General features: G+C 38.9%; 50 protein-coding genes and 2 pseudogenes (1 of these 52 cut by a window edge). 30 read left to right on the top strand and 22 right to left on the bottom strand.

Annotated elements, in window-relative coordinates; translation table 11 throughout:
• Positions 1 to 162 precede the first annotated feature (162 nt).
• The 6 genes from rsxD to A6E04_RS07875 all read left to right on the top strand — a co-directional run bounded on the left by rsxD (position 163) and on the right by A6E04_RS07875 (position 4,200).
• On the top strand, positions 163 to 1,218 hold the full coding sequence (gene rsxD / locus A6E04_RS07850) for an electron transport complex subunit RsxD (protein ID WP_023603781.1): 1,056 nt from the start codon (positions 163 to 165) through the stop codon (positions 1,216 to 1,218).
• A gap of 3 nt (positions 1,219 to 1,221) precedes the next feature.
• A complete protein-coding gene (rsxG, locus tag A6E04_RS07855) occupies positions 1,222 to 1,854 on the top strand; it encodes an electron transport complex subunit RsxG (protein ID WP_017022005.1) in 633 nt (210 codons plus the stop codon).
• Positions 1,854 to 2,540 (top strand): electron transport complex subunit E, encoded by a 687-nt coding sequence (locus A6E04_RS07860; RefSeq protein WP_017022006.1) that lies wholly within the window; start codon positions 1,854 to 1,856, stop codon positions 2,538 to 2,540. Before rsxG ends, A6E04_RS07860 begins: the two co-directional genes overlap by 1 nt.
• Positions 2,541 to 2,557: 17 nt before the next feature.
• Entirely contained in the window at positions 2,558 to 3,193 is a 636-nt protein-coding gene (nth, locus tag A6E04_RS07865; RefSeq protein ID WP_012550441.1) for an endonuclease III, read from the top strand.
• 36 nt (positions 3,194 to 3,229) lie between these two features.
• Positions 3,230 to 3,646 (top strand): lactoylglutathione lyase, encoded by a 417-nt coding sequence (gene gloA, locus A6E04_RS07870; protein WP_017022007.1) that lies wholly within the window; start codon positions 3,230 to 3,232, stop codon positions 3,644 to 3,646.
• A 119-nt stretch (positions 3,647 to 3,765) separates the two neighbouring features.
• A complete protein-coding gene (locus tag A6E04_RS07875; protein WP_017022008.1) occupies positions 3,766 to 4,200 on the top strand; it encodes a DUF2753 domain-containing protein in 435 nt (144 codons plus the stop codon).
• 38 nt (positions 4,201 to 4,238) lie between these two features.
• Here A6E04_RS07875 and motY read toward each other — a convergent pair whose 3' ends face one another.
• A complete protein-coding gene (motY, locus tag A6E04_RS07880; RefSeq protein ID WP_017022009.1) occupies positions 4,239 to 5,117 on the bottom strand; it encodes a flagellar protein MotY in 879 nt (292 codons plus the stop codon).
• A 200-nt stretch (positions 5,118 to 5,317) separates the two neighbouring features.
• Between motY and rnt the strand changes: the two genes are divergently transcribed.
• From rnt to A6E04_RS07895, 3 genes are all read left to right on the top strand, one after another.
• Positions 5,318 to 5,983, top strand: a complete 666-nt coding sequence (gene rnt / locus A6E04_RS07885; RefSeq protein WP_012550437.1) for a ribonuclease T — start codon at positions 5,318 to 5,320, stop codon at positions 5,981 to 5,983.
• A gap of 47 nt (positions 5,984 to 6,030) precedes the next feature.
• On the top strand, positions 6,031 to 7,359 hold the full coding sequence (locus A6E04_RS07890) for a Na+/H+ antiporter family protein (protein ID WP_017022010.1): 1,329 nt from the start codon (positions 6,031 to 6,033) through the stop codon (positions 7,357 to 7,359).
• Between the two features lie 170 nt (positions 7,360 to 7,529).
• Positions 7,530 to 8,828 carry a response regulator gene (locus tag A6E04_RS07895; protein WP_065610785.1) on the top strand — a complete coding sequence of 433 codons (1,299 nt, stop codon included), beginning with the start codon at positions 7,530 to 7,532 and terminating at the stop codon, positions 8,826 to 8,828.
• Between the two features lie 102 nt (positions 8,829 to 8,930).
• Here the strand turns inward: A6E04_RS07895 and grxD are convergent, their stop codons facing one another.
• The gene (grxD, locus tag A6E04_RS07900; RefSeq protein ID WP_012550434.1) at positions 8,931 to 9,266 is read right to left on the bottom strand and encodes a Grx4 family monothiol glutaredoxin; all 336 of its coding nucleotides are present in this window, start codon (positions 9,264 to 9,266) and stop codon (positions 8,931 to 8,933) included.
• Positions 9,267 to 9,501: 235 nt separating this feature from the next.
• Here grxD and sodB point away from each other — a divergent pair, with 235 nt between their 5' ends.
• The 3 genes from sodB to A6E04_RS07915 all read left to right on the top strand — a co-directional run bounded on the left by sodB (position 9,502) and on the right by A6E04_RS07915 (position 11,736).
• Positions 9,502 to 10,086, top strand: coding sequence for a superoxide dismutase [Fe] (sodB, locus tag A6E04_RS07905; RefSeq protein ID WP_012550433.1), 585 nt, complete (start codon positions 9,502 to 9,504; stop codon positions 10,084 to 10,086).
• A gap of 209 nt (positions 10,087 to 10,295) precedes the next feature.
• Complete coding sequence (locus A6E04_RS07910; protein ID WP_017022012.1) at positions 10,296 to 10,802, top strand: VC2046/SO_2500 family protein; 507 nt, start codon at positions 10,296 to 10,298, stop codon at positions 10,800 to 10,802.
• A 262-nt stretch (positions 10,803 to 11,064) separates the two neighbouring features.
• Positions 11,065 to 11,736, top strand: a complete 672-nt coding sequence (locus A6E04_RS07915; RefSeq protein WP_017022013.1) for an SDR family oxidoreductase — start codon at positions 11,065 to 11,067, stop codon at positions 11,734 to 11,736.
• A gap of 130 nt (positions 11,737 to 11,866) precedes the next feature.
• On the opposite strand, the gene adhE is transcribed toward A6E04_RS07915, so the two are convergent.
• A complete protein-coding gene (gene adhE, locus A6E04_RS07920; protein ID WP_017022014.1) occupies positions 11,867 to 14,518 on the bottom strand; it encodes a bifunctional acetaldehyde-CoA/alcohol dehydrogenase in 2,652 nt (883 codons plus the stop codon).
• A 576-nt stretch (positions 14,519 to 15,094) separates the two neighbouring features.
• Here adhE and A6E04_RS07925 point away from each other — a divergent pair.
• Positions 15,095 to 15,943: an ion transporter gene (locus A6E04_RS07925; RefSeq protein WP_017022015.1), complete on the top strand. Its 849-nt coding sequence runs from the start codon at positions 15,095 to 15,097 to the stop codon at positions 15,941 to 15,943.
• 15 nt (positions 15,944 to 15,958) lie between these two features.
• On the opposite strand, the gene A6E04_RS21125 is transcribed toward A6E04_RS07925, so the two are convergent.
• Positions 15,959 to 16,108 carry a hypothetical protein gene (locus tag A6E04_RS21125; RefSeq protein ID WP_023603786.1) on the bottom strand — a complete coding sequence of 50 codons (150 nt, stop codon included), beginning with the start codon at positions 16,106 to 16,108 and terminating at the stop codon, positions 15,959 to 15,961.
• Between the two features lie 144 nt (positions 16,109 to 16,252).
• Complete coding sequence (locus A6E04_RS07930) at positions 16,253 to 16,537, bottom strand: YeaC family protein (protein ID WP_065610787.1); 285 nt, start codon at positions 16,535 to 16,537, stop codon at positions 16,253 to 16,255.
• Between the two features lie 120 nt (positions 16,538 to 16,657).
• Between A6E04_RS07930 and A6E04_RS07935 the strand changes: the two genes are divergently transcribed.
• Positions 16,658 to 17,503 (top strand): DUF2989 domain-containing protein, encoded by an 846-nt coding sequence (locus tag A6E04_RS07935; RefSeq protein ID WP_065610789.1) that lies wholly within the window; start codon positions 16,658 to 16,660, stop codon positions 17,501 to 17,503.
• 63 nt (positions 17,504 to 17,566) lie between these two features.
• Here A6E04_RS07935 and msrB read toward each other — a convergent pair whose 3' ends face one another.
• Entirely contained in the window at positions 17,567 to 17,971 is a 405-nt protein-coding gene (gene msrB / locus A6E04_RS07940; RefSeq protein ID WP_065610791.1) for a peptide-methionine (R)-S-oxide reductase MsrB, read from the bottom strand.
• Positions 17,972 to 18,307: 336 nt separating this feature from the next.
• Between msrB and gap the strand changes: the two genes are divergently transcribed.
• Both gap and A6E04_RS07950 read left to right on the top strand, forming a co-directional pair.
• Positions 18,308 to 19,300 (top strand): type I glyceraldehyde-3-phosphate dehydrogenase, encoded by a 993-nt coding sequence (gene gap / locus A6E04_RS07945; RefSeq protein WP_012550424.1) that lies wholly within the window; start codon positions 18,308 to 18,310, stop codon positions 19,298 to 19,300.
• A 180-nt stretch (positions 19,301 to 19,480) separates the two neighbouring features.
• Positions 19,481 to 20,356, top strand: a complete 876-nt coding sequence (locus tag A6E04_RS07950; protein WP_065610793.1) for a D-hexose-6-phosphate mutarotase — start codon at positions 19,481 to 19,483, stop codon at positions 20,354 to 20,356.
• Between the two features lie 68 nt (positions 20,357 to 20,424).
• Here the strand turns inward: A6E04_RS07950 and A6E04_RS07955 are convergent, their stop codons facing one another.
• On the bottom strand, positions 20,425 to 21,729 hold the full coding sequence (locus A6E04_RS07955; RefSeq protein ID WP_017022020.1) for an inosine/guanosine kinase: 1,305 nt from the start codon (positions 21,727 to 21,729) through the stop codon (positions 20,425 to 20,427).
• Positions 21,730 to 21,912: 183 nt separating this feature from the next.
• On the opposite strand from A6E04_RS07955, the gene A6E04_RS07960 reads away from it, so the two are divergent.
• The gene (locus A6E04_RS07960; protein WP_065610795.1) at positions 21,913 to 22,236 is read left to right on the top strand and encodes an HI1450 family dsDNA-mimic protein; all 324 of its coding nucleotides are present in this window, start codon (positions 21,913 to 21,915) and stop codon (positions 22,234 to 22,236) included.
• Positions 22,237 to 22,369: 133 nt separating this feature from the next.
• Positions 22,370 to 22,804 (top strand): thioredoxin TrxC, encoded by a 435-nt coding sequence (gene trxC, locus A6E04_RS07965; RefSeq protein WP_065610796.1) that lies wholly within the window; start codon positions 22,370 to 22,372, stop codon positions 22,802 to 22,804.
• 109 nt (positions 22,805 to 22,913) lie between these two features.
• On the opposite strand, the gene serS is transcribed toward trxC, so the two are convergent.
• From serS to lrp, 6 genes and pseudogenes are all read right to left on the bottom strand, one after another.
• A complete protein-coding gene (gene serS / locus A6E04_RS07970) occupies positions 22,914 to 24,221 on the bottom strand; it encodes a serine--tRNA ligase (protein ID WP_017022021.1) in 1,308 nt (435 codons plus the stop codon).
• A gap of 122 nt (positions 24,222 to 24,343) precedes the next feature.
• Complete coding sequence (locus A6E04_RS07975) at positions 24,344 to 25,696, bottom strand: replication-associated recombination protein A (RefSeq protein ID WP_277814507.1); 1,353 nt, start codon at positions 25,694 to 25,696, stop codon at positions 24,344 to 24,346.
• A 38-nt stretch (positions 25,697 to 25,734) separates the two neighbouring features.
• The gene (gene lolA / locus A6E04_RS07980) at positions 25,735 to 26,331 is read right to left on the bottom strand and encodes an outer membrane lipoprotein periplasmic chaperone LolA (protein WP_065610798.1); all 597 of its coding nucleotides are present in this window, start codon (positions 26,329 to 26,331) and stop codon (positions 25,735 to 25,737) included.
• A 29-nt stretch (positions 26,332 to 26,360) separates the two neighbouring features.
• Positions 26,361 to 27,923: pseudogene (locus A6E04_RS21635) on the bottom strand (DNA translocase FtsK); the annotation flags it as partial.
• Positions 27,924 to 29,054: 1,131 nt separating this feature from the next.
• Positions 29,055 to 29,498, bottom strand: a pseudogene (locus tag A6E04_RS21640) (DNA translocase FtsK 4TM domain-containing protein); the annotation flags it as partial.
• A gap of 350 nt (positions 29,499 to 29,848) precedes the next feature.
• Positions 29,849 to 30,340 (bottom strand): leucine-responsive transcriptional regulator Lrp, encoded by a 492-nt coding sequence (gene lrp, locus A6E04_RS07990; protein ID WP_012550415.1) that lies wholly within the window; start codon positions 30,338 to 30,340, stop codon positions 29,849 to 29,851.
• Positions 30,341 to 30,496: 156 nt separating this feature from the next.
• On the opposite strand from lrp, the gene ald reads away from it, so the two are divergent.
• From ald to cydC, 4 genes are all read left to right on the top strand, one after another.
• On the top strand, positions 30,497 to 31,615 hold the full coding sequence (gene ald / locus A6E04_RS07995; RefSeq protein WP_017022024.1) for an alanine dehydrogenase: 1,119 nt from the start codon (positions 30,497 to 30,499) through the stop codon (positions 31,613 to 31,615).
• Positions 31,616 to 31,774: 159 nt separating this feature from the next.
• Complete coding sequence (gene trxB / locus A6E04_RS08000; protein ID WP_017022026.1) at positions 31,775 to 32,740, top strand: thioredoxin-disulfide reductase; 966 nt, start codon at positions 31,775 to 31,777, stop codon at positions 32,738 to 32,740.
• Between the two features lie 149 nt (positions 32,741 to 32,889).
• Positions 32,890 to 34,662 (top strand): heme ABC transporter permease/ATP-binding protein CydD, encoded by a 1,773-nt coding sequence (cydD, locus tag A6E04_RS08005; RefSeq protein WP_017022027.1) that lies wholly within the window; start codon positions 32,890 to 32,892, stop codon positions 34,660 to 34,662.
• A complete protein-coding gene (gene cydC / locus A6E04_RS08010; protein WP_023603791.1) occupies positions 34,655 to 36,376 on the top strand; it encodes a heme ABC transporter ATP-binding protein/permease CydC in 1,722 nt (573 codons plus the stop codon). Before cydD ends, cydC begins: the two co-directional genes overlap by 8 nt.
• An 88-nt stretch (positions 36,377 to 36,464) precedes the next feature.
• On the opposite strand, the gene serC is transcribed toward cydC, so the two are convergent.
• Both serC and A6E04_RS08020 read right to left on the bottom strand, forming a co-directional pair.
• Positions 36,465 to 37,547 (bottom strand): 3-phosphoserine/phosphohydroxythreonine transaminase, encoded by a 1,083-nt coding sequence (gene serC, locus A6E04_RS08015; RefSeq protein ID WP_017022029.1) that lies wholly within the window; start codon positions 37,545 to 37,547, stop codon positions 36,465 to 36,467.
• 189 nt (positions 37,548 to 37,736) lie between these two features.
• The gene (locus tag A6E04_RS08020) at positions 37,737 to 39,038 is read right to left on the bottom strand and encodes a DUF945 family protein (RefSeq protein ID WP_017022030.1); all 1,302 of its coding nucleotides are present in this window, start codon (positions 39,036 to 39,038) and stop codon (positions 37,737 to 37,739) included.
• 305 nt (positions 39,039 to 39,343) lie between these two features.
• On the opposite strand from A6E04_RS08020, the gene A6E04_RS08025 reads away from it, so the two are divergent.
• Positions 39,344 to 39,895: a hypothetical protein gene (locus A6E04_RS08025; protein ID WP_035470517.1), complete on the top strand. Its 552-nt coding sequence runs from the start codon at positions 39,344 to 39,346 to the stop codon at positions 39,893 to 39,895.
• 113 nt (positions 39,896 to 40,008) lie between these two features.
• On the opposite strand, the gene A6E04_RS08030 is transcribed toward A6E04_RS08025, so the two are convergent.
• Positions 40,009 to 40,593 (bottom strand): TfoX/Sxy family DNA transformation protein, encoded by a 585-nt coding sequence (locus tag A6E04_RS08030; protein ID WP_017022032.1) that lies wholly within the window; start codon positions 40,591 to 40,593, stop codon positions 40,009 to 40,011.
• Positions 40,594 to 41,031: 438 nt separating this feature from the next.
• Here A6E04_RS08030 and A6E04_RS08035 point away from each other — a divergent pair, with 438 nt between their 5' ends.
• From A6E04_RS08035 to A6E04_RS08065, 7 genes are all read left to right on the top strand, one after another.
• Positions 41,032 to 41,958, top strand: coding sequence for an HDOD domain-containing protein (locus A6E04_RS08035; protein ID WP_017022033.1), 927 nt, complete (start codon positions 41,032 to 41,034; stop codon positions 41,956 to 41,958).
• Between the two features lie 89 nt (positions 41,959 to 42,047).
• Entirely contained in the window at positions 42,048 to 42,947 is a 900-nt protein-coding gene (locus A6E04_RS08040; protein ID WP_023603793.1) for a LysO family transporter, read from the top strand.
• A 113-nt stretch (positions 42,948 to 43,060) separates the two neighbouring features.
• The gene (locus tag A6E04_RS08045; protein WP_017022034.1) at positions 43,061 to 43,573 is read left to right on the top strand and encodes a hypothetical protein; all 513 of its coding nucleotides are present in this window, start codon (positions 43,061 to 43,063) and stop codon (positions 43,571 to 43,573) included.
• Between the two features lie 178 nt (positions 43,574 to 43,751).
• On the top strand, positions 43,752 to 45,395 hold the full coding sequence (panP, locus tag A6E04_RS08050) for a pyridoxal-dependent aspartate 1-decarboxylase PanP (protein WP_023603794.1): 1,644 nt from the start codon (positions 43,752 to 43,754) through the stop codon (positions 45,393 to 45,395).
• A 351-nt stretch (positions 45,396 to 45,746) separates the two neighbouring features.
• Positions 45,747 to 46,601: a MurR/RpiR family transcriptional regulator gene (locus A6E04_RS08055; protein ID WP_012550577.1), complete on the top strand. Its 855-nt coding sequence runs from the start codon at positions 45,747 to 45,749 to the stop codon at positions 46,599 to 46,601.
• A 252-nt stretch (positions 46,602 to 46,853) separates the two neighbouring features.
• On the top strand, positions 46,854 to 47,117 hold the full coding sequence (locus A6E04_RS08060) for a GrxA family glutaredoxin (RefSeq protein ID WP_012550576.1): 264 nt from the start codon (positions 46,854 to 46,856) through the stop codon (positions 47,115 to 47,117).
• Between the two features lie 145 nt (positions 47,118 to 47,262).
• Complete coding sequence (locus A6E04_RS08065) at positions 47,263 to 48,945, top strand: aspartate:alanine antiporter (RefSeq protein ID WP_012550575.1); 1,683 nt, start codon at positions 47,263 to 47,265, stop codon at positions 48,943 to 48,945.
• Positions 48,946 to 49,088: 143 nt separating this feature from the next.
• Here the strand turns inward: A6E04_RS08065 and fabV are convergent, their stop codons facing one another.
• From fabV to A6E04_RS08095, 6 genes are all read right to left on the bottom strand, one after another.
• On the bottom strand, positions 49,089 to 50,291 hold the full coding sequence (gene fabV, locus A6E04_RS08070; protein WP_017022036.1) for an enoyl-ACP reductase FabV: 1,203 nt from the start codon (positions 50,289 to 50,291) through the stop codon (positions 49,089 to 49,091).
• Positions 50,292 to 50,847: 556 nt separating this feature from the next.
• Complete coding sequence (gene nhaA, locus A6E04_RS08075) at positions 50,848 to 51,996, bottom strand: Na+/H+ antiporter NhaA (RefSeq protein ID WP_012550573.1); 1,149 nt, start codon at positions 51,994 to 51,996, stop codon at positions 50,848 to 50,850.
• A 156-nt stretch (positions 51,997 to 52,152) separates the two neighbouring features.
• The gene (locus A6E04_RS08080) at positions 52,153 to 53,274 is read right to left on the bottom strand and encodes a lipocalin-like domain-containing protein (RefSeq protein WP_023603795.1); all 1,122 of its coding nucleotides are present in this window, start codon (positions 53,272 to 53,274) and stop codon (positions 52,153 to 52,155) included.
• Positions 53,274 to 55,727, bottom strand: coding sequence for an ABC transporter permease (locus A6E04_RS08085; RefSeq protein WP_017022038.1), 2,454 nt, complete (start codon positions 55,725 to 55,727; stop codon positions 53,274 to 53,276). Before A6E04_RS08085 ends, A6E04_RS08080 begins: the two co-directional genes overlap by 1 nt.
• Entirely contained in the window at positions 55,708 to 56,379 is a 672-nt protein-coding gene (locus tag A6E04_RS08090; RefSeq protein WP_017022039.1) for an ABC transporter ATP-binding protein, read from the bottom strand. The genes A6E04_RS08085 and A6E04_RS08090 overlap by 20 nt, the downstream gene beginning before the upstream one ends.
• Positions 56,380 to 56,493: 114 nt before the next feature.
• A protein-coding gene (locus A6E04_RS08095; protein WP_017022040.1) for an MATE family efflux transporter crosses the window boundary here: on the bottom strand, positions 56,494 to 57,671 show its 3' portion. 202 nt of this gene lie beyond the right edge of the window; only the last 1,178 of its 1,380 coding nucleotides appear in the window; its start codon lies off the right edge, out of view; it ends in the stop codon at positions 56,494 to 56,496.

The following is a 57,671-nucleotide window of genomic DNA, read 5'->3' on the forward strand; positions in this document are numbered from 1 at the left end:
CGCTCCTTCATCAAACGCTGAAACTGAAACAAAACCAGAATCAACAGATGAAGAACTGGCTCTAATAGACGATCCCAAAAAAGCAGCTGTTGCAGCCGCTATTTCTCGTGCTAAAGCTCGCAAAGCAGCACAACAAATTGAAAAAAATAAGGAAGAGTAACAGTGGCCTTTTTTATCACTAGCTCACCACACGCTCACAGTAAAAAGAGCACTCAAACCATGATGAAAATGGTCGCACTCGCGACTATTCCTGGTTTACTAGCTCAAACCTACTTCTTTGGCTGGGGGACATTACTTCAAGTTCTTCTCGCTATTATTACCGCTATTTTGGCAGAAGCGTTCGTTTTAAAATGCAGAAGAAGACCTTTAGCGCCATACTTAAAAGATAATAGTGCTTTATTAACCGGCTTATTATTAGCTCTGGCCATTCCACCTCTTTCCCCATGGTGGCTCACTGTTATTGGTGTGTTTTTTGCCATTGTGATAGCGAAACATCTGTATGGTGGATTAGGTCAGAATCTATTTAATCCAGCAATGGCTGCTTATGTTGTTCTTTTGATTTCATTTCCAGTTCAAATGACCACTTGGTTGCCAGCAAAAGAATTGTTAGTTGAGCACATTAGTTTCATGGATTCTGTTTGGTTAATCTTTCATGGCTTAAGTCAAGATGGGTTCTCTGTACATCAACTAACGATGAACGTTGATGGAATGACAATGGCTACGCCATTAGATACAGTAAAAACAGGATTAAAAGCAGGCTTAACCACCAATGAAATTCTATCTGCACCTATATTTAATGGCTTTGCAGGATTAGGGTGGCTATGGGTTAACGTTGGTTTCTTATTGGGAGGACTATTTCTTCTGCAACAACGTCTTATTCATTGGCACATACCTGTCAGTTTCTTAGCCAGTTTATTTATCGTAAGTTCTTTGTTCGCAGTATTCTCACCAGATACAACGACATCACCAATCTTCAATCTATTCTCTGGTGCGACAATGTTAGGTGCTTTCTTTATTGCAACGGATCCCGTTTCTGCTGCGACCACAAACAAAGGCCGTTTATATTATGGCGCTTTAATTGGACTATTGGTTTATATGATCCGCTCTTGGGGAGGCTTCCCGGATGGCGTTGCTTTTGCCGTTCTATTGGCAAACATGTGTGTCCCCCTTATTGATTATTACACTAAACCAAGAACTTACGGCCATAAGAAAGGATAAAACATGCTTACTATAATGAAAAAAAGCAGCCTTGTTTTGGCTCTGTTTGCGATTGCAGCTACCTCTTTAGTAACGATTACTTATGCGTTAACTAAAGATCAAATTGCTTATCAACAACAGCAGCAATTGCTATCTGTTCTTAATCAAGTTGTACCAAAAGAACAGCACGATAACGAATTATTTAAAGCCTGTACTCTTGTGAATAATATTGATGCTTTAGGGACAGATACCCCAATGCCTATTTATTTAGCAAGCATGAATGGCAAGCATACTGGAGCGGCGATTGAAGCCATTGCTCCTGATGGCTACAGCGGTGCAATAAAGATCATTGTTGGTGTTGATTCAGACTCGATGGTAACAGGGGTTCGCGTATTATCTCATCAAGAAACACCTGGATTAGGCGATAAAATAGATACTAGAATCACTCGATGGGTTGATGGTTTTCTAGGTAAGACCGTAGATTCTGCTGACGACAGCAGTTGGGCTGTTCAAAAAGATGGTGGGCAATTCGACCAATTCACAGGGGCAACCATTACACCGCGAGCCGTAGTGAAAGCCGTGAAAAGAGCGGTTTGGTTCTATAAAACACATCAAGACGAGCTACAAACTCTCCCACTTAATTGCGAGGTGAAATAATGGCAACTCATAAAGAATTAATCAAAAATGGGTTATGGGATAACAACCCCGCCTTAGTCCAATTACTTGGTCTATGCCCATTATTAGCCGTCTCTGCAACAGTAACCAATGCATTAGGGTTAGGAATTGCAACAACGTTAGTTCTGATTGGATCAAACTTAATCGTTTCTTTAGTCCGACAATGGATCCCACAAGAAGTCCGTATTCCTGTGTTTGTTATGATCATTGCCTCTTTAGTTACCTGTGTTCAATTATTAATGAATGCTTATGCTTATGGCTTATATCTCTCATTAGGTATTTTCATTCCATTAATCGTTACCAACTGTATTATCATTGGTCGAGCCGAAGCCTTTGCTTCTAAAAATGATCCATTACCTGCCGCTCTCGATGGGTTATGGATGGGGCTAGGCATGACGTCCGTACTTGTTTTATTAGGTGCAATGCGTGAGATTCTTGGTAATGGCACTTTATTTGACGGTGCCGATTTACTTCTTGGCGATTGGGCTACCACCTTGCGAATTGAGCTATTTCATGTTGATAGCCATTTCTTACTTGCAATGCTTCCCCCTGGTGCTTTTCTTGGTGTTGGATTTTTAATTGCTATCAAGAATATCATTGATAAGAAACTGGCCGATCGTCAACCAAAACAAGAAAAAACGGAAATTGAACGCGCTCGCGTCTCTTAAAGGGAATAGATACTACGATGAACAATGTCAAACGACTCGAAATTTTAACGCGTTTACGTGCAGAGAACCCAAAGCCAGAGACTGAACTCGAATGGTCCAGCCCATTTGAGTTACTCATTGCCGTATTATTATCAGCTCAAGCGACAGATGTTAGCGTTAACAAGGCCACGCGTAAACTCTACCCAATAGCAAACACCCCTCAAGCTATTTTAGATTTAGGGGTTGATGGACTTAAAACCTACATAAAAACCATTGGATTATTTAATACCAAAGCAGAAAACGTCATTAAAACATGTCGTATGCTGATTGAATTACATGACAGTGTCATTCCTGAAGATCAAGATGCATTAGAGGCCCTCCCTGGAGTTGGCCACAAAACAGCAAATGTCGTTCTTAATACCGCTTTTGGTTGGCCAACCATTGCCGTTGATACTCATATTTATCGTGTATCGAATCGAACAAAATTGGCAATGGGTAAAACAGTTAACGACGTTGAAAAAAAATTACTCAAAGTCGTACCAAAAGAATTTAAGTTGGATGTTCATCACTGGTTAATTCTACATGGACGCTATACCTGTATCGCTCGAAAACCTCGTTGCGGCAGTTGCCTTATTGAAGATTTATGTGAGTTTTCTGAAAAAACAGAAAGCTAGAAAAACAGCAAATAAAAATAATACTAGGAGCAATAAATGGCTAATGGACGTATTTTACACACGATGATCCGTGTCGGTAATTTAGAAGACTCAATTGCATTTTATACTAAAGTAATGGGCATGGATCTTCTTCGTAAAAACACAAACGAAGAATACAAATATACTCTCGCATTTCTTGGCTACGGGGACGAATCTCAAGGTGCAGTAATTGAGTTAACCTACAATTGGGGAACTGAAGAGTATGATATGGGGACTGCTTTTGGTCATATCGCGATTGGTGTCGATGATGTCTATGAGACATGTGATGTCATAAAAGCCGCAGGTGGTAATGTTACTCGCGAAGCAGGTCCAGTAAAAGGCGGTTCTACTCACATCGCGTTTGTTAAAGATCCTGATGGCTACATGATTGAATTAATCCAAAACAAAAGCGCATCAGCAGGTCTAGAAGGCTAATCACTTTCTAATTTATAAAACCTGCGATCTAGGCAGGTTTTTTTATACCCAACGCTTTTAATGATAATAATTCTCAATTAGAATAAGAGCTATTAAAATGGAATCGTTGAGGATACGCTATGATTGAACTTTGGGAAAAACACACCATACTCGCTGAACAATCTTTTAAAAATGAAGACTTTTGGCGAACAATTTTACATTATCAGCAGGCTTATGCTATTTCTGAAGAATTGAGTAAAAGAAGCGAGGGCAGCCTTGCTGATAAAACAACTATCTCTATTATTTCATGTCATAACTTAGCGCAGTTTTGGCGAAGTCAAAATGATAACCAATTCGAATTGAAATATTTACAGATTGCCTCAGAAAAAGCACTGACTCTTGTCCCTCAGTGCCCTCGCAGTGATTGTGAATCTTTTATCTCGAATTTAGGCTGCTGTAAAAATGCGCTTTTAGACTTTATGAAACGCCATCCCAACCCTGCTATTGCTCGACATATTCAACATATTGACCACACAGTTCAATGTGAACTTATTGCAAGCTTTAAACTGCAATAAAAAAGGCGCCTAAATTAGACGCCTTACATTATTTATATTTAGAGAATCGTTCGACCTAATGAGATAACTACTCTTCGGTTTTTATTCTTACCGATTGGTGTTGAGTTATCGGCAATTGGACGGCGTTCACCATAAGAATGCACTCGGATCCTGTCTGCAGGTAGTCCTATTGATTCAAAATAATTCTGAAGTTTCACAGCGCGTCTTTCTGATACTTGTTGATTCACATTTTTTGCGCCACTTGAATCGGTATAAGTAGCAACCAGCACCAAATCAACATCCTTTGTGTATTTAATAAAATCGGCAATTTGTGCTAAACGCTTTTTCGACGCTTTATTTAATTCATCACTGTTTTTATCAAAATGAAGGATCGTAAACGAAATATCTTCAAAGCTGTAAGGTAATAAATTTGCAATACACATGCTAAATACATTGTATTGCTCTTGGAATAAGACAGGAGACAACCCCACCTCAACAATTTGCTTCGGACTTTGCCAATCGGCATAAGTGAATGTAGGAAAACGCCCATTATCCAATTCAGCAAGCATTGACCATGCCGTCGAACCGCCAACATAACCATCAAACTGTTTAAAGAATTTTAAGTTTGTCATGGTATCGGCGCTGTCGCCTGGCATCCAACGAGCAGGCATTGACACTAAACTAACAGAACGAGTTTCTCCCATTGGGCGATTCATCTTTAGTTCAAAATCCAAATTCATCTTTTTATTTGCATAGGCAGAGAACTCTGCATTGCCATAATTCGGAATATTATGAGATAAACGGCACTCTAATGGTGAGTTTTCCAGCATTGCCCATTTAGATTGCTCTGGTTTCGCAACGTAATTTTTATTTGCCAATACAGGAGTTGCAATCAATGTACTCATTAGTAGCGCTGAAGTAAGGAGTGTTTTTTTCATAATACCTAAATCTATGGGTCATGCCGTTGACGATAGTTATTACAAAGCAAAAACTGGACCAATAATAAGTGCTATAAGCCAGCAACGAATGAAATAAAGACTTCATCGTCAAAAATATATCCATATCACACCTTATTTGCAGTTTTTATGCTACGGATAATCTGCAATAATAGCGGCAACATTTTCTTACGTACCGAATAATGAGCGAAGTAGAATTACATAATCAACTGAAACAGCGTTTTCGAGGCTATTTTCCAGTCGTTATTGACGTTGAAACAGCAGGTTTTAACTCAAAAACAGATGCACTTCTTGAGATCTGTGCGGTGACATTAGCAATGGATGATGAGGGTTACTTAAAACCCGCGACGACAATCCATTTTCATGTAACTCCGTTTGAAGGCGCAAACCTTGAACAAGAAGCATTGGATTTCATCGGTATTCGTGACCCATTCAGCCCTTTACGTGGTGCAGTAACAGAAGATGTGGCTTTAAAAGAAATTTTTAAACTCATTCGTAAAGAGCAAAAACAGCATGATTGCCGACGCGCTATCATGGTGGCTCATAATGCCAATTTTGATCACAGCTTTGTAATGGAAGCCGCTGAACGAACAAAATTAAAACGCATTCCTTTTCATCCATTCTGTACTTTTGATACTGCCGCAATCAGTGGCTTAGCTCTTGGTCAAACCGTATTAGCGAAAGCGTGTAAAACGGCTGGAATGGATTTTGACGGAAAAGAAGCACACTCAGCCCTTTATGATACGGAAAAAACAGCGGAACTGTTCTGCCATATCGTAAATAAATGGAAAGATCTTGGTGGTTGGCCTCTAGCGCCAGAACCAGAAAATGATACTAATAATAAATAACTGGCTACTTTACTAACAACACAATATTTACAGGGAAACTAAACAAAATGAATCCAATCATTCTTTCTGTTTCAGTAATGCTTATCCTCGCTTTGCTTAGAGTTAACGTTGTCGTTGCCTTAACGTTCAGTGCACTAATCGGTGGATTAGTAGGTGGTTTATCATTATCTGATACAATTGCTGCGTTCGAAGGTGGTTTAGGCGGAGGCGCTACCATTGCATTAAGTTATGCAATGCTAGGCGCTTTTGCTGTTGCCATTTCAAAATCAGGTGTGACTGATTTACTCGCCCACAGTGTAATAAAACGCATTAATGGCCAAGAAAACTTGCACGCTGCCACAGGCCTAAAATACCTTTTACTTTGCTTAATTTTATTGATCACTATTTCATCTCAAAACGTGGTACCTGTACACATCGCGTTTATTCCAATTTTGATCCCGCCTCTAATTCAAGTATTTAATAAACTAAAACTTGATCGTCGATTAATTGCTTGTGTATTAACCTTTGGCCTTGTTACTCCATACATGATTCTTCCTGTTGGCTTTGGCGGCATTTTTCTAAACAATATTCTTTTAAAAAACCTGCATGATAACAACCTAGATGTTGTTGCAAGCCAAGTTCCTCTTGCTATGGCTTTACCTGCTTTAGGCATGGTAACGGGTCTTCTTATTGCTGTTTTTATCTCTTATCGTAAACCTCGTACGTATGCCGATATTGATAATGAAGAAATGCAAGCGCAAAACAAAACACCGGTCTTTAACAAACGTCATATCCAAATATCAATTGTCGCTATTATAGCGGCTCTTTCTGTTCAATTAGCGACAGGATCAATGATTGTTGGTGCTTTAGCTGGTTTCATGGTGTTTACTTTTGGTGGTGTTATCGCTTGGAAAGAAACACAAGATGTATTTACTCGTGGTGTTCATATGATGGCTATGATTGGTTTTATTATGATTTCTGCTGCCGGTTTTGCAGCCGTAATGAAGGCAACTGGCGGAGTAGAAACACTGGTACAAGCCTTATCTACGAGTATTGGGGATAACAAACCGCTAGCCGCTCTACTGATGCTAATTGTTGGTTTATTAGTGACAATGGGCATCGGCTCATCGTTCTCTACTATCCCAATTATTGCTACTATTTACGTACCTCTTGCCGTCGCCTTTGGATTCTCCCCAATGGCCACTATTGCCTTAGTGGGTACTGCGGCAGCACTGGGTGATGCTGGTTCTCCGGCATCAGACTCTACGTTGGGCCCAACATCTGGTCTTAATGCTGATGGTCAACATGAACACGTATGGGAAACCGTCGTTCCCACGTTCTTACACTACAACTTGCCATTAATCGCTTTTGGTTGGTTAGCAGCAATGACCTTATAATAAACAATACACTTGATGAATAATTAATGTGTAATACTAAAAACGGCAGTAATATCTGCCGTTTTTTTGTATTAAGATCATAAAATTATTTCTTCCTTCCCTTTCTTTACCCTATATTTCCCATAACTATTGCTATACTCTGCCACTCTTTAAAATCACCTATCATTCTCATGAAATTAATTAAGCTCTCTTCTTTTCTCATTATCGATGACAGTAGCGTTATTCAAAACGCCATTCGAGCCTTATTAAGTCGTATAGGTGTTCCAACTAATAACATCGCTTGTTGCCCCACCGCTGGTGCCGCCGTTGGTAATTGTAAACGTCAAAAGTATGATGTTCTCTTTGTTGATCATAATTTAGGCCATGGCAGCACTGGTTTACAGATGCTAGAACAACTGCGTCTATTAAAACTGATTAATGACAACACGCTAGTCTATATAGTCACAGGTAATGAAGATCCTCAGATAGAGTTAGCCTATACTGACTATTCTCCGTCTAAATATATACAAAAGCCCATACGCCCAGAAGAAATCATCAACGTCATTAATAGTGATTTAATTAAACGTCAATTTGCAATGGCGATGATTGGAGCTTATACAAAGCAAGGATTAGCCGGTGTAAAACCACTGATTTTTAAGTCACCAAACAAAATCATTCTACAAACAGCCATGCTAAAACTTGCAAATCGATTAATTAAAGTTAACCGTTTATCGGAAGCATTGAGTGTAAACAAGGCCTTAATATCCATTGTAAAAGAGTCTGTTGAAGCCGATATTCAACGCGCTGAAATATGTATTGCACAGGTCGATTATAATTCTGCAAACCAGTTACTCGATACTCTATTACAACAAAATGAAAGTCATTTAAAATTGCTGGATTTAAAAGCAGAGATCGCCTTTAACACCGATAATATTGCTCTCGCCACCCGTTATTGGAAAAAAGCATTTGAACTAGCTCCTTATTCTTATATGCGATTTAGCTACTTAATTTGGTCTCTTCTTGCAAAGGGAGATCGCTATGATGCCTTTGATTTACTGACAAAATATGCGTATCTCTTGCCCCACTCCGCTTTTGATTCCGCCGGCAGAAGAGCCTTAACCGCTTGGGCTGATATGCATGTCGCACCCGAGGACATTCTGCAAGAATGGTCACCAGAGAGCTCATGGCAACGTGTTAGTGCAAAACTAAAAGGCCGATTAAGAGGAATACCAAGTATTGCAGCCCAGCGCGCGTTATCTGCATTATGGCAGCTCAAAATGAATCGTTACGGTGAAGCAAATCGTCTTATATCTGACATTCAGCTGTTTGATATTACTGATTATGAAACCGCTTATATCGTTTATCTCGTGTATTGTGAGATGAAATTAGATGATGAGAAAAAAATAATTGAAGACAAATGGTTGGCGAAGCTAAGACAGGGAAAAAGCATTCTTGCGAAATTACAAACGTTAGTGTTCGAGAAAGCATAACAAACAACAGCAATGAAAAAAGCCACTTATCTCTACAATAAGTGGCTTTTTTATACGATAAATATAAATAAAGTTAATTATCTATATTCACTTAAAGATGATTTACTCAGCTTCAGGTGCGTTACGTTGTGCAGCTTCTTGAACCAACGGCTTTAGTTCGCCTTTTTGGAACATTTCAAGAATAATGTCACAACCGCCAACTAATTCGCCTTCAACCCAAAGTTGTGGGAATGTTGGCCATTGTGCATAAGCTGGAAGCTCTGCACGAATATCTGGATTTAGTAGGATATCTACGTAAGCAAATTTCTCACCACAGTTCATTAAAGCTTGAGATGCTTGAGATGAAAAACCACAGCTTGGTAGCTTAGGTGAGCCTTTCATGTATAGAATAATGTGATTTTCAGCGATTTGTTGTTTAATTTTATCGATAGTTTCCATTGTATCCTCTAATGGGTCGACACTAAGTTGTATCCATTCTACTTCTTATATCATCAGAAAAAAATACCTAATATTTGTGGTGGTATTATTTATTGAAAAATCGCCACTTTTTCTTTTAATAAAATCAAAACTTGCTAGAATCAAATCGAAGTCAGATAAAGCTCTACGTTTAATAGAGCACATATTTTTGGAATTTAGTGAGGCGTAGACCTCTTATTAAATGGAGACATGAGCAATGTCATTTGAATTACCAGCTCTACCGTTCGCAAAAGACGCATTAGAACCACATATCTCAGCTGAGACTTTAGATTACCACCACGGCAAACACCACAACACTTATGTGGTTAAGCTTAATGGTCTTATCCCAGGGACTGAATTTGAAGGCAAGACTCTAGAAGAGATCATCAAAACTTCTACTGGCGGTGTTTTTAACAACGCAGCTCAAATTTGGAACCACACATTCTACTGGAACTGCCTAGCTCCAAACGCTGGCGGCCAACCAACAGGCGCTGTAGCTGCTGCAATCGATGCTGCATTTGGTTCTTTCGAAGAATTCAAAGCAAAATTCACAGATTCAGCAATCAACAACTTTGGTTCTTCTTGGACTTGGCTTGTTAAAAATGCTGACGGCTCTCTAGCTATCGTTAATACATCTAACGCGGCAACACCGCTAACAGATGAAGGCGTAACGCCACTACTAACTGTTGATCTATGGGAACATGCTTACTACATCGATTTCCGTAACGTTCGTCCTGATTACATGGGTGCGTTCTGGTCTCTAGTTAACTGGTCTTTCGTAGAAGAAAACCTAGCTAAGTAAATCTCTCATTTGAATAACCATTTCTATAATGGCTAATATCAAATCAAAAAGGTCAGTATTTATACTGACCTTTTTTTATTACTCCAATTTACGGTAACACTTTGCCCTTTCAATAAAATAATTTTAAAAAACGGCAATTTATTTCCTAAAAACACTAAAGATTTTCAATTCTTTTCCGATAAGTATTTATCATCAAGAGGAATTGATTCATGAAAGTACATACTTTAGATAAAGCAGAACTAATCAGTGAAATCCAATACGGCTCAAACCTAAACCATGCAATGGAAGCGGGTCGTCGTGCAGATTTTGCCTTAATGATGTCTTTATTATCTAATGACTTACGTGAAAACACACCCGTTGAAAAAATTGATGAAAAAAAACTAACCGAAGAACTACTACGTCAGCGTTTTCAATTGGCTGATGCCCAAATACTTCGCAGCAACGAAGAAAGCTACTCTCGTTCAGCCTCTCAAGCTCATCAGTTTCATAATGGTGGATTAGCAAGTGCTAAGCTGCAACATGGCCTAGCACCCGATGCAATGGCTTACATGCCCCAAGATACCTGTAACTTACCAGAAGACGTATACCACAACCTATCTGGTCACCAACGACGCCAGTTAGAAAGTGGAAATGAAATATTTAACGCGATCCCTCAAGATCTATACAACGAATTAGTCACAGCAAAGCGTCATTCAGAGATGAATGTATACGTATAGCTTAGCGATTTAAGTAATTAAACATCAACCTTAACTACTTATTTGTTCGCTCACTTCCCTTTACTTTTCTTTCTTTTCTAAATTTATTCTCTTCCATCTTCACTCTAAAATTTTGTGATTCAGTGCATAATTCCTATGGTTACTTATAAAAAAATCACATTTTTGGCCGGACTTCACAGCAGATATTAAATTTCTATCCCATTATTAGAGCATTCATTTACATTCATTAAAGTAATGAATAATACTCCGGGGAAAGAATAAAATGAAAATTGAGCACTCAACTATTCTAATCACATCAGCTGGTAATACGATGGGGAGAGCCATTTCCTGTCACTTTGCCGCACTAGGTGCTCATCTTATTATTGCGGATTCAAACCTAAGTGATTTAGATAAAACTCATCAAATTTGCTCTGAACTTGGCACTGATGTCGTTAGCTACCAATTAAAAGATGAAAGCACAGACAGTATTAGACACCTATTCCATGCTATCGATGAAGAATTTGACTCAGGAATTGACGTTCTCATAAATAACTATATTGATGTCACTTTACCCAGCTTATTCGATACTCAAACTAATGACAGTCCACTATTATTAACCAAACTCGCTTCCACTTTATTTAATTATGGGCAATTTGCAGCTCAGAATATGCGAAAACATAAAAAAGAAGGCGTTATCATCAATCTTGGGCATCATCAGAATGTCAACCAACCTTGTAGTTTAGATAACTCAAAAGCGTTATTAACTGGGTTAACAAAAAGTTGGGCTAAAGAGCTTAACCCTTTCAATATCCGAGTCGGAGGAGTCACACCTCGCTTATTTAATAAAGTGTCAGCTCATACCGTTAACCTCATCAATCAAGAATTAATCAAAAATACAGAATATATCGTAGAAAATGATTACTTCAATGGTCGAATTCTCGAAGCAACCGCTTAATTATTCAACGTTTAAAATTACCCATAATTTTTCTTTAGGCATAAAAAAACCACCTTTAAATAGGTGGTTTTTTTATTAGTCAGGTACTTTCAAAATACGGGAGAAAATACCTTAACTTATTAGCATCGAATTATTTCTTTGCTTTTTTCGCTTTTACTGCTTCTTTCACTTCTGGTGCGTCCATTACGTCAGCGTAAGCCGTACCGTAGTAAGAAGCGATTAATACTTCTTTAAGTTCTTTGATCAATGGGTAACGTGGGTTAGCACCAGTACATTGGTCATCAAATGCATCTTCAGCTAATTTGTCTACTTTAGCCATGAACTCAGCTTCGTTAACGCCAGCGGCTTGAATTGACAGTGGGATATCCAATGCAATTTTCAGCTCTTCTAACCAGTTAAGTAACGCATTAACTTTCGTTTCAGTATTACCATCACGGTAACCTAAATGCTCTGCAATTTCAGCGTAACGAGCACGTGCTTTAGGACGGTCGTACTGAGAGAATGCCGCTTGTTTAGTTGGGTTGTTAGTCGCATTAAAACGAACCGTATTCGAGATTAATAACGCATTAGCAAGACCGTGTGGAATGTGGAATTCAGCGCCTAATTTATGCGCCATTGAGTGACACACACCTAGGAAAGACTGCGCAAAAGACATACCCGCGATAGTTGCTGCATTGTGAACTTTCTCACGTGCGATTGGATCTTTCTTACCGTTAGCGTAAGAGCTTGGTAAGTACTCTTTAAGCATCTTAAGTGATTGCAGAGCGTGACCATCTGAGTATTCGTTTGCAAGAACAGAAACATAAGCTTCTAATGCGTGCGTTACTGCATCGTAACCACCGAATGCACATAAAGACTTAGGCATATCCATTACAAGGTTAGCATCAACAACTGCCATATTTGGTGTTAGTTCGTAATCTGCTAATGGGTATTTTTGACCTGTTTTTTCATCGGTTACAACAGCGAATGGGGTAACTTCAGAACCAGTACCTGAAGTAGTTGTAATACATACTAGTTCAGCTTTTTGGCCCATTTTAGGGAACTTGTAAATACGTTTACGGATATCCATAAAGCGCATAGATAAGTCTTCGAAATCAGTTTCTGGATGTTCGTACATCACCCACATGATTTTCGCAGCATCCATTGGTGAACCACCACCAACCGCTAAGATAACATCAGGTTGGTAGCTTGCACATGCTTCTGCACCCGCTTTAACTACTGCTAATGTTGGATCCGCTTCTACTTCATGGAACACTTCAACTTCCATGCCTTTCTCTTTCAAGATTGAGCGTAGGTCATCGATGTAACCGTTGTTGAATAAGAAACGGTCAGTAACGATTAGTGCACGTTTTTTACCTTCAAGATCGCTCATTGCAATTGGCAAACAGCCGCGACGGAAGTAGATAGATTTTGGTAGTTTATGCCACAACATATTTTCTGCTCGCTTAGCTACAATTTTCTTGTTGATAAGGTGCTTAGGACCTACGTTTTCAGAGATAGCGTTACCACCCCAAGAACCACAACCTAGTGTTAATGAAGGAGCCAATTCGAAGTTGTAAAGGTCACCAATACCACCTTGAGATGCTGGCGTGTTTACAAGAATACGAGCTGTTTTCATTTTGTCACCGAAGTACGCAATACGCTCTTCGTTGTTATCTTGGTCTGTGTAAAGTACTGACGTATGACCAACACCGCCTATATCTAATACGATACCTGCTTGACGCACAGCATCTTCAAAGTCTTTCGCTTTGAATAAACCTAATGTAGGAGATAGTTTTTCATGAGCAAATTCGTCATCCCATGAAGCTTCTAAGCCTTCACCGATAAGAATTTTAGTAGAAGTAGGTACTTTAACATTTGCTAGCTCAGCGATTTTGTATGCTGGTTGGCCAACGATGTTAGCGTTAAGTGCGCCATCAATAAGTAGTACTTTACGTACTTTATTTGCGTCTTCTTTGCTTAGGATAACAGCGCCGTATTTAGCGAAACGAGCTTTAACTTCGTCGTAGATTGACTCAACAACAATTGCAGCTTGCTCAGAAGCACAAATAACACCGTTATCGAATGTTTTAGACATTAAGATAGAAGAAACAGCACGTTTGATATCAGCAGTTTCATCGATAACTACAGGCGTATTACCCGCACCAACACCGATTGCTGGTTTACCTGATGAATAAGCCGCTTTCACCATGCCTGGACCACCAGTAGCAAGGATCATGTTGATGTTATCATGTTTCATTAGTGCGTTTGATAGCTCAACAGATGGTTGGTCAATCCAACCAATGATGTCTTTTGGTGCGCCAGCTTTAATTGCAGCTTCTAATACGACTTTAGCTGCGTAGTTAGTTGCATTTTTAGCGCGTGGGTGCGGCGAGAAGATACAGCCGTTACGTGTTTTAAGACAGATTAGTGCTTTAAATATTGCTGTAGAAGTAGGGTTTGTCGTTGGAACGATTGCACAAACAATACCTAGAGGTTCAGCAATAGTAATCGTGCCGCCTTCATCGTTACGGTCGATGATGCCACACGTTAGCTCGTCTTTGTATTTATTGTAAATGAACTCAGAAGCAAAATGGTTTTTGATTACTTTGTCTTCCATGATACCCATGCCAGACTCTTCTGCTGCCATTTTTGCAAGCTCGATACGAGCCGTTGAAGCAGCTAGAGACGCAGCACGAAATATTGTATCAACTTGCTCTTGTGAAAAGCTTGCAAATTCTTGTTGCGCCGCTTTAACACGTGCTACTAGAGCATCAAGTTCAGCTAAATTAGTTACAGGCATATTGTTTCTCCAAAAAATAAAACTATAAAATTCATTAAAAACTATTTAGTAAGGATCCTGCGTTACATCCTTTCTTGCATCTAAGCTTAATCGTTTAAATCGATTACCTTGCTTTACATTCTTAGTAAATTGCTTTCAAAACTGATTATATTCTTTCACAATTTTAAAAGTATTGATTCAGATCAGTTCTGAGAATTTATTTACCACTTTCGTTGTACCCCTAACGGGTGTCACATAAAAAACACGTTCTATATCACATAATTAGATTCAACAATGATGATGGTCAAAAAGAAACCTGATGACGAAACCATAATCAACAAAAAACCAAACTGTAATAAACTTTCACATTAGAGGCTTTAAATGACAAAATAAGGTGAAAAAAGCGTGCTACTAAAGAGTAGTATAAGTCCGGTTCTATTCACATCATTAATCCCTCAAATAACTTGTCCTAGATCACTTTATGCTTATATTTTTATGTATTAACCGTTATGGGGATCTTCCCTATTTCAAAGTTCTACTGGAGAGAGTGGCCTTTTTTGATTATTCTGGAGTGATGATAAGACTTGGCACTTAACGATGAATAATAAGAGTATTAAACATTACCTCTACATTACTATTTTTGGAACTCATACAAAGGGGGGTCGAGCTTTTGACATTGGATTGATATGTTTAATTCTAGCTTCTCAGGCAACCTTAATTTTAGACTCAATGGCATCAGTTAAAGCTGAGTATGGTGAACTATTATGGACATTGGAATATATCTTCACTGCATTTTTCACGCTTGAATATTTGTTACGTCTTTATTGCTCACCAAAACCGGCTTCTTACGCTAAAAGCTTTTATGGCATTATTGATGTATTGGCTATTTTACCTACTTACCTAGCTCTCTTTTTCCCAAGTGCGAGTTATATTGCCATTATTCGTCTTTTACGTGTAATGAGAATATTTAGAGTCTTAAAACTGGTTCGATACTTACAAGACTCAAACATACTTTTGCGTTCATTGTTAATGGCAAAAAGAAAAATTCTGATCTTCTTTAGCACCGTTGCTATTTTAGTCTCTGTTTTTGGTTCATTAATGTTTGTTATTGAAGGGCCAAATAATGGGTTTACGAGTATTCCCCAAAGTATTTATTGGGCTATCGTGACCATTACAACCGTCGGCTATGGTGATTTAGTTCCGCACACTGCGTTAGGTAAAGCGGTGGCTTCATTAACGATGTTATTAGGTTATTCAATATTAGCGGTACCAACAGGAATAATTACAGCAGAATTAAATCAAGAGATGAATGCACATCGAGATCTTGTGCGTTGTCCAAATTGCGTTAAAGGTGGGCATGAATCAGATGCGATGCACTGTAAGCATTGTGGAAGTAAACTACCTGAGCCTCAGGAAAGAATAGTAAGACCAAATCAAAATAGATAGAAAATAGAGTTAAGATTATTCAGTATAAAGGACAAGTGTACTTTGAGACACATTTGGAGCCGTATCGCTTCCTAAGAATTTTGGTGCCGCAATTATAGCAAGAAGTATAAAAACAGCAGCAAATGCCGCGCACTTAGTTAAGACTTGTCCTTTCGTATTTTTCATTAGATGATTCTATTCATAGATTTAGTTGTCGACAATATACTCAATTATAAGCCTAGCTAACGTTTTATAATTTTTTTATGGGATCAAGATAACATTAGTTTTTCAAAAATGAGACTTTTAACAAAAAATAATAGAATCACTCTATTATTTTCCAGAAACGTTAACTCGAACAATGTCTTGTTGAGCTGAAGAAAATTGTTTCTTTAATTCTGCTTTTGATTTAAAAACGATTCCCCCCCCTTCTGCTACCGTCATATGTTCTGCATCTTTATTGTGCTTCGATTGATATAACATCATTGCTTGCATACAGGTGCTTCTTTGCTCTTGGGACAATAACGTGCCGTTATGCCACTTCCCTGTCTCTACTGCATATTGTAAATTCTCAAACACTTCAGGAATCATTGATTCTAATAGTTTATTAATATCCATTATTTACTCTACTCTGTTAAATATCTTAGAAAGATATCTTTTCATTAAGGTTAGTCAATCAAGTGCCGATAAATAGGTGTAATGGATCACGTTTCATCATTTATCACCAATAGGATCATCATGCTTTCAATCACTCATCGCTTTATTTTACTTGTTCTAGTAAGTCTTTCACTTACCGGATGCTTTGGGATAAAACCGACAACAGAACAATTATGCGAAGAACATGGCGCTTTACAATGTCAAGAACTCAATATGCGTGATGGACAATGCCGCCATCAAAGAGATGAATTAATTTTAAACCGTTTTGATGTACTAAAAACCAATTCGGATCTTGATAAATTAAAAACCTTACAGGCCACATTAAAATACCAAACCTGTTTAGGCTCTGCTGCACAAATTGAACCAATCACAGCAAAAGAAATTAAATCAAAACGTACCGAAGCTTTACTTCATACGTATGATGCCTCGGATGCACTTTCGGAAGAATTAAAAAGCTCTACAGACCCTAAAGTTCTCTTTTATCGCTGGACTGTGGGTGACAAAGAGGCATTACGCTCTTTTTTACAATTAGAAAATACAAAAGAATTGGAAACGGCCGAGTTACAATATGCATTAGCCACCTTTTATACTCTTCGAAATGAGAATAAAACAGTTCAGTTACTTAACCATTCTTTAGAACTACTCACAGAACAAGACTATAAAAATCAATTTCATTCGATCATCATTAACTCACTAGCAAGTGTGAACTATAAAGCAGGCAATAAAGAGCACGCTTATATCTGGACGATGGTAGGAAAAGCATTTGACTTACAAGTGGCCTCGGAACAGCAATTAAAGCTACTTTATCATTTTCCAGAAGAGACAAAACAAGAGTTATTGATTACATCAGAAATGATTAAAGACAGCATTAAAGCGCAAAATTTTACCGTTTCAATGCTACCGACAATAAATAACGACTCACAGTAATCATTAGTGATGACAAAACAGAGAGGAATTATCGATATCTCCTCTCTGTTATTTCTCTATTTTTTATTTACCTTTAAAGCGTAGAGAAATAGAGTTAACACAAAAACGCTCTCCGGTCGTTTTAGGACCATCATTAAATACATGCCCTAAATGACTATCACAGCAGGCACATCGAATCTCTACTCGCGCCATGCCATGGCTATTGTCTTCTATATATCGAATAACCTCCGCATTTAATGGTTCATCAAAGCTTGGCCATCCACAACCAGAATCGTATTTATTCTCTGATGAAAACAAATCTACATGACAACAGGTACACGCATAATTCCCTGTCGCCTTATTCTGTAAAAGCTTTCCTGAAAAAGGCGCTTCTGTGCCTTGCTGTCGACAAACCACAAATTCTTCGTCGGTTAACTCACTTTTCCAATCTTCGTTTGTAAAGTCAGAAAATGATTTTGATTGATTCATTTTAATAACCCCTCCTTTGTTACATATTTAAATTAAACCTTGCTAAGTCTTATCGTTGTAGCACATACTTTGCCAAAGTAATTTTACTGCTAACCCAAAAGTACACATTAATTGTTATGTCACTTATTTTCAATAAATGACACAAAGGTGATTAAATAACCAAGTTTTCTATAAATTACGTAAGAATTTTTCTTTATGTTAACAGAATATGGGTTATTTTTTGATTTTAAACAATATAAATGGCATTTTTGCTTGCAGGTTGGCTCAGGATTTTGTAATTTTACTACCAGTTAATTTAAACCTGAAAATCAAATTTAAGTTGTGGAGCAACATATAATGACTATCAAAGTAGGTATTAACGGTTTTGGCCGTATTGGACGTTTTGTTTTCCGTGCATCTGTAGAGCGCAACGACATCGAAGTTGTTGGTATTAACGATCTTATCGACGTTGAATACATGGCTTACATGCTTAAGTACGACTCAACTCACGGTCGTTTCAACGGCACTGTTGAAGTAGTTGACGGTAACCTAGTAGTTAACGGTAACACTGTACGTGTAACTGCTGAACGTAACCCAGAAGATCTTAAGTGGGATGCAATCAACGTTGACGTTGTTGCTGAAGCTACTGGTCTTTTCCTTACTGACGAAACTGCTCGTAAACACATCACAGCTGGCGCTAAGAAAGTAGTTCTTACTGGCCCTTCTGGTGACGTTCCAATGTTCGTTATGGGCGTTAACGCTGCAGATTACGCTGGTCAAGATATCGTTTCTAACGCTTCTTGTACTACTAACTGTCTTGCACCTATCGCTAAAGTACTTAACGACAAGTGGGGCATTGAATCTGGCCTTATGACTACAGTTCACGCAACTACAGCAACTCAAAAAACTGTAGATGGTCCTTCTGCGAAAGACTGGCGTGGTGGCCGTGGTGCTTCTCAAAACATCATTCCATCTTCAACTGGTGCAGCTAAAGCAGTAGGTAAAGTAATTCCTGAGCTTAACGGCCTTCTAACTGGTATGGCTTTCCGCGTACCAACTGCAAACGTTTCTGTTGTTGACCTTACAGTTAACCTAAAAACTGCTGCAACTTACGAAGAAATCTGTGCTGAAATGAAACGCGCTTCTGAAAATGAATTTGCTGGCGTTTTAGGCTACACAGAAGAAGCTGTTGTTTCTCAAGACTTCATCGGCGAAACACAAACTTCAGTATTTGATGCTGCAGCTGGTGTTGCTCTAACTGACAAATTCGTTAAGCTTGTATCTTGGTACGACAACGAAATCGGTTACTCAAACAAAGTTCTTGACCTAATCGCTCACGTTTCTAAGTAAGCATTAGTTTAGACTTTCTTTGAAAGCTAACTTGAAAGGTTTTATTATCTTTTAAGTATAAAAGGCGACTTAATTGTCGCCTTTTTTGTATCTGTTATTTGATATATTCTCTTTTTAGTATTTATTCAATTGTTTGTATAAATCACAATTGAATAAATATTACCTTTCTAGGAGATAGACATGGATTTAACTCGATTATCAACGATTAGTGCCCTTTCTGATAGTGTCACAATTGAACAACTAGACGATGTAAAAATCGTCCGAGTGCGTCACAGTAAAGCTGAAGCGGCAATCTCACTTCATGGTGGTCATGTGTTATCTTTTAAGCCAACACAAGGTGAAGAGCTTATCTGGATGAGCAAAGACGCTATCTTCCACCCAGACAAAGCCATTCGTGGCGGTGTGCCTGTATGTTGGCCTTGGTTTGGACGTATAGAAAACCCAGCTCATGGGTTTGCTCGTAACAGCCAGTGGAAATTAATTGAACATAAAGAAAATGAAAACGGTGTAATGATTTCTCTAGGCTTGTCGGCTTCAGAAGAAACAAAAGCAATCTGGGCTTTTGAGTTTGAAGCACGATTAAATATAACTATCGGCGATGAACTAACCATTACACTTGATGCTAAAAATACAGATAACAAGCCTTGGAACTGCTCTGGTGCGTTACATACCTATCTAAACATCTCTGATATCCATACGTCTGTCATCACCGGAATGGGAGATCGTTACATTGATGGTCTATTAAATGGAACAACCTGTACTGGTGGTCATGAGCTTAAGATCAATGAAGCCGTAGATCGTGTTTACACAGAATCAGAGTCAACATTAGCTATTAGCGATAACCTTCGTACAATTACAGTAACTAATGAGGGTAATAATGCCGCGGTTATCTGGAACCCATGGGCAGAAGGAGCAGAAAGCATGGGCGACATGAATAATGATGGATATTTAACAATGGTCTGCATTGAATCGACTTATCATGCAACAAGTTTAGAAACAGCAAAAACAATTCAACCAAATGAATCATTTACATTAAGTACGATTATTCGCGCTTAATTGAACCAATAAAAAAGCGGAGATAAAATTAATTATCTCCGCTTTTTTTCATTCTAAGCACACTGTTATTATCTTTCCCAGTATGACTCTTCTAAACTGTCTTCGCGTTCAGGTAACCCACGAGATAATCGTGGTGAATGCTGAGCCAAAACCTCAAAGCTTACTCGGTTTGAGTATTTACATACTTGAGATAATGAAGAGTACGTTAAGTAAGAATGTTGATGCTTACTTGAATTCGGTACATTATTACGATGGTAATGATTTGCAGCCATATCATGCAACAATGCAGACAAAGCACCATCACCCGCGCCATTCGTATTTTTGATTTTCTCAGGACCACCCATGTACGGTGAAATATGAGAATATACTTTTGTCGGCTGATCACAACTTGCTTTAACTGCTGGACGACTGAATTCATATTGATTAAATTCAGCGATTGTTCCGGGAAGTAATGGCAACGATGTTTCACGTTTCGCAGATTCTTCTGTGTAACCTGCCATGTACAGTCCAACAGGGCCAGCAGTACATAAAACAAGATCAACCCACTCAAGGGCTTTATCTGCCGCTTCTAATGGGTCAGAAGCACCCGTTAATGCTTCACCTTCTTCTTCATTCATTGCCACAACAGACACATGATCACTTAGGAAGTCACGCCAATATTGAGGATCATCTTGAACAACAAATTTGGTCCCCATTGTTAGGACAACAGGCACATCATATTTCTTCGCGTACTCAATGGCTTTCATGGTTGCTTCAGGCATTGGATCACCCTCTTTACAACGAACAAGATAAGCCGTTAATACTAATGCAGACGCATTTTTAAAGATCTTTTCAGGGATACTATCAGCACGAAGTTGATTCATATCCCCTTCACTAATTGCAAACGTACGCTCGCCATCTTGACTAATTAAAGCAAAACAACGGCCTATTGCACCAGGTACAGGCTGAAGATAATTCAAATCCATACGGCTTGAAGTATTACAAAGGTAACGATAAGAATAACTACCAATATGGATATCTTCACTCATAACACCAAGCAATGTTGATTTATCATCAGCAAGCACGGAATAGTTATGAAGTGTATTACCAATCGTGCCACCAGCGTATTCGTTGGTGATCATATTGTTATCTTTAAGCTCATTATAAAGCATTTCCGCTTTATCATTATCGATAACCAGTGAGTGTCCTTTACTCAAGCCATACTTTTCAATAAAAGCATCATCAATTCTAGCTTCAATATCCACTAAGGTTTGATCAATACCAATAATGTGCGTACGCGACATTTTTTTGGTTTCTTGAGCTTGACTCACTAATGGATCACGAGCGTGAACAGGAAAATAATGCTTGGATTTACGTTGACCTGGAAACTTCATAAAATAATCATTCAACTGGCTAAGGGAATAAGTGCGGAAGTTTAGCCCTTGCTTAACGCCCTCGCAATACCTCATATAGCAACCTTTTAAAGGCAAACGTTTGCTATTCGTAATTATTTAAGTCGCTAGCGTTCATCTCTATATTCATGGTAATTTAGAGCGTATTTTTTGAAGGTAACTACCATGACAACTGAACTACTTAGCTACGATGACATTATTGAAGTCGCTTACGATATTTTCCTAGAGATGGCTCAAGATAACCTTGAACCTGTTGATGTTGCTCTTTTCACTCTACAATTTGATGACCGCGGTGCGGCTGAAGTCGTTGATACTCGTGACGACTGGGCTGAGCATGTTGGCTTTGAAGTAGATGGCGAAGTATACGCAGAAGTTCTAATTGGCTTAGTAAACGAAGAATCTGATGTATTGGACGATGTATTTGCTCGTATGTTAGTAAGCCGCGATCCTGAACATAAATTCTGTCACATGCTATGGAAACGTGATTAATTAATAATCACTCTATATTATCGACAATATAAAGGGGCTATTTGCTCCTTTTTTATTGAGTTTCGTATTATCTACCCCCATTATTTCTTTATGCTCACAAACTACTTAATGTAGAAAATAATAAAGGAATAACATGTCGCAATTTCAATCTCGATGCCATTCTTGCCAAGGCATAAACCGTCTTCCTATCGAACGTATTAACGACAAACCTACTTGTGGTCGCTGCAAGGAACTCTTACTAGATGGAAAACCATTAGAAGGCACTAGTGAAAACTTATCCATATTATTAGACAGCGAACAACCTATTGTTATCGATTTTTGGGCACCTTGGTGTAATCCGTGTGTCGGCTTCTCACCTGTCTTTGAAGACGTTGCCGCTGAACGTAATGGCCAAGTTCGTTGTGTGAAAGTAAATACAGAAGCCCAACAACAAATTGCAGCACAATATCAAATCCGTTCAATTCCAACGATCATGGTTTTCAAAAATGGAGAACGTGTAGATATGATCAATGGTGCATTGCCAAAAGGTCAATTTGATCAATGGTTAAACCAAGCACTACTTAAATAGTCAGTCACAACCCTGTCAAAAGATCAAAAAAAGCCCCTTTACTGAATAACCAATAAAGGGGCTTACATTTCTATCTATTTATCAAATACACATTAATTTGAAAAACAGATTAACCGATGAACTCAACACCATTCATGTACTTACGCAGTACTTCAGGAATTGCAATTTTGCCATCCGCTTGTTGGAAGTTCTCTAGAATCGCAACCATTGTACGACCTACAGCAAGACCAGAACCGTTTAGTGTATGAACCAATTCTGGTTTCTTCTCGCCTTGACGACGGAAACGCGCTTGCATACGACGCGCTTGGAAATCCCACATGTTTGAACAAGAAGAAATCTCACGGTACGTTTCTTGTGCTGGAACCCATACTTCTAAATCGTATGTTTTACGAGAACCGAAGCCCATATCACCAGTACAAAGAATCACTTTACGGTAAGGAAGTTCAAGAAGTTGAAGTACTTTCTCAGCATGACCTGTTAGTTCTTCAAGAGCAGCCATTGAATCTTCTGGTTTCGTGATTTGAACTAATTCAACTTTGTCGAATTGGTGCATACGAATAAGACCACGAGTATCACGACCGTAAGATCCTGCTTCAGAACGGAAACACGGTGTATGTGCCGTCATTTTCAATGGAAGATCAGCTTCTTCAGTAATTGTATCACGTACCATGTTTGTTACTGGCACTTCCGCTGTAGGGATAAGAGATAGCATCTTAAGAGGAACATCACTTACTTGCTCTGTTAGCGGGCTTGTATGGAATAAGTCTTCACCAAACTTAGGCAATTGACCAGTACCATATAGGCTGTCGTGGTTAACTAAGTAAGGTACATACATTTCCATGTAGCCGTGTTCTTCAGTATGAAGATCAAGCATGAATTGCGATAAAGCACGGTGTAAACGCGCAAACTGACCTTTCATAACGATGAAACGAGAGCCTGAGATTTTAACTGCACTTGCGAAATCAAGGCCATCCGCAAGCTCACCAAGAGCAACGTGATCTTTCACTTCAAAGTCGTACGTTAGCGGTGTACCCCAACGTAATACTTCTACGTTTTCATCTTCATCTTTACCATATGGTACTGACTCATCAGGAAGGTTTGGTACTGACAAAGCGATGCTTTCAATTTGTTGTTGAAGCTCAGCAAGTCCTGCTTTTGCATCATCTAGTTCTGAACCTAGTGTTGCAACATCAGCCATGATGCGATCTGCTTCTTCATGATCGCCCTTCGCTTTTGCTTGACCAATGGACTTCGAACGGGAATTACGCTGCGCTTGAAGATCTTCAGTGATAACTTGAAGGGATTTACGTTGTTCTTCAAGGGTGCGAAGTGTCTCTACGTCTAGCTTAAAGCCACGACGTGCCAGTTTCTCTGCTGTTTCATCCAGCTCTGTACGAAGTAATTTTGAATCAAGCATTTGTAATCCTATGCCTTATTGGTCATTGTGCGTTCAAAGTAAACAGAACCCACTTAAAAATAAAATTTTGTGCAATTTTCAGTTCAAAATTGCGATTTGAATAAGATACCGAAAATGCCCTTTTATTGGTAGCGTTTTAAGGGACTGTTTTGATCTAATTGGGCTAAATACTCTAGCTTTTCACTAATTTTGGTTTCTAGACCACGTTTTGTTGGAAAGTAGTACTTACGATCCTGCATTTCTGGAGGGAAATAGTTCTCACCAGAAGCATATGCATTAGGTTCATCATGCGCATAACGATAATCTGCACCATAACCCATGTCTTTCATTAATGAGGTTGGCGCGTTACGTAGGTGATTAGGCACATCATAATCTGGCGAGTTAATCGCATCCATTTGTGCTTGTTTCCATGCGGTATAAACTGCATTACTTTTTGGTGCACACGCCAAATAGACGACCGCTTGTGCTATCGCTCTTTCGCCTTCTGCAGGACCAAGTCGAGTAAAACAATCCCATGCATTCAAAGCCACTTCCATTGCTCGTGGATCAGCGTTACCAATGTCTTCTGATGCAATCGCTAATAATCGACGTACTACATACAGAGGATCGCCCCCTGCTGCCATAATTCGTGCAGCCCAATACAAAGCAGCATCCGGATTTGAACCACGAATCGATTTATGAACCGCTGAGATTAAGTCATACCACATATCCCCTTTGTTATCGAAACGTGCCAGTTTTTCACCAGCAACTTCCGCTAATAAAGGTAAATCCACCACTTTTTTACCTTCGTGGTTTTCTTCTGCCATATCATGCAACAACTCTAAATAATTTAGAGACATGCGTGCGTCACCAGACACTAAATCAGCTAATTGCAATTTTACGTCATCAGGAAGAACAAAATTATCGTCATTTAAGCCGCGATTTTTATCGGTCAATGCTTGATCGATAACCTGTACAATATCTTGTTTTTCTAATGATTTTAATTTGTATACCCGAGCTCTAGATAACAATGCATTGTTTAGCTCAAAAGACGGGTTTTCCGTTGTCGCACCAATAAACGTGATTGTCCCATTTTCGATATGAGGCAGAAACGCATCTTGCTGACTTTTATTAAAGCGATGAACTTCATCCACAAATAAAATCGTTCTACGGCCTGTCGTTTGATTTTCTTTGGCTTTATCAATCGCCGCTCGAATATCTTTTACGCCAGACGTCACAGCAGAAACACGCTCAACTTCTGCATTTGCATAATTTGCAGCAACTTCCGCTAACGTTGTTTTACCGGTACCCGGAGGACCCCATAAAATCATTGAATGTATTTGGCCAGCTTCAAGCGCACGACGTAATGGTTTACCCACCGCTAATAAATGCTGTTGACCAATATATTGCTCAATATTTTGAGGGCGCATTCTAGCAGCAAGGGGACGAAAATCGTCCCCTGCTGAAAAATCTAAACTGAAATTACTCACGTTTATCCTTTTATTCTAAACATGACTTCGCATTAAGTAAGATCTTAACGCTGATCATCAATATCTACACCATCAGGGACAGTGAACATAAAATTAGATTGGGCTGGTTTTTTCGCTTCAAACGTTATGAAATTAAAATCGCTACGCTGCCCATCTTGCTCTACAACTGAAAACCCCGTTACTTTACCTGACGGTTGAATACGAACGATGAATTCACTTTTTATAGCAGAGTCTGACTTTGGTGAAACCGTAAATGCATCACCGTTTTGAGCTACTGAGTAATTATCCCAATCAGACGCTTTATTGCGTGTTAATAAAACAAAAGGAGTTTGAGTTGTCGCTTGATCTAATCCCATAAGCGTCACTTGTTCTACAAATGGATTGTAGTACCACAATGTTTTGCCATCGGTCACTAATAGGTTTTCATCCGGTGTTTGAGTATGCCAGCGGAACAAGTTAGGACGCAAAATTTTCACATCCCCTTCGCCTTGCATCAATACATCCCCTTCAGGGCTCAACACTTTTTGTGTAAATGACGCTTCAAAACCTTTATTTTGATTCAAACGATCCGTTAATTCACCTTGTGGAGAAGCAAAAGCAACAGAACTTAAAAAACACAATGATAATAAAATTTTCTTCACTATAAATAATCTCAATTTAAACAAGACAATTAATCGCCCAAACCTACAGGAGGCGGTGCAATCACTTCACGGTTACCATTATGGCCCGGAGTACTTACTATCCCGTGCGCTTCTAGTTGCTCAACAATACGAGCAGCACGGTTATAACCAATTCTAAACTGTCGTTGGACACCAGAAACAGAACCACGTCGAGAAGTGGTTACAAATTCAACCACTTGATCAAACAGTTGATCAAGCTCTTCTTCACTGTCCGATTTTTCACCCGGCAACAACGATTCTGCGCCTTGTTCACTTTTAGTAATAGCTTCAACATAATTTGGTCGACCACGAGCTTTCCAATCGTTAACAACCGCATGTACATCATCATCAGAGGCAAACGCACCATGTACACGAACCGTATGGTTAGAACCTGGCGCTAAGTAAAGCATGTCACCCATGCCAAGTAATGACTCTGCACCACCTTGGTCAAGAATGGTTCTTGAATCGACTTTCGTTGAAACCGTAAAAGCAACACGTGTTGGAATGTTTGCTTTAATCAATCCAGTAATAACATCAACGGAAGGACGCTGCGTTGCCAGAATTAAGTGAATACCTGCCGCACGCGCCTTTTGAGCTAATCGAGCAATCAGTTCTTCTACTTTTTTACCCACAACCATCATCAAATCGGCAAACTCATCAACGATAACAATAATAGAAGGCAATTTTTCTAACAACGGCGGTGTCTCATGCATACTGTCACCCGGTTTCCATAATGGATCATGGATAGGATGTCCTGCTGCTGCTGCCATTTTTAATTTATCATTAAAGCCTTGTAGGTTACGAACCCCTAATGCAGACATTAATTTATAACGACGTTCCATCTCACCAACACACCAACGTAATGCATTACCGGCATCTTTCATGTCAGTAACAACTTCCGTCAATAAGTGTGGGATACCTTCATAGATAGAAAGTTCCAACATTTTTGGATCGATCATGATAAAACGCACATCTTCTGGTGTGGCTTTATAAAGCACACTCAAGATCATGACGTTTACACCGACTGATTTACCAGAACCCGTTGTACCAGCAACCAAGACGTGAGGCATTTTAGCTAAGTCAGCAATAACCGCTTCACCGGCAATATCAAGCCCCATCACTACCGTGGTTGGTGATTTTGCATTTTGAAATATTTCACTGCCAACAACATCAGAGAAAAAGACGGTTTGACGATTAAAGTTCGGTAACTCAAGGCCCACATAAGGTTTACCCGGAATAACTTCAACCACACGAACGGCCATTGCCGATAAAGAACGCGCCAAATCCGTTGCTAGACCTGAAATTCGGCTTACCTTAACACCCGGAGCTAAATCCAATTCAAAACGTGTAATCACAGGACCAGGGAAAATGTCCACCACACGAGCTTTAATTTTATAATCGGCTAATTTCGCTTCTACCAAACGAGCGGTATGCTCTAATGATTCACGAGATTCCATTTCCGCACGTGTATCTGGCGAAAATAATAAATCTAAGGTTGGCATCGGTGCCGTTGGCTTCGGTAGGTTTGGTTCTGAATTTACCAAGAATGGATTCTGCAATGCCGCTTGCGTTGCTTTTTCTTTTGCAACTAACGCTTGGAATGCGGCGATATCTGCATCAGAGTGCGTTGGCTCATTCTCAATAATAATTTCTTCTACTTCGACTACCTCTTCAATTTCATCTTTTTCGATGGCATTAAATACAGGTAATTCTTCAGTTACTTCCTCAATCTCATCGTCTTCATGTGCAGAGAAATGAATGTCCTCGATATTGTCTTCATTATGCGATGTTATAAACGCAGAGCTAACATCATCAATTTCTTCAGCAGTCACCTCATTAAAAGGTTCATTTACACTATAATCAGGCGCTGGCTCTTCAGGAATAGAAGAAAAAGGCACCGATTCAACAATGTTCGAGTCTTCAACTGGGAAATGAGGCAGCTCTTCATCTACTGACAAGATATCGTCATTATTGATACTGATGTCTTCATTACCAGCGACCATTACGCTAGGAATAGACGCCGCTGCTGTTTTCACAAACGTTTTTTCCGCATCCATATTACTTAGAAGAGGATCTTGATCTAACGCTTCCATATCTAATTCTTCAATCGTTGCATTACTGCGCATTGAAAAATTAATACCATCATCCAAAGATTCTGGTTCTTGTTTCTCTGGTACTGCTTCCACTGAAAGCGCTTCTGTAACCTCTGTTCCATTATCGCTCATTGGTATTGCCGTTGTTTCTATTTCAGCGTCTTCCACCGGTATAGGCATCACTGGTTCAGTAACAATATTAGTGGGTGTTCCCTCGGCAAACACATCAATAGAAGAGCTTGAGAACAAGGGATCATTATCACTGTCATCAAACTGATTCATTTCAAATTTATTTAATGGGTACTCTTCAAATTTGTCTTCAACAATCGGTTCTTGAGAGAATGCTGATAATTCGCTTGCTGATATTTTTGGTGTTTCAAACGCATTAACTGCCGTCGGTACGGCGCTAAATGAGGCATTACGACCAGCTTGATTGAAACTATTATCTTTTGGTTCTTCTGTCTCTGTAACACTCGTATCTACCTGATACGTCTCATCATCTGTTTTTCTTGCCTTATTAACTATTTTTCTAAAGCCTTCAAGACTCCAGCCACCAAGATTATCAACAATAGTTAACCATGACACACCAGTAAATAACGTTAAACCTGCCCCCCACAAGAACATGAAGATAAGCGTTGAGCCTAATAAGTTAAGTGCAGGTGTTGTAATACTCGTTAGGACATCACCAACAACGCCACCAGACGAGAAATACCAAAGATCATCAAAACTGGTATCGGCTAACGCACAACTGGTTAAGAATAAAATGAGCAGTCCCAGAATACGAGTACCAATCATCATCAGATCTAACTCGGCTTCGCCATCTTCATCTTTTTTTCTAAAAGCAATCCATGTGCAGCTCATTATGATGACAGGTAATAAATACGCTAAAGAACCAAACGAGAAAAATAAAGTATCACCAATCCAAGCGCCTAATGCACCACCTGCATTTTCTACACTGCCAGCCCATGCAGTCTGAGACCATGATGGATCCGCAGGATTAAAGCTATATAAAGAGACAGCAATAAAAATAGTCGCAAGTAAGCCAACTATAAACATAGCTTCTTGCAACCGTTGATTGCCATTCAACCGTTCTTTATCCGGTTCAGATATCTTTTCAACTTTTAATGTCGTCAGCTGCTCTTTTCTTTCCGATATTTTTTCTTTTATCTTTGAAAACAAAATACTATCCACTGTCACTATACTTAGATTTAGTCATTCCACTTTATTTAAAGTAAGGATCACTAAATCTCTATAAATTAAAAACAAGTCGAGCGGCATTACGCCGCTCGTCAATATTAAAGTACAACTAATACATACTTAACGTATTTATCGTCACTAACAGTCTAGCAAGGAATAACGTTCACTTATGTCGACTGCCTTCAGGTACTTTAATTATCTTGCTGTATCTAGCGCGTTTTAATCACTAAATTATTCGTCTGTTTAACCTCTTCCATAACCACGTAAGTACGTGTGTCGTTAACTCCCGGAAGACGTAATAGTGTATCACCAAGTAATCGGCGATAAGCACTCATATCTGATACACGAGTCTTTAAAAGATAATCAAAATCACCTGAAACTAAGTGACACTCTTGAATATCATCTAATAACTGCACTGCAACATTAAATTGTTCGAAAACATCTGGAGCACCACGGTTTAATGTGATTTCAACAAATACTAACAATGATGCATCAAGATACTGTGGGTTTAGTAATGCAGTATAGCCATTAATATACCCTTGGCGTTCTAAACGACGAACGCGCTCTAAACATGGAGTAGGAGATAATCCTACTCTCTTAGATAATTCAACATTTGAAATTCGGCCATCTTTTTGGAGTTCATTCAAAATATTGCGATCGATACGATCCAGGTCCTTGGACGGTTTCTTATTATCTACCATTTTTTATTCCACCTTATTACTTCCTTGCAAAAAAATATACTACAACTTTCTAATATTTAGCATCAAATTTTGCTTTTTACAATCTATACTAGATACAAATTCGAAACAAAAACCCTACAACCAGTTAAAACAACCATAACTAAAAAGGAATACAGGATGATCATTGGCGTACCTAAAGAAATAAAAAATCACGAATACCGTGTTGGAATGATCCCAGCGAGTGTTCGAGAACTCATATCTCATGGCCATGACGTTTTTGTCGAAACAAAAGCCGGCTCTGGCATTGGTTTTACCGACGATGATTATATCGCGGTAGGCGCATCCATTCTTCCTACTGCTGAAGGCATTTTTGCAAAAGCAGAGATGATCGTAAAAGTTAAAGAGCCTCAAGCTGTTGAACGTGCGATGCTGCGTGAAGGACAAATATTATTCACGTATTTACATCTTGCACCAGATTTTCCACAAACAGAAGACCTAATTAAGAGTAAAGCTGTCTGCATCGCGTATGAGACTGTAACAGATTATATGGGTCGTCTGCCACTATTAGCGCCAATGTCTGAAGTTGCAGGCAGAATGTCGATTCAAGCCGGTGCTCAAACACTTGAAAAATCCAATGGTGGCCGTGGTTTACTTTTAGGTGGCGTACCTGGTGTTGAGCCTGCAAAAGTCGTTATCGTTGGTGGCGGTGTCGTTGGTGCGAATGCTGCAAGAATGGCGGTAGGTATGCGTGCTGACGTCACTATTTTAGACCGAAACCTTGATACACTTCGCTCTCTTGATGAAGAATTCCAAGGTCGAGCAAAAGTGGTTTATTCAACCGTTGATGCGATTGAAAAGCATGTGTTAGAAGCGGACCTTGTTATTGGTGCCGTTCTTATACCTGGCGCAGCAGCACCGAAACTGGTTACGGCAGATCACATAAAACGTATGAAGCCAGGGGCCGCTGTTGTTGATGTCGCTATCGACCAAGGTGGTTGCTTTGAAACATCACATGCAACAACGCATGCAGATCCAACTTATATCGTAGATGACGTTGTTCACTATTGTGTGGCAAACATGCCAGGTGCCGTTGCAAGAACATCTACCTTTGCACTAAATAATGCAACATTACCTTACATTATTAAATTGGCAGATAAAGGATACAAATCAGCTCTTCTTGAAGACAAAGGATTTTTAGATGGCTTAAATGTAATCAATGGTAAAATCACATGTAAAGAAGTTGCTGAAAGCTTCAACTTAGATTATATAACCCCTGAAGCTGCACTTAATGCTTAAAAATCATACTCAATATTAAAATCATTTTAGGGCACCCATCGCGGTGCCCTTTCTTTACTTTAATAAATTCCATACAATCACCATATATGATTAAGGATGGTGAACACGCCTAATGTTTCTCCTACCCTACTTTTACCTTTATTTTAGCTCGGAGATCCTATGAGCAACGTTAAGCATTCGAAATTACTGATTCTTGGTTCTGGCCCTGCTGGATATACAGCTGCCGTTTATGCCGCTCGTGCTAATCTAAACCCAGTAATGATCACTGGTATGCAACAAGGCGGACAATTAACAACAACGACTGAAGTTGAAAATTGGCCTGGTGGCGCGACAGACATGACCGGTCCCGGCCTAATGGAAGAAATGAAAGCGCATGCAGAGCGTTTCAATACCGAAATTATTTTTGACCATATTAATGAAACCGATTTCAGTCAACGCCCTTTTCGTTTAAAAGGTGACTCTAGTGAATATACGTGTGACGCCCTTATTATCTCAACAGGCGCATCAGCAAAGTATCTAGGACTAGAATCTGAAGAAGCATTTAAGGGCCGTGGCGTTTCTGCTTGTGCAACCTGCGATGGGTTCTTTTACCGTAACCAAAAAGTAGCCGTCATTGGCGGTGGTAACACCGCTGTCGAAGAAGCGCTTTATTTATCGAATATTGCCGCCGAAGTTCACTTGATCCACCGTCGCGATACTTTCCGTTCAGAGAAGATCTTAATCGACCGTTTGATGGATAAAGTAGAAAACGGCAATATCACTCTTCATACCGACCGTACTTTAGATGAAGTTCTGGGCGATGAAATGGGTGTCACTGGCGTAAGATTAAAAGACACAAAATCTGACATGACAGAAGATTTAGATGTCATGGGCGCATTTATTGCTATTGGCCACCAACCAAATACCGCGATATTTAATGGCCAACTAGACATGGAAAATGGCTACATTAAAGTAAAATCTGGTCTTGAAGGTAACGCGACTCAAACCAGTATCGAAGGCATTTTTGCTGCCGGAGATGTTATGGATCACAATTACCGCCAAGCTATCACCTCTGCAGGTACTGGCTGTATGGCAGCACTCGATGCTGAACGCTTTTTAGATGCGCTAGACGTAAAAGAAAGTTAAACTAATAGACCCGAAGTGAACGACTTACTTCGGGTTTTCTTTTGCTCATCTTATTTTGCTTGTATTACATCTATTTCTTTTATAATAATTATTCACACCAGAAATATTTCGTCATGGCAAAATAATACAACACGTAAGCCTTCAATATTATGGATAAAATACAACAACGCGAGTTAGGACAATGGCTCAAAGGCCAAAGTAAGCTTGCTAAGAAATGGCTCGCCCTATCTATTGGGCTCGGCTTTCTTTCCAGTCTTTTTCTTATCGCTCAAGCGGCACTATTAGCCGATATTCTGCACAAGCTCATCATTGAACAAACAGATAAGTATGAGTTACTTCCTCAATTTATCGCCATTTTTGCCATTGTAGGAATTCGAGCAGCTTGCAGTTGGGGTCGTGAAGTCGCCGGTTACCGTTGTGGCGAGCATATTCGAATTCATATACGTCAGCTCATTCTTAACAAACTCCAAGAATTAGGACCGGCTTATATAAAGGGTAAACCGGCAGGGTCTTGGGCTACGTTGCTATTAGAGCAAGTAGAAGACATGCAAGATTTCTTCTCTCGTTATCTACCGCAAATGTCGCTTTCGGTCATGATCCCTTTTGTTATTTTAATCGTTGTGTTTCCTCAAAACTGGGTTGCCGGATTAATCTTCTTATTAACCGCACCACTAGTACCCCTCTTTATGGCATTAGTAGGAATGGGAGCGGCTGACGCTAACCGCCGAAACTTTAAAGCATTACAACGATTATCTGGTCATTTTTATGATCGTCTGCAATCAATGACCACTATTCGCCTATTTGACAAAACAGCGCAAGAAACAAAACATCTTCACAATGCTTCTGAAATATTCCGCAAGCGTACAATGGAGGTGTTACGACTCGCCTTTTTATCTTCTGCTGTGCTTGAATTCTTCACCTCTATCTCAATTGCCCTTGTTGCCGTTTATTTCGGTTTCACTTATATCGGTGAGCTTAACTTTGGTAATTACGGAATAACAGTGACCTTATTCACGGGTTTATTTATTCTTATTTTAGCGCCTGAGTTTTATCAGCCATTACGCGATTTAGGAACGTTTTATCACGCAAAAGCTCAAGCCGTAGGCGCTGCCGAGTCGATTGTCGAGTTTTTAGCGATTGATACTAATACTCAAACTAATGGTGATAAGAAAGTATCTCAATCGACCACTCTTGATATTGAAGTCACGGACTTAATCGTCAACAGCCATGATGGAAAAACATTACTCGGACCTATCAGTTTTCATTTACATGAAAGCTCTCAAACCGCATTGGTTGGTCCAAGTGGCGCAGGGAAAACAAGTTTAATCAATGCACTTCTTGGATTTTTACCTTACCAAGGCAGTATCAAGATAAATGGTATTGAACTATCTAAGTTAAACAAAAAAGAATGGTACCAAGAAATAAACTGGGTTGGACAGAATCCAACATTAGTACATGGAACCATTGAAGAGAATATTACGCTTGGTAAGCAAAGCATATCTAAAGAACAATTAGACTCGGTAAGTAAGCAGGCTTTTGCTAATGAGTTTATTGATGAATTAGGTTATCAACACCAAATATCTGATCGATCTGGTGGCTTATCTGTTGGTCAAGCTCAGCGTTTAGCATTAGCTCGAGCTTTGTTACAACAAGGACGCCTGTGGATCTTAGATGAACCAACAGCCAGTCTTGATGCAAAGAGTGAACAACTTGTAATGCAAAGCTTAAGTTTAGCAACTCAAGGCTTAACGACTTTAATGATCACCCATCGCTTAGATCAACTTTATGCAATGGACACGATTTTAGTCATGGATAAAGGCCAAGTTGTTCAATCAGGTTCATTTGATGAAATTAAAGACTCTGGTTTATTTGCAACCATGCTTGCCGCTAAACAACCGAAGCAAGGTGATCTTGATGCGTGATTTACTCCCTTACATAAAACTATATAAAAAACATTGGTTTGGACTAACGTTAGGCATGCTACTCAGCTTTGCTACGTTATTTGCTTCCATTGGCTTGTTAACCGTATCTGGTTGGTTTATTTCCGCATCAGCGGTTGCCGGATTAACCATTGCTCGTGAAACGTTTAACTATATGCTTCCTTCTGGAGCAGTACGTGGTTTCTCTATTGGTAGAACCGCTGGTCGTTGGGGAGAACGCGTCGTTAGCCATAATGCAACCTTCAAACTATTGACTGAACTTCGTATTTTCTTCTTTAAAAAGTTAATCCCATTGATCCCCGGTCGATTCTCTAAGCTACGTGACGCCGATTTATTGAATCGTCTTGTGGCTGATGTTGATGCAATGGATCATGTTTATCTACGCCTAATCAGTCCTATTATTGTTGGCACATTAGGCATTATTGGATTAACGGCTTTTCTTGCTTGGTTTGATGTCACTATTGGATTAACGCTTGGAGCTATCTTATTTTCATTATTATTAATTTGGCCTACGTTATTTTATAAGCTCGGAAAAAAGAACGGTGCCGAGCTAACTCATAACAAAGCCACATTAAGAATTAAAACATTAGACTGGCTACAAGGTAATGCAGAATTACGTATTTTTGGTGCTGAAGAGCAATATCAACAACGTATTCTCGATGCTCAAGTCGCTCTATTATCAAATCAACGCCACATGGCAACGCTTACTGGCTTAGCGAATGGGTTACTATTACTTGCTAATGGTTGGACGCTACTGTTAATGCTTTGGATATCGGCGGATGGCATTGCGGGAATGACCCCTGACCCAATGGTGGCAATGGTCGCTTTTGCTACGATGGCCAGCTTTGAATTATTAATGCCTATTGCCGGAGCCTTTCAATATTTAGGCCAAACGTTAAGTTCTGCTCGTCGATTAAATGAAATCATCACAGCCACACCTGATACTATTTTTGATGAAAATGGCGTTAGCCAAGCAGTAAAAGGAAATCTAACGATTTCAGATGTTAGCTATCAATATATGGATGCAGAAACGGATGCAATTAAACATATTTCATTAGATTTACTTGCCGGGCAAAAAATGGCAATCGTAGGGCAGACAGGCTCAGGTAAATCGACATTATTACAACTGCTAACCCGTCAATGGGATCCTAAATCAGGAGTAATCTCTATTGATGGTGTTCAATTGCCGAAATGGAAGGAATCAAGTTTACGTAACGCCATGTCCGTGGTTAGTCAGCGAGTTGATATTCTAAATGGTTCATTACGTGACAATCTATTGCTTGCAAATGATACTGCCACTGACGATGAATTAACTCAGGTACTCAATAAAGTTGGTTTAGGCGATTTAGTATCAAATGAAGGACTGAGTGCTTGGTTAGGTGACGGAGGCCGTCAATTGTCAGGGGGTGAACGCCGTCGTATTGGTATTGCACGCGCGCTATTGCATGATGCCCCTATTGTGCTGCTTGATGAACCAACAGAAGGCCTTGACCAAAAAACAGAACAACAAATCATGACCGTGTTAAATGACCATATAAAACAAAAAACCGCTGTCTTCATTACTCACCGTCTAGTGAACTTAGAAAACATGGATCAAATTTGTTTAATGGACCATGGCGAAGTGATAGAACAAGGGACTCATGAAAGTTTACTTTCACTTAAGGGTGCTTATCATCAATTATGGCAACGTTTTTAATCGTCACTTCTTCAGAATAGACAATTAAAAACACCAATAAAAAAGCCGATACTATAAATACAGTATCGGCTTTTTTATTTATCAGTAATTACGCGTATTTTGCTTCAAATGCTTTCATAAAATCAACAAGTGCCTGAACACCTTCTAATGGCATTGCATTATAAATAGAAGCGCGCATACCACCGACGACTCGATGGCCTTTTAATGCTTTTAACCCAGCGTCATCTGCTAATGTCAAAAACTGAGCATCCAAGTCTGAGTTTGCTAATTGAAAGGGTACATTCATTAACGAACGATTATTTGTATGTACGTCATTGCGATAAAAATCAGATTCGTCGATATACTCATACAATGCAGCGGCTTTCTTACGATTGTGCGCTTCCATCGCTTCAATGCCACCATTCGCTTTTAACCATTTAAAAACTAAACCAGCTAAATACCAAGCGTATGTTGGTGGCGTATTAAACATTGATTCTTGGGTTGCTAAAACACCATAATTTAATACGCTTGGTAATGATTGCGCCGCTAAATCTAAAAGATCATCGCGAACAATCACAATTGTTAATCCGGCAGGACCAATATTTTTTTGAGCTCCCGCATAAATAACACCGTATTTAGAAATATCAATTTGACGAGATAAAATAGTCGAAGACATATCAGCAACAATTGGCTTATCTGTTATTGGTAAATCATTAATCTCAATGCCATCAATGGTTTCATTTGGGCAAAAATGAACATAAGCAGCATCATCACTTAACGGCCACTGCGATGCAGGGATGACAGCGCGTTTACCATCACAATCGGTAATTGCCTCAATCACATTAGGCTCACAATACTTATTGGCTTCCATGACAGCACTTTGTGCCCAATAGCCAGCATCGACATAATCCGCTTTTGTTTTGTCACCTAATAGATTAAGTGGTACTGCTGCAAATTGAGCACGCGCACCACCTTGGCAAAAAAGGACTTTATAATTATCAGGAATAGCCAACAAATCACGTAAGTCTTGCTCAGACTCTTGCGCAACTTTAATGAACTCTTTGCTACGGTGGCTGATCTCCATAACAGAAGTGCCTAAACCGTTCCAATTCACCAATTCCTTTTGAGCTTGGGCTAGAACGTCTACTGGCAGCATTGCTGGACCAGCACAAAAGTTAAATACTTTTTCCATGTTTCTCAAAGGCTCCTGCTATTTAATATTAAATAAGATTTGTTAAATCACTCTATAGAAATTAATACCACCTTTTCTCTTACAAATAAATCAGAAAGTGATCTAATTCACTAAATAACCGCCATAATTAAATAGAGATAAAAAAATAGCCCACCGAAGTGAGCTATTGTGTCTTTCAATTAATGACGATTAACGTAAATAACTTAACAAACCAAGAAGCATAAACAATGGCATTTTTTGACCATTTAATAGCTCAATTTGACCATCTGCAATGGTTGCCGCCAGACGGTAATTATCACCCTCTTCAACTGCAAATTCGTTAATCAACAATTCATCCATTTGCATACGCAGTTCAGGTGTATCATCAACCAATTTCTTAGCGATAACTAACTCTGCATTGCCTTTTAGTGTTTGAACCAGTTGATCCGCATTTTGCGATGCTCTTGCTGTACCAGCAGGTAAATTTAGTAATACCTTACTTTCGACCTTACTGCCTAACACATCAGCACTAAATTCATTAATATTGATGCTGAAGCCTTTAGCAGCAAGTAAATCAAACGAAAGCATCAATTGTTGAATTTTTTCAGGTGTAAGTTCTTGATCTTGTAATAATGGAACTAATTTAATCAGTGCGTCGTAATTCAAGTCATCAAAACTGATATTAAATACGCCATTTTTTAGCGTTCCAGCATCAGTCGTTACTTCACCTAATTTTAGAATATTGGTAGAACTTAATGAATTATCAGCAGGAAGATCTTTTACTTCAGCTAATTCATTTGAACTACTATAAGTCACATTATTCACGACATTATGAATATTACTTTCAATATCATTGATCGTCATTTTATCGATAGCCACATTAGCATCACCAATAAAAATATCATCTAGATATTTACCTTCACTTTTACCAGAAACATTATCAATCAGCATATCTGATTGATTTTCTAAACGTAATTCAGTTTTAGGTAGACTATATTGCAGTGAAAATTCACCTTCAGGATGAATAGTCGCTGAAATTTTACTTGCCGCTAAATACAGTTTCTCAACGCCTTGAGCTTTTAAATCCGCATTAACAAAATTAGTATCTTGACTTGTCAATTCTAGATCTGTCTTCCCAGTCAACTGGCTGTTTGTTGTCAGCGTCAAACCTTTTATAAATTCAGAAGACGCCGCTTCTCCAGTCACCGTTGATGTTGATGAAATAGAGAATAACCCGTGGTCTATTTCATGATTAACAATAATTTCACTTGGATAACCCGCGTGTTCTAATTCAGCAATTAAGCCTTTATCGGTCACATACACTCGGCTTTGAGCTTGTGAACTTAAATAACCACGGTCATAAGAAATATTTTCTATTTTAATAACAGAATTGTCATAAGAGGCAATGCCATCTTTAAATATAGCTTCACCAATTTTTCCTGTCGCAAACGGCCAACAAGCAACAATCGCAATAGCACCACCAATGGCAGCATACTTTCTTAGTTCATTCATTTAATTATCCATTTTTTAACGATTTCAACCAGTTTACCTAACTCATCGAACGCAATACAGTCATATTTAATCCAATTTCTTACCGCATTAAAAATTATTATTCCCCACTAATCATAATTAACCAATTAATTTAAACGCCTTGGCTCAAATTTTGCTTGTATTTATCCCTATAAATATACGTAAATTTTTTGGCGCTGTGCTGTTATTCCAATTTTATACATTCTATCTGGCAAAAATACCTATTTCTGTTAGTATTTAAACCATATTTTTGTTAATAGCACTCAATTTGATAGGTTTCAAATATCATGATTCGTAAGACACTTTTAGCATCAAGCCTTATGTTTGTTTCTGCAACATCTATGGCTGCAGATAATGACCCAAACAATGCCATTATGAGCAACTTCAGTTATGACTATGTTGAAGCTCGCATTGGTTTTAGCCCATCAACATTTGGTGCAGGCTTTAGTAAATCAATTCACCCAAATGCTCACGCAATTGCAACTATCGATTCTGAATTAGATGGCGATTACGACTTAGCGGCAGGCCTTGGCTTTCATGCTCCAGTAAATAACTGGGCTGATATTACAGGTGAAATGCTTTTACGTGTTGTTGATGATAATCACAACTACAAAAACGATACAGGCATGGAACTAAACCTTGGCGTTCGTCAATGGTTAGGTCCACAGCTAGAAGTCGGCGGAAAAGTAGGTTACCTGTCAATTGATGATAAAGATGACACTTTATTCTCAGTTTACGGTCGTTTCCACTCTACCGAGCTATTCTCTATTGGTGCAGAAGGTCGATTCAATGGCTTATATGGCGATCAATTGATGCTTACAGCACGCTTTAAATACTAAATTTTAGTCTCTTGAATAAACTGGCCTAGCTCATTTATTCAAGCATAAAAAAACCTCGTTATTCTTTCTATTTAAAAATAAAGAATAGCGAGGTTTTTTTTATGTTGTTTTTATTAAACCTGTTGTAACAACGATTTTTTCATTGGCTCTTGCAATAATGTCCAATGAACACCTTTCTCTGCACCAGCAAACTTCCAAAGCAGCTTTACATCAACATCACCGCCATACGTCGTATTTACTTTCTTAAAGACATCTACAGCGCCAATTTCTAGAAAAGAATCAACATCAGGCACTCCTGATTTTTTAACCATTCTTTCTAGTGTTAATTGCATATTTGGTAAGTCACGTAATCGACGACTTTCTTTTGATTTTTTAAACTCTCTCTCTATACGAGAAGTTTCCATTGTCTCTTCAATAATAGAAAGAAGTAATGCCGGTTGGTTTTCAAACAATTCACTAACTTCAAAATAGTTAACCGTTGCGATGGTCGTTTTCTTCACATGTTTAAAGCGCTCACAGCCTAAAGCTGTAAACCGGGCATCAACATTCCCACCACCGCGAACATATAAATGCCCATCAGTAACAAGTGAAAACATTGCATCTTCTGTAAACAAGCCTACGCCGCCAAACATAGAACGTTTATTGAATTTACCCAGTTTTTTTACAAAGTTAAAAAAGCGCTCTTCCAAATGATTCATTTCAGATCTCCTTGATCTTGAATTACTAACCCCGTCCAGTCAAAAAGTTGACACCAAGCAAGTGCATAATAAACGTACAATCATTGTTGTTCTATAATATTTATAATAAGTTCTGAATTTATAACGTGTTTTCTAATAGTGATCACAAGACTTTCTGTTAGTTTATGAAACGAAACAAGTTATTTTTCAGATTAATGTCACAGTATACTCTCATAATTTTATAAGTTATTACGTTGATGAATATCACAAGTTACATAACTAGCGTCAATAAACCGTGTCTTATTTCTGATCTCATAATAACTTTTATAGCCTAAATGTGAGTAAATGCTCTTTTATTCTGTCATTTGTTAGGAAACGATCTCACTTTCTCCTCCTTCATCTTTAGATAACATCAAAATACTGTATGATTTATCTATTATTTAATTATATGAATTAAGAATGAACCATCTATCGTTTTTCTGGCTTTCTCACAATAAAGAAAAGGCGCTGGCCTCTCTAAGAACTGAGTTTAGTCAGTTAGCTGCTGATACTATAGCTTCGGGGAACATCCAACTTCCTCCTATCCCTGATGTCGTACTAAAAATACAAAAGCTATGTACGCTAGAAGGTACCGTAATAAAAGAAGTCTCTGACACACTATTAGAAGACCCAAGCCTTACCGCTATTGTCATTAGAATGGCCAATTCTGTTGTTTTTAATCGACGAAATATCACTTGCACCGATGTACTAACCGCCGTGTCTCGTTTAGGCATTTTCCGAGTACGTGATATTGTTACCGCTCAAGCGATAGAACAACTCAAACACTCCACCGATTTAAGCAAAGAATGTAATTCACTATTAAGAAAAAGTGCGGCCCAATCTCGTGAATTTGCGGCAGTAATGACGATGGTCTGCCAAGAAATCATTAATGAAAGCCAAGATGGCAATTTTTCTTATTTAGAACCAGAAAAAGCATTACTGACGGGATTACTTGCCGATATAGGCCTTTTTTGTTTAGTAAACGAATATTACGATTATCTTGAAAAAGGGAATTACCTTGATCTCGATATTGCCATGTACATTTTTGACAAAGAATGTAATGACACTAGCTACCATATTTTAAATCACTGGCAATTTGATGTGGATTTTTTATCGGTAGCAACGAATATAAAGAAAGGAACTAAAACAGATTACTCCATCAATTATTTGGACATTGCCCGTATTGCAAACCATCTATTATTGTTTAGAAATAACGATGACGCGATTGATGAACACGATGTGGAAATTACACTTGAAGGTGCAGAAGCCCTTTATACGTTAAGTAATCTTACAAATATGCAGTTCAAAGACAGAATCAAAGAGACATTAAGAAGCAGTGGCTTGTAATAAATTTACACAATCGATAACATTTGATTGCTCAACTATTTAAGCCTTGATATTCTCAAGGCCTCTTCATGGACTGAGTAAAATTTATTATGCTTTCTGGAATGTTATTTGTATTTTTGCCACTATTATTTGGGTATTTAATCCCTCTTCATAAAAAAAAGCCACTTGAGCATATAAATACGGCAACAAGTCACTTAGTTACCATTATTCTTGCTTTAATGGGGCTAAGCTTAGCCGCGTTGGATAATCTCGCTCAGAACCTTAATCAAATTATGATTATCGCCACCACCTTCTTCATTGCTATCAGTGCATGCAATTTGGCGATATTACCGGTAATGGATAAGCTTTTCCCACTAAATTCCGAAGGCAATAAAAACTCACTTCCTCTTTTCAAAATGATTTTAGAGTCGGCTAAGTTACTGCTTGCTGTCGCTGGCGGACTTATCGTAGGCCTACTTAGTGGTATCGACTTATCTTGGGTTGAAAATGCCAGTGAACTCATTTTGTTGCTCTTACTTTTTCTGATTGGTATCCAACTGCGTAATAGTGGTTTATCTCTACGCCAAATCTTATTAAATAAACACGGAATGATTATTGCGGCCGTCATTATGGCAACCTCATTAGTTGGCGGAATTATTGCGGCCTTGTTTCTAGATATTCCACTTCAGCATGGGTTAGCAATGGCATCAGGATTTGGTTGGTATTCTCTTGCTGGTATCCTAATGGGGGATGCACTTGGTCCTGTTTATGGTGGTGCTTCTTTTCTTAATGAATTGATGCGCGAACTCGTCGCTTTAATCATGATACCTATATTGATTCATCGTTACCCCGTTACCTCTATCGGCTATGCAGGGGCAACCGCAATGGACTTTACTCTACCCGTAATACAAAATTGCGGTGGTATTCGGTGCGTACCAATTGCCATTGTTAGTGGCTTTATTCTTAGCTTATCCGTTCCTTTTCTAATGCTATTTTTTGTTTCTTTATAAGAGTTCAGTGGGAAACATCACACTGTGAGTCGTTTACATTGCAATTCATTACGTGATGCCTACAATCGGCAAAGAATAACTAACCAATAACGATTCATTTTGAAGGATTTATAATGAAAATCGCAGCCCTGATTTTACCGTTAACGTTACTAGCCACCTCTGTACAAGCAGCTGATACGCAATGTTTAAGTGATAAATACAGCCAGTATGTTGATGCTTCATTATCTTGGTACAAAGAACTGATTACGATCACAGTAAAAAAAGATCCTAATTTAGAAAGCGTTGGTAATTGGTTTTTAGAAGGGCGTCAGCATCACTTTGAATTAAATAGAGCTGCGGTTGATTATTACTTGAAAAATGATCCTTCAAAAGTGAAAACAAATCAGTCGATAGAATCATGGCTGCAACTTAATCAAAATGACGTGAAAGTGCTTGCAAGTAGTGATGATGCATTAGGAAAAATAGCGAAAGTAACCTTCGATGATCGCCAAGCTCAGCCTCATAAACAAAATTATGAATTACGTTCTGCATTTGCGGATATTTTAAGTCATCCAAAAGCGATTCAAACACCGCTTAATGAATACAATCAAAAGATCACTAATATCGGTGCGATTACGTGCAAATAAAGTTGTTCAATTTATCAGCAACTATTGTTAATGAACTCATTTTTCGCACAACAATCTAGAAACTGGCACAATTTAAACAAGACATTTTTGTCATTTTGTTCTAAATTGTGCCTTTTAGTCTCTAGCAAAGAGTGTATTTTCTTTGCCTTTCAATCACCAACAGAATAGAACAGATACCATGGTAACAGACAACAAAACGGCAGATGCCAACCTAGAAAGTATGCTGCGAATTTTTACTGTTCCGGAAGCGCCCGATTCGACACTTGGTAAAATAGAACAAGAACTCTCTCAAAATCTAAATCAGTTTTTAAGAGAGCATATTGTTGCCGAAGAAAAGCCATTAACGGAAATTGAAAAAGACTTTACTGACTCGTCAATGCCAGAATATCCAACGTATGTTTCTGAGCATACCGAGCATTTATTAGAGACCGTTGTTTCACAGTCCGTTCATACTTCAGCGCCAAGCTTCATTGGTCACATGACATCCGCATTGCCTTATTTCTTAATGCCACTGTCAAAGATCATGATTGCGTTAAACCAAAACTTGGTGAAAATTGAAACCTCTAAAGCCTTCACTCCATTAGAACGCCAAGTTTTAGGTATGTTACATCGATTGATCTACGGTCAAGAAAGCGCATTTTATGAACGTTGGATGCACAGTGCTGACCACTCATTAGGCGCTTTTTGTTCTGGCGGGACAATTGCAAACATTACGGCGTTATGGGTAGCACGAAATCGCTTATTACAACCAGAAGGCAATTTTAAAGGAATTGCTCAAGAAGGGTTGTTTGCGGCTTTAACGCATTACAAATACAGTGGTTTAGCTATTTTTGTTTCAGAACGTGGTCATTACTCTGTAAAAAAAGCCGCTGATGTACTTGGTATCGGTCAGGATAGCGTTATTCCAGTCAAGACTGATAACAATAATCGCATTTGTCTGCATGATCTTAAGCTAAAGATGGATCAAGCCAAAGAGAAAAACATTAAGCCATTAGCCATCATAGGCGTTGCAGGTACAACAGAAACTGGCACTATCGATCCATTACGAGCTTTAGCTGAAGTAGCAAAACAAGTAAATTGCCATTTCCACGTTGATGCCGCTTGGGGCGGAGCGACCTTAATGTCGAACCAATACCGTTATTTACTTGATGGCATCGATTTAGCGGATTCAGTCACCATTGACGCACATAAGCAACTTTATGTTCCTATGGGTGCAGGCATGGTCATATTTAAAGACCCAGAATTGATGTCTTCTATTCAACATCATGCCGAGTATATTTTACGAAAAGGCTCAAAAGATTTAGGCAGACACACATTAGAAGGCTCTCGAAGTGGTATGGCAATGCTGCTTTATTCTTGTTTTAATGTAATCAGTCGACCTGGCTATGAATTATTGATCAATCAAAGCATTGAGAAAGCAAAATATTTTGCTGAGATTATTGATCAACAAGACGATTTTGAAGTTATTACTCAGCCTGAGCTTTGTTTATTAACCTATCGATATATTCCAAAGAATGTAACGCGAGCACTTAAAAAAGCAAATCCTGAGCAAACCATTGAGATTTATGAGCACCTAGATGAACTGACTAAGTTTATTCAAAAAACTCAACGAGAAACCGGAAAATCATTTGTATCTCGAACTCGACTAACACCTGAAGCGTATCAAAATATGCCGACCATCGTATTTCGAGTCGTTTTAGCCAATCCGTTAACCACCAAAGAGATCCTTCACTCTGTATTAATTGAGCAGAGAGAAATCGCACAAAAAAGCGAAATATCACTCCCACAATTGACGAAATTGGCTGATTCTATTTTAAAATAAAGACATTATTGGGTTATATAAGTTGTTTTAATTTTGTAAAACAACTTATGTAACCTGTAATTCATTTCCTTAAACTCTGAAAATAAACCACATAATCAAACTTAATTCCTGCCCTTTCTCCACTTTTAAACAAAATCACTTCCCAAAATGAAAGTTTTTTTAGAGATCTGTCAAACTATTGTTATAAAAAAACAAACTAGCTGACCAATAATTAGAGGCTCTCTCTACAAACGTATATACTTAGGCTATAAAAATAATACTTATATTTTATAATCTTAACCAGAGCATATCGCTTGAGTCTATTCTTGTTAAGGTTATACCCTATTACGCACTGAACGTAGAAGAATACATATGAATACCATTGAAAAAATACAAAATAATCTAGATAACTTTAGTAAATCAGAACGTAAAGTTGCTGAAGTTATAATGGCATCACCACAAACTGCAATTCATTCAAGTATCGCAACCTTAGCTAAAATGGCCGATGTTAGTGAGCCTACGGTTAACCGTTTTTGTCGCCGTCTTGATACTAAAGGGTTTCCTGATTTTAAACTTCACCTTGCTCAAAGTTTGGCAAACGGCACACCTTATGTGAATCGCAATGTTGAAGAGCATGATGGACCAGATGCGTATACTCATAAGATTTTTGAATCGACAATGGCATGCCTTGATGTTGCTAAAAACAGTCTTGATCCAATGCAAATTAACCGTGCTGTAGATTTGTTAACTCAAGCAAAGAAAATTTCATTCTTTGGCTTAGGCGCTTCAGCATCCGTTGCTCATGATGCCATGAATAAATTCTTCCGTTTTAACATTCCAATCACTTGCTTTGATGACATTGTAATGCAACGCATGAGCTGTATTAATAGTACAGAAAATGATGTCGTTGTTCTTATTTCTCATACTGGTCGTACAAAGAGCTTGGTAGAAATCGCAGAGCTGGCAAGATCAAATGGTGCAACCGTTATCGCCATTACTGCGAAAGAGTCGCCATTAGAAAAAATGTCTTCTCTAGCGATTTGTTTAGACGTTCCTGAAGACACTGACGTTTATATGCCAATGGCCAGCCGTGTAGTGCAAATGACGGTCATTGATGTTCTAGCTACTGGCTTTACACTCCGCCGCGGTGCAGGATTTAGAGATAATTTAAAACGCGTTAAAGAAGCACTTAAAGACTCACGCTTTGAAAAAGAAAACCACTATTAAGTCTTTTTTGAATTTGCTTCATCTCAATAAAACAAAGCTAATGTAATGATACATTGGCTTTATTATTTCTATAAAATCAATACCCTACTACTTCCCCTCTGCTTAAACCCTACTTTAACGAACCAAACAATTCAATAGGTTTTACCTATTAACCAAAGAGGTAAAACCATCTTTACTTTGTTCATATCAACAGGCATAGTATAGATATTGAGTGCAAGTATTACGCATCTTATTATTAATTTGGAGAAAGCTATGTTTGTTGTTATTTTTGGTCGCCCTGGTTGTCCATTCTGTGTTCGCGCTAAAGAACATGCAGAAACACTAAAAGCAAAACGCGAAGACTTTAACTACCGCTACGTTGATATTCACGCAGAAGGTATTTCAAAAGCAGACCTAGAAAAAACAGTGGGTAAGCCAGTTGATACTGTTCCACAAATTTTTATCGACCAAGATCACATTGGCGGTTGCACAGAATTTGAAGCGTATGCTAAAGAAAACTTAGGTCTTTTTGATTAATCTATAGCCTGTGCCGATGTATTTAAAATCACTGCTCTTTAGCAGTGATTTTTTTTCATTTTATTTATAAATATGGTTATACATTCGCCATTTTTAAGTTAGACTTGCATCACACTTTCCCCTTCCATATTTCAGGCAAAATACAGTGAACATTGATGTTGCGACCTTGTTATCGCAAAACGATATCTTACTTTTATTCGTTGTTCTCGCTCTAGGCTTATTTATAGCTAAAGTTAAAATCGGTAGCTTCCAATTAGGCAGTTCTATCGGTGTTCTTATCACTGCCCTCTTTATGGGTAGTCTCGGATATACCTTCACCGCAGATTCACTCAATATTGGCTTTATGCTATTTATTTTTTGTGTTGGTATTGAGGCTGGTCCAAACTTCTTCGGTATTTTCCTTCGTGATGGTAAGCACTACTTATTACTTGTATTAGTCGTGTTAATTTCAGCAATTTCCCTTAGTTTCTTGACTGGTTATTACTTTAATCTCGATTATGGCCTATCGACAGGAATGATGGCTGGAGCATTAACAGCAACGCCGGTATTGGTTGGTGCAAAAGATGCCTTAAATTCTGGTTTAGCCGTACTCCCTGAAGGTGTTGATTTCAGTAAAGTAATGGATAATCTCAGTGTCGGTTATGCCTTCTCGTATTTGATTGGCTTAACCAGCTTAATTTTATTGGCTCGATTACTACCACAATTGCAGAAGCAAAACCTACAAGACAGTGCGATGCAAATAGCTCAAGAACGTGGGATAGGTAGCGCAGGACAAAGAAAAGTCTATTTACCAATCATTCGAGCATATCGTGTAGGCCAAGAGCTTATTGACTGGACTGATGGAAAAAACTTACGTGAACTTGGCATCCACCGTCAAACTGGTTGTCATATCGAGCGTATTCGTCGTAACGGTATTCTGGCGAATCCAGATGGTGATTATATCCTACAACAAGGAGATGAAATTGCGCTTGTGGGTTACCCTGATAGCCATGCTCGTCTTGATTCAAGCTTTAGAAACGGTAAAGAAGTATTTGACCGTAACTTGCTTGATTTACGTATTGCCGAGGAAGAGATTGTTGTAAAAAATGACAACATCGCAGGTAAGCGTTTATCCGAATTAAACTTATCTGAATATGGCTGCTTCTTGAACCGTGTAGTACGAGCTCAAATTGAAATGCCAATTGAACACGATATTGTCTTAGCGAAAGGAGACATCCTTCAAGTCAGTGGCGAGAAAAGCAAGGTTCACCATATTGCGGATAAAATTGGTTTCATCTCAATCCACAGTCAGGTATCCGATTTATTAGCTTTCTGTAGCTTCTTTATTCTTGGCATTATGTTTGGCATGATCACGATGAGCTTTGGCCAAGTAACCTTTGGACTAGGCAATGCAGTCGGCTTATTGATCTCAGGCATCACCCTAGGCTTTTTAAGAGCCAACCACCCAACCTTTGGTTACGTGCCTCAAGGCGCACTTAATATGACCAAAAACCTAGGGCTTTTAGTCTTTATGGTAGGGATTGGACTGAGTGCCGGTGGCAACATTATTGAATATTTCTCGGAAGATGGTCTTAAGGTATTAGCGGCTGCACTTATTGTGAGTGTGATTCCGGTGATCCTTGCTTATCTTGTTGGTGCTTATATTTTAAAAATGAACCGTGCACTATTAATCGGAGCGATTATTGGCGCTCGAACTTGTGGTCCTGCGATGGATGTAGTGAATGAACATGCCCGCAGTACGATTCCTGCACTTGGTTATGCTGGTACTTATGCCATTGCCAATATCTTAATGACCGTTGCTGGTACTATTATGATTTTGTTAGCCTAAATTAGCTTATCTTTCATTTGCTTCTGCTTTAAATGAGAAGTAATAAAAAACCCCAGAATGATAATTCACTCTGGGGTTTTATTTTGTCTTCTATTTACTAATGGTAACAAGCAAGAATGATAAAATGCTTATTGGCGTTAGTATTAGATATCAGCTACATCAAACTCAACAAGAGGGTTTACGTCAGCGTCGTAATCAACACCATCAACGCCAAAACCAAACAGTTTTAAGAACTCTTCTTTGTACTCAACATAATCGGTTAAGTCCTTTAGGTTCTCAGTTGTCACTTGAGGCCATAACTCACGGCAATGCTTCTGGATATCTTCACGAAGTTCCCAGTCATCTAAACGCAGACGGTTTTGATCATCCACTTCAGGTGCTGAACCATCTTCTCTGTATAAACGTTGGCTGAACATACGTAGGATTTGCTCTTGGCATCCTTCATGAACACCCTCTTCACGCATCTTCTTAAATACCATAGCGATATAAAGAGGCATAACAGGAATCGCAGAACTTGCTTGAGTTACTACCGACTTAAGGACTGCTACGTTTGCAGTACCGCCAGTTGCCGATAGTTTCTCGTTTAGCGCTGTCGCTGCACGATCTAAATCCATCTTAGCTTTACCTAACGCGCCATCCCAGTAGATAGGCCATGTTAGCTCAGTACCGATGTAGCTATAAGCAACGGTCTTACAACCATCAGCCAGAACGCCCGCATCAGATAATGCGCTCATCCATAATTCCCAATCTTCACCACCCATTACGGTAATAGTGTCTTGGATCTCTTGCTCTGTTGCTGGTTCTACAGACGCTTCAATAATTGCATCTTTATTTGTATCAACCGCTGTTGCTGTATACGTATTACCAATTGGCTTTAGTGAAGAACGAATCACCTCACCTGTTTCTGGCATTTTACGTACAGGTGATGCAAGAGAGTAAACCACCATATCAATCTGACCTAAGTCTTCTTTGATTAGATCGATGGTTTTTTGTTTTGCTTCATTAGAGAAAGCATCACCATTCAGACTTTTAGAATAAAGGCCTTCTTCTTTTGCAAACTTATCGAACGCAGCTGAGTTATACCAGCCTGCAGTGCCTGTTTTTTTCTCTGTCGCTGCTTTTTCAAAGAAAACACCGATAGTTGACGCACCGCCACCAAATGCTGCAGTGATGCGAGAAGAAAGACCATAGCCACTTGAAGAACCAACAACCAATACACGTTTTGGTGCATTAGCAATTGGGCCTTGTGCTTTAGTCAGGGCAATTTGTTCTTTCACGTTGTGCTCACAACCAACAGGGTGAGTGGTTGTACAAATGAATCCACGAATTCTAGGTTTGATGATCATGTTCAACTTTCCTTTTAATAATTACCTTCTAGGATAAAAGGTTCTTATCCAGTTCGCATCCCATTTATGACAATTTTTGTCAAAATAGTGAGTGGTTGGATGTGTGAGATTACTTTTAAAGTAAAAAAATGGAATTATCTTCACTTTTTATGAACTATCTAAAAAAAGTGAAGTCTGATGTTATGTTCATAATTCCACTGCTTTTTCTTGATATATTCAAGTAACCCGTTATCTCGCTAATTCTTTAGCATGTAGGTAGCGGGTTTTTCTTTATATGCTAAAAAATATCGATAAAAAATTATATTTAAATTAAATTGAACTAACAGGTTAATGCCCAGTCTGAATATATACCCGTTGATGATACGTTAAGAAATTTAGCAGGCCGCCAGATTTAATATCATCAGCTACATAGCTTTTTCATAATTCCTTATATTCCCTTTGCCCAATCTATTTGTTTGGGCTTTTTTTTGCCTATTATTTAGGAAAAGCGAATTTTCATTTAAAAAAATACCCCGCCTAAGCGAGGTATTTTATGCATTCATTTAAAATAAATTTCTTATGCTGCTTTTTTAGGTAGGCTAATGTGCAGTAAAATATAACCAACAACTGCCGCTAGGGTTGATCCCATTAAGATGCCTAATCGAGCTAATTTATCAAATTCAGGGTTCGCACCACCAAATGCCAGTGATGAGATAAAGATCGACATTGTAAAACCGATACCACAAAGAACTGAAACCGCGAATATGTGCTTCATGTTAACTCCAGCAGGCAACTTAGCAATACCTGATTTCACAGCAACATAACTAAAGCTAAAGATACCTAATGGCTTACCTAAGAACAGACCTAACGCGACACCCAGTGGCAGCGTTGTCGTCAAGCTATCTAATGACACACCATCTAATGAAATACCTGCGTTCGCGAATGCAAACAACGGTAAAATACCAAAAGCAACATATGGATGAAGTGCATGTTCCATGTGTTTTAGAGGTGAACGCTCGCCTTTTTTACCTTTTAAAGGAATAGCAAAGCCTAATACCACACCCGCTAACGTCGCATGAACTCCAGATTGTAAAACACTAACCCACAGAATAAAGCCAACTAATAAATACCAACGTATTTTAGATACATGCTTTGAATTTAGTAGGAATAAAATCCCCGTCATTACAAAGCCAATCACAAGTGCTAAGACTGATAAATCACTGGTATAGAAGAAAGCAATAATTACAACAACACCGAGGTCATCGATGATTGCAAGTGCCAGTAAAAAGACTTTTAAGCTTACAGGTACTCGGTTACCAAGTAATGCCATGATACCTAAAGCAAAAGCAATATCAGTGGCAGCAGGAATAGCCCAACCAGATAACGCTTCTGGATCACCCATATTAAACGCAACATAAACCAATGCAGGAGCAAGCATGCCACCAACAGCAGCAATTGCAGGGAAGATAGCCGTTTCTTTTGATTTAAGAGCGCCTTCAAGAAGTTCTCTTTTAACTTCAAGACCTATCAATAAGAAGAAAACGGCCATTAGACCATCATTGATCCAATGTGATACCGACATGCCACCAAGATAAGTATGTAAAAATGTATCGTACATTGGCGCAAAAGAAGAGTTTGCAATAATCATCGCAATTGCAGCTGCAATCACTAAAAGAATCCCACCGGCAGATTCTAATTTGAAAAAATTCTTAATAACATCACTCATGAGATGCCCTTTTTATAATTATAGTTTATTGAAAAACGAATAGTGAAAGTCTACCCGTTGCTTAATATCAATAATAATCGCTTGTTCAGAGCATAAACATCGGAAAAACCGAAGTATTCACGCTTATACAAAGTATTAGCCGTATTATTTATTCAATTAATAACCGGTTAATTGCATAAATCCGGCCACTTCGTGAGAACCGGATGTCGTAATCGGTCCTTGCCAATAAGGTATTAACGTATTTAACCATTGTTCATCCCTGACTACTTGAGTCGTTAAATTTATATCGTATTTAGGAATATTAATTATCCATTGTAAAGGTAACTTACGTCCATCCTTCAATTGTCTTGCTGGTAATGTTTGGAAGCTAATCTCATTAGACGTTAAAGGAACATGGCTACCATTTTTGTATAATAACGAACCATAACGGTAAGGTTCTTGGTCTTGATGACGGTATTGAATAACCAGTAACTTGCTGTCTTTATTTAAATTAATAATAAACCAATCCCAACCTTGTTGGTTTTCATCCAATAAACCACTTCCCCATTCATGCTCAAGTATGCCTTTTCCAACAAATGAATAGACTTTATTATCAAGCGTTACATTACCTCGCACCGCAAGAAATGGGGCCATATATTCATAAGACGCAATCGGCATTAAATCGTGTTTTTTAGAATACCCTTGTTCGCCAAGCGGAATCACAGGCCCTTCCTGATTAATCGATAATTTAATTGAAAAATCTTTAGCGCCTGCAGTGACAACAGCAGGAAATGGCGTTCGACCTAAGCTTCGCCACTGCCAATCATCAATCCACACTCGATAAGGCCGCTGACTGATGCCTGCTTGCCCTATTCCACCTCTTGCGACTCTCTCTCCTACCCATTTACCATCTTCAGTCGTCACTACGACTTTAGCAATATACAGTTTAGGATCTAACCAGCCTTTCGTCTCTCTATCATCGCTTGATATACGAAAAATCGTCCATTGAATTCCGATGGTATCACCCGTGCTGCTAATACCATTGACTGTCATCATCCATTGTTCATGCTGAAAATTAGGGTGCTCTCGGTAATCTTTTGGGAAAGCTAAAGGATACCCAGGCAAAACAGGGTTAAAATACGCATTATTTGACTCGGCAAAAATCGTATTAATTTCATTCTTACCTCCTTCATCCACTTCATGCCAATTTATGTAATAAGCAGCAGAAAAAGAAAATACAACGATAAGAATAAACAGTGACACCTTTAGGCTGGTTTTTTTCTCTTTATTCATCGCCATTATAAAGACTCTCTTAAAGACGTAATCGCTTGTCGTCTAGTCACTCGCCATACCGTTGCCGAACCTGCAACCGTTAGAGCAAGCAAAGCCCATCCAAAAGTAGCTAAATATTCCATAGGGAAATAATTAATTTCCATCGTCCAACCAAATGCATATTTCATTACGATATCAATGAGTAATTGAGATAAGAGAATGCCAAGAGGCAACGCAATTAAAATCGTCAACAATCCAATAGCCAATAATTGCAATCCACCGAGCATAATGAGTTCTTTGCCTGAAAGGCCCAAGCAACGTAACAGCGCCGTTTGCCGCTGACGAGAGGTTTCCCCGACTAAAGTCGCAAAAAACAGACCAAACACAGCAATAACTAACGTTAAATTACCTAAGGTTCCCGTTACGATAAAAGTCCGATCAAACACCTTCATCGCTTGTGTTTGAATATTGTTATTATCAACGACTTGTTCGACTGGTAATCTGTATTTTTTAAGCACTCGTCCAATCAATTGAGTTCGTTTGCTTTCATCAGTAAGCACAACACCAATACCGGTGGTTCCTTGCCCACCAAAGGCCTTTAGCCAAGCATTGTGCGTAAGCATTAACTGGTTGTACTGATTTCCATAATCATAATAAACCCCAGATATTTGCCAATTGTCACCAACCGGAGCCGGTAGATCCAAGTAATCTCCCGGTTTTAAATCCCATTTCAGAGCCATTGATTCACTAATCAACAGACTGCGAGAGTGGTGTAATGAATCCCAATATTCAGGAATGGCCACTTTCATGGTTAATGCCTTTTTCTCACCAGGCGATGAACCTGTACTTAAAATCTCTAAATTGCCATATTCGGTTTGATAATCAATTTTCCATTGACGCCATACTTCTTCAACTTCTGGTTGTTTCTCTAGCCAATAAGTAATTCGGCTCGCAGAAGCCTTACTCGGTTGTATATAAATATCGGCAGCTAAGCGTTGTTCAAGCCAATCGTTAGTCGTTGCCCTAAAGCTACCCACCATCGTTTCAACACCAATATTAGACGCAAGGGCTAACATAAATGCCATCGCAGCGACGCCTCGATAACTTAAACTTGCTGACGAATCGGCAAAAAACCATCGCGCTTTAGGCGACGGTAATTTGTAAGAAAGCCAATCAAATAATTTTAAAATAATAAATGGAGTAAATAATCCAACCCCCACCATTAAGAAACCAATAAGAATAAATCCATGCTCATGGCTATGAGGCAATAAATGAATTAAATACGCTGCAACACAAAATACGCAGGCAATAATGGCCTGAACTTCAAATTCTTTCCCTGCAAAACGAACCAATGATAAACGAGCAGTTAATCGAATAGGTTCAATACTAAGCAAGCGGTATAACGGCCAACCACACGCTAAAATACAGCCAAGAATCGCCATCCATAAGCTTTGATAACTCCAGCTCCAACTCCACGTAATTAGCAAATCAACATCCGCGTTGTAGAGTGAATATAAGCTATTAGAAACCGTAGGCATTAACTCATTAGCAAGCAATACCCCAAAGAAATTACCGCTTAACCAACCAATAAGTACCCACAACATCACCTCGGCACTCATCGCAAATATCAACTCTTTTGTTGATACGCCAATTTGTCTTAATGTTCCAACTAAAGGCTGACGTTGAATAAAAGAAAGCGACATCGCTTGGTAAAAAATAAATAAACCAACGACAAAAGAAAGCATACCCATCGCAAATAAGTTGGTATGAAATGCTTTTGTTAATGCGGTTAAACCAGATTCTTTATGTGTATCGAGCTGCAACCCTCTTGGTAGCATTCGTTCTAATCTATCGGCTTCTTTTTCGGACATTTCACCGCACAGTAAAACATCAAAACCTGCCTTATGACCCAGCATTCGAGTTAATGAAATATCAGAAAAAAGTCGAGAACCAGAGAGTCGATTAAATTTATCAACGATGACAGGACCAAGATTAGCTTGATTTTCAAGTTCAATATAATCGCCATCATTTAAGCGAAAATAAGACGCTAAAGGTTGGCTAATAAGAACAGGAAACGGCGGACGCATTAATGACAACAAATTCTCATTGCTTGCTACGCTATTTTTTGAAATCTGCATTAACGCGACAGGATCAATACCAACCAACGAGATATCAATATCATTGGTTGTTTCTAAATGCTGAGTTTGAACCGGCATACAGGAGGTGTAGCCCGCTCGACGTAAATTAATATAGAACGCTTGAGGAATCGTGATGTTTTCTTGAATAGAGCGAATACGATTAGGAAAAGGATTAGAAAAGAGTTTCTCGCCTTCGCTATAGCTTATCTTTGCATGGTGATTAATGGCTAATACACCCACAAGAAGTGATACGCCAAGTGTTAAACCAAGCCACACTAAAAATATTTGTAATGGGTGGCGACGGTAGTGCCCTAAAAGTGCCCTAACTACCGGAAATGACATCTAATTTTCCTCCTTGCAGTTTAATAAGCCCATCCATATGATTCGCTACTTTTTCACTGTGAGTAACCAATAATAAAGTGCAATGAAGATCGCGAGAAAGGCGAGTAAGCAATCGCATTACTGCTTCGGCATTTTTTTCATCTAAACTGCCCGTAGGTTCATCGGCAAGTAATAACTTTGGTTCCATATACAATGCACGAGCGATCGCGGCTCGCTGTTGCTGTCCACCAGAGACTTCTTCAGGGTATCGACCTAAAAGCGGCATTAAATCTAACGCTGAGATAATTTGACGCCACAAAGCATCATCATCACGCAGCCCTTTTAATTGACGACAAAAACGAATATTATCCGCAACGCTTAAGGTAGGAAGAAGATTAAATTGCTGAAAAATAAGCCCTATATTATTGCGTCGATAAGACGTTCTAGAGCTTTGTTTTGGAGAGTGCATTGAAAAGCCAGCAATATCGATCTCGCCACTGTCAGCGCTATCAAGTCCGGCAATCAAATTTAGGAGGGTACTTTTGCCTGAGCCACTTTCGCCCATTAAAGCAATTTGAGCGCCTTGCTCGATTGTTAACTCTGCTCCTTGAAGAATTGGATGAAACTCACCACCATCCACATACCCTTTATTCAGGTTTGTCAGCTTTAACATGTACCCTCTCAGAAGATTATTTGTGATATCCGTAACAGAATTTACAGCAAAACCCTTCTTTCATAAAGCCTTTTGTATATCTACTTCATATATAAAGAAAAAATCTATATTTCATTACGCATCCACCAAATTTCTAATCCATTTTTTCGATTTCATTCGATGGATGGATCCAAACCATTTTACAATTTCTTCAACCACAAATAACGCATAAACGTATTCAGGGGCTAATCCTAAGAATAATGCACCAATAGTCGCAACGGGGATCCCTATCAACCACTGAGAAACAATGTCTTGGTAAAGGCAAAACTTCACATCACCACCCGCACGTAAAATGCCAACAATCGCCGTTAATGGCACGCTGCGGATCACTATAATCACGGCTAAAATCGCCATGAACTTTTCAGCAATCATTCTTGTTTCGTCACTTAACGCAGGAAACATATCCAAAATCTGATGTTGAAATAGCATCACAAATAAAGCAATAACAACACTGGTAGCCACACTTAATGCAAGCACTCCCCACCCTTGGTAATACACGGCTTCATATTTCTTAGCACCCAGTTGATTACCAATAAGCACAGAGGCAGCACCTGCTGCACCAATAAGAAAACTCAACGCAATAGATTCAATTGGAGAAATCACAGACAATGCCGCTAAGCCCTGAACACCAGATTGCCCCATAATCGCGTGGTAAGTAAAAATACCCGCCGCCCAAACTAAAAAATTAAACGTAGTCGGTAAGGAAAGTGATAAAAACTTAGCTATCTTAGGCCAATTAATCACCGCTTTAATGTCATCAAAACCAAAACTTAATAAATGCGATTTACGGTAAAGGTAACCATACAAAAATACGATTTCAATAACACCACTGATCAATGTTGCCCAAGCCGCACCTTTAATGCCCATTGCTGGAGCACCTAAATGACCAAAAATAAGTACCCAGTTAAAAAAGACATTAGCAACAATACCAATACCACTAAAAAAAGTACTCACACCCGGTTGATGTATCGATCGTAAGCCTACCGCCATACTGCTGCCGCATGACACTACGTACATCGTCAGTGCCGTGATCAATAAGTAATCCGCACCTAAATCAATCACCTCTTGAGAATCGGTCGCTAATGACATGATTTGATGAGGCATAAATAAAAACAAAGCGACGGCAATAGTAGCCATTGCCATGCTCACCATCCAAGTCAGTGCCGTACTTTGTCGAACGCCTTCTCTATTTTGTGCCCCCCAATACTGAGCCGTTAATAACGCGCCTCCAGTGGTCACGCCAACCAACATTA

Source organism: Aliivibrio logei, from assembly GCF_001691055.1.
Taxonomy (GTDB): domain Bacteria; phylum Pseudomonadota; class Gammaproteobacteria; order Enterobacterales; family Vibrionaceae; genus Aliivibrio; species Aliivibrio salmonicida.

What these genes read in the sequence shown, in the direction of transcription:
- rsxG (WP_017022005.1), top strand. Translation starts at nt 1,222, where the DNA reads ATGCTTACTATAATGAAAAAAAGCAGCCTTGTTTTGGCTCTGTTTGCG.
- A6E04_RS07860 (WP_017022006.1), top strand. Translation starts at nt 1,854, where the DNA reads ATGGCAACTCATAAAGAATTAATCAAAAATGGGTTATGGGATAACAAC.
- nth (WP_012550441.1), top strand. Translation starts at nt 2,558, where the DNA reads ATGAACAATGTCAAACGACTCGAAATTTTAACGCGTTTACGTGCAGAG.
- gloA (WP_017022007.1), top strand. Translation starts at nt 3,230, where the DNA reads ATGGCTAATGGACGTATTTTACACACGATGATCCGTGTCGGTAATTTA.
- A6E04_RS07875 (WP_017022008.1), top strand. Translation starts at nt 3,766, where the DNA reads ATGATTGAACTTTGGGAAAAACACACCATACTCGCTGAACAATCTTTT.
- motY (WP_017022009.1), bottom strand. Translation starts at nt 5,117, where the DNA reads ATGAAAAAAACACTCCTTACTTCAGCGCTACTAATGAGTACATTGATT.
- rnt (WP_012550437.1), top strand. Translation starts at nt 5,318, where the DNA reads ATGAGCGAAGTAGAATTACATAATCAACTGAAACAGCGTTTTCGAGGC.
- A6E04_RS07890 (WP_017022010.1), top strand. Translation starts at nt 6,031, where the DNA reads ATGAATCCAATCATTCTTTCTGTTTCAGTAATGCTTATCCTCGCTTTG.
- A6E04_RS07895 (WP_065610785.1), top strand. Translation starts at nt 7,530, where the DNA reads ATGAAATTAATTAAGCTCTCTTCTTTTCTCATTATCGATGACAGTAGC.
- grxD (WP_012550434.1), bottom strand. Translation starts at nt 9,266, where the DNA reads ATGGAAACTATCGATAAAATTAAACAACAAATCGCTGAAAATCACATT.
- sodB (WP_012550433.1), top strand. Translation starts at nt 9,502, where the DNA reads ATGTCATTTGAATTACCAGCTCTACCGTTCGCAAAAGACGCATTAGAA.
- A6E04_RS07910 (WP_017022012.1), top strand. Translation starts at nt 10,296, where the DNA reads ATGAAAGTACATACTTTAGATAAAGCAGAACTAATCAGTGAAATCCAA.
- A6E04_RS07915 (WP_017022013.1), top strand. Translation starts at nt 11,065, where the DNA reads ATGAAAATTGAGCACTCAACTATTCTAATCACATCAGCTGGTAATACG.
- adhE (WP_017022014.1), bottom strand. Translation starts at nt 14,518, where the DNA reads ATGCCTGTAACTAATTTAGCTGAACTTGATGCTCTAGTAGCACGTGTT.
- A6E04_RS07925 (WP_017022015.1), top strand. Translation starts at nt 15,095, where the DNA reads ATGAATAATAAGAGTATTAAACATTACCTCTACATTACTATTTTTGGA.
- A6E04_RS21125 (WP_023603786.1), bottom strand. Translation starts at nt 16,108, where the DNA reads ATGAAAAATACGAAAGGACAAGTCTTAACTAAGTGCGCGGCATTTGCT.
- A6E04_RS07930 (WP_065610787.1), bottom strand. Translation starts at nt 16,537, where the DNA reads ATGGATATTAATAAACTATTAGAATCAATGATTCCTGAAGTGTTTGAG.
- A6E04_RS07935 (WP_065610789.1), top strand. Translation starts at nt 16,658, where the DNA reads ATGCTTTCAATCACTCATCGCTTTATTTTACTTGTTCTAGTAAGTCTT.
- msrB (WP_065610791.1), bottom strand. Translation starts at nt 17,971, where the DNA reads ATGAATCAATCAAAATCATTTTCTGACTTTACAAACGAAGATTGGAAA.
- gap (WP_012550424.1), top strand. Translation starts at nt 18,308, where the DNA reads ATGACTATCAAAGTAGGTATTAACGGTTTTGGCCGTATTGGACGTTTT.
- A6E04_RS07950 (WP_065610793.1), top strand. Translation starts at nt 19,481, where the DNA reads ATGGATTTAACTCGATTATCAACGATTAGTGCCCTTTCTGATAGTGTC.
- A6E04_RS07955 (WP_017022020.1), bottom strand. Translation starts at nt 21,729, where the DNA reads ATGAAGTTTCCAGGTCAACGTAAATCCAAGCATTATTTTCCTGTTCAC.
- A6E04_RS07960 (WP_065610795.1), top strand. Translation starts at nt 21,913, where the DNA reads ATGACAACTGAACTACTTAGCTACGATGACATTATTGAAGTCGCTTAC.
- trxC (WP_065610796.1), top strand. Translation starts at nt 22,370, where the DNA reads ATGTCGCAATTTCAATCTCGATGCCATTCTTGCCAAGGCATAAACCGT.
- serS (WP_017022021.1), bottom strand. Translation starts at nt 24,221, where the DNA reads ATGCTTGATTCAAAATTACTTCGTACAGAGCTGGATGAAACAGCAGAG.
- lrp (WP_012550415.1), bottom strand. Translation starts at nt 30,340, where the DNA reads ATGGTAGATAATAAGAAACCGTCCAAGGACCTGGATCGTATCGATCGC.
- ald (WP_017022024.1), top strand. Translation starts at nt 30,497, where the DNA reads ATGATCATTGGCGTACCTAAAGAAATAAAAAATCACGAATACCGTGTT.
- trxB (WP_017022026.1), top strand. Translation starts at nt 31,775, where the DNA reads ATGAGCAACGTTAAGCATTCGAAATTACTGATTCTTGGTTCTGGCCCT.
- cydD (WP_017022027.1), top strand. Translation starts at nt 32,890, where the DNA reads ATGGATAAAATACAACAACGCGAGTTAGGACAATGGCTCAAAGGCCAA.
- cydC (WP_023603791.1), top strand. Translation starts at nt 34,655, where the DNA reads ATGCGTGATTTACTCCCTTACATAAAACTATATAAAAAACATTGGTTT.
- serC (WP_017022029.1), bottom strand. Translation starts at nt 37,547, where the DNA reads ATGGAAAAAGTATTTAACTTTTGTGCTGGTCCAGCAATGCTGCCAGTA.
- A6E04_RS08020 (WP_017022030.1), bottom strand. Translation starts at nt 39,038, where the DNA reads ATGAATGAACTAAGAAAGTATGCTGCCATTGGTGGTGCTATTGCGATT.
- A6E04_RS08025 (WP_035470517.1), top strand. Translation starts at nt 39,344, where the DNA reads ATGATTCGTAAGACACTTTTAGCATCAAGCCTTATGTTTGTTTCTGCA.
- A6E04_RS08030 (WP_017022032.1), bottom strand. Translation starts at nt 40,593, where the DNA reads ATGAATCATTTGGAAGAGCGCTTTTTTAACTTTGTAAAAAAACTGGGT.
- A6E04_RS08035 (WP_017022033.1), top strand. Translation starts at nt 41,032, where the DNA reads ATGAACCATCTATCGTTTTTCTGGCTTTCTCACAATAAAGAAAAGGCG.
- A6E04_RS08040 (WP_023603793.1), top strand. Translation starts at nt 42,048, where the DNA reads ATGCTTTCTGGAATGTTATTTGTATTTTTGCCACTATTATTTGGGTAT.
- A6E04_RS08045 (WP_017022034.1), top strand. Translation starts at nt 43,061, where the DNA reads ATGAAAATCGCAGCCCTGATTTTACCGTTAACGTTACTAGCCACCTCT.
- panP (WP_023603794.1), top strand. Translation starts at nt 43,752, where the DNA reads ATGGTAACAGACAACAAAACGGCAGATGCCAACCTAGAAAGTATGCTG.
- A6E04_RS08055 (WP_012550577.1), top strand. Translation starts at nt 45,747, where the DNA reads ATGAATACCATTGAAAAAATACAAAATAATCTAGATAACTTTAGTAAA.
- A6E04_RS08060 (WP_012550576.1), top strand. Translation starts at nt 46,854, where the DNA reads ATGTTTGTTGTTATTTTTGGTCGCCCTGGTTGTCCATTCTGTGTTCGC.
- fabV (WP_017022036.1), bottom strand. Translation starts at nt 50,291, where the DNA reads ATGATCATCAAACCTAGAATTCGTGGATTCATTTGTACAACCACTCAC.
- nhaA (WP_012550573.1), bottom strand. Translation starts at nt 51,996, where the DNA reads ATGAGTGATGTTATTAAGAATTTTTTCAAATTAGAATCTGCCGGTGGG.
- A6E04_RS08080 (WP_023603795.1), bottom strand. Translation starts at nt 53,274, where the DNA reads ATGGCGATGAATAAAGAGAAAAAAACCAGCCTAAAGGTGTCACTGTTT.
- A6E04_RS08085 (WP_017022038.1), bottom strand. Translation starts at nt 55,727, where the DNA reads ATGTCATTTCCGGTAGTTAGGGCACTTTTAGGGCACTACCGTCGCCAC.
- A6E04_RS08090 (WP_017022039.1), bottom strand. Translation starts at nt 56,379, where the DNA reads ATGTTAAAGCTGACAAACCTGAATAAAGGGTATGTGGATGGTGGTGAG.